The organism is Paludibacter jiangxiensis, assembly GCF_001618385.1.
In the GTDB taxonomy this organism is placed as follows: Bacteria; Bacteroidota; Bacteroidia; order Bacteroidales; family Paludibacteraceae; genus Microbacter; species Microbacter jiangxiensis.
Genome location: NZ_BDCR01000004.1, coordinates 1,038,086 through 1,095,756 on the forward strand (window position 1 = coordinate 1,038,086; position 57,671 = coordinate 1,095,756).

Genomic DNA, 57,671 nt, shown 5'->3' on the forward strand with positions numbered 1-57,671 from the left:
TTGTCGCTGCTCACGGGGGCGACAACGGCGAAAGTCACAACCATAACGACGTGGGCGATTTCATGGTGTATGCCGGTGGTTATCCGCTGATTATTGACGTGGGAAGAGGCACTTATACCGCGCGTACTTTTTCCAAAAACCGTTACGACATTTGGTTCAACACATCAGCATACCACAACCTTCCTCTGATCAACGGTTACCAGCAGGCAGAAGGGCGTGAATTTGCTGCCTCTGGGGTAAAATACAACCACAAAGGCAACATCTCGCAACTTACGCTCGACATCGCTAAAGCGTATCCGCGGGAAGCAGGCATCCAGTCGTGGACAAGAACTGTTGAAATGAACAAAAAACAAGGCATTACCATTCGGGATAGTTATCGGGCTTCAGCTCCTTTAAAAAGTTTGTCGCAAACTTTCATGACCATTTGCGAAACCGACCTGTCGACACCCGGACAGATACGCTTTATCCTTCCAGATAAAAAAATTGCCACCTTATCATTCAATGCGGCAATATGGAAGGCTTCCATTGAAAAGGCACAGAAAGGGATTCCGGAAGAGAAAGGTCTTGCTGCTTCATGGGACGGAAAATCCATTTACCGGATTATTCTCACTGCAATTGCACCCAATACGCAAGGCACATTACAATATAAAATTACATTCTGACCAAGCCCAAAAAGTAGACAAACAGTAAGGCAAATCAAACATTTTAAGAAATTCCATCGGAAGGACGCATGTCATGCCTTCCGGTGGAATTTTTCGTTTAAATAGACATTGATATCGGCTCAGTTTTTCCGGGCTTAACCATTGATTTTTATTTCTGCTTATTTTTGCTCTAAAACCGGAGAAGCCAAATAGCAAATTGAGAAAATTCTATTCTCTTTACAATGTCAAAACCTTCATATTATGGATTAAAAACGACAAAATGAAAATCAAAACAACTTCGCTGTAATAATTTGGCAAATAAGAGAGTACATTTGTATAAATTTAGATTAAATCATTCTTCTTTTAACAACAAAAAAAAGCTTTATTACTTGTAGCCCAAACACATAATCGCAAGAGAAACCATTCAATATATTTGCTTTATACTATCAACTGAAGGAGGAAAACACATGGACACCCTGATTATTAAAGATGAAGTGCTTCCAAATCTCATTTTCACGGAAGTAAAGGCTGACATTGCTTCATTAAAGCAACAATACAATAAAACTCCCGGCATTGCTTTCATCGGTTTCGGAGATGTTCCTCTGGCTAAATATGTAATTCCTCTGCATGTAAAAGCTGCCCAGGATGCAGGTTTTCGTGTAGTAACCCAAATAAAACCGGACGAGATAACAGAAGAGGAGCTTTTTGATGCCATTGACAAATTGAATGCCAATCCGGAAATTGACGCGATTCTTGTATTGCAACCACTGCCACTCCACCTAAATCCACTGCGGGTCATCAACAGGGTAAATCCCGACAAAGAAGTGGAAGGATTTCATCCCTTAAACATGATGGCGACTCTTATGCCCGATGCTTTGGACAACAAATATACCATGTGTCTTCCGGGTGCACTGGAAGCTATCCTGCAAAACAATCAAATAGCTTTGCCAAAAGATGCGGAATGGGTTTTGTTATTGGATAACGAGTTCATTGAAAACCCGCTTGTAAGGATGGTTGCACGCACGGCAATACTCAAATCACTACCGGCTGACAGCTCCGTTACTTTTGTGAATAAAAACTCTGCCCACCTGATTGAACACTGCAAACGAGCCGACGTTTTGGTTGTGGTCACCAAATCACCCGAATACGTTCGGACAGAATGGCTTAAACCCGGAGTATTTATCATCGACATCTATTCAAATCTGGTCAACGAAGTTCCTTCAAAAAAAGATCCGTCCCATTTCATTCCGGTTATCCGGGGCGGCGTAAATGTTGAGTCGATAAAAGGAATTGCCTCCGGAATCATTCCCATTCCGGGAGGATTAATGACCGTAGTATTAGGCATATTGTTGAAAAACGCTACTATCTCGTTCCGTAACAGACTCCAATCGCAGCAATGAGTTGTAGTCTCCTTTTGCTCTTGCAGTACATCACCACTACACATTATCACAATGTATTCATTACCTATAAATTACAAAGAAAGACCCATTGTAATTGTCGGCGCAGGAACACTGGGAATGCGCATTGCCTTGATGATGGCTACTCAGGGAGGAGAAATCAGACTGGTGGATAATTCTGCAGAACAACGGTGTAACGCAAAGACCTTTATTGAGGAACATCTTCCGGATTTACTGGAAAAATCTCAGGAAGGAAGTAAAGGCACAATTATCTTATCTGACACGATTGACACAGCGGTGAAAGATGCCTGGATTGTTTTTGAAGCAATACCTGAACAACTCGATCTTAAAATCAAGCTATTCGGGATGCTCGATAAGCTTACTGCTCCGGATGCAATTCTGGCCAGCAATTCATCTTCTTTTCCAAGTAGCCAGTTTATTTCAGAGGTAAGCGAATCTGGTCGCACAAGAGTGGTGAATACCCACTTTTATATGCCTCCATTGCAAAAGGTGGTCGAAATTATGAGTTGTGGCGTTACAGATCCGAACATTATAATCACCTTAATGAAACTCTTACCTCACTACGGGGGATTGGTTCCGTTTCATGTACAAAAAGAGAGCGTGGGATTCATCTTCAACCGGGTGTGGGCCGCAATCAAACGTGAATGTCTGGAAGTTGTGGCCAGCGGAGTCTCAACACCCGAAGATGTCGACCGCATCTTTTACGTAAATACCGGCGTTGACATCGGGCCATTTCGCGAAATGGATCGAATTGGTCTGGATGTGGTGCTTCAAATCGAAGAACATTATGCTGCTCTCAATCCTGCTTTGCCTACTGGTCCGCGTGAATTGCTTAAAAAATATATTGCGGAAGGCAAACTGGGAGTCAAGAGCGGTTGTGGATTTTATGCTTACGACAAGCCTCAATCATGAAACCAGTCAAATACACTCATTTAAATTTTTAAAAGCAAACAGCTCTTTGTCATTCATTTGACCCACGCGTATTTCTTTCCGTTCGGTTATTTCTCATCAACTTTTATCCGATTTCACAATGATTAAGCACAACTTTTATCTCATTCTGTGCATAGCCGGAATGTTTATGGCAGGATGCACAACTAAAACAGACGTTGCATTCATCGATCAGACGGATGCGTCTTCCATCACTGCGCTCGATGTAGCCAATAAGTACATCGTGGTATTCAAAGAGAAGGTCAACCTGCAAGCTGCAGATTTTCCCACTCGTAATGCCAGTGTAAAAGCAAAAGCCTACGGACTCCTCAAGAAATACGGAATTTCAGGCGACATTGAAGAAGTGTACGAATCCTCCATCAACGGATTCGCCGTAAAAATGGCTCCCGGACAGGCAAAGAAAATGGAAATCGACTCACTCGTAAAATGGGTGGAAGCAGATAAAATCATTGCACTTTCACCCATAGAAATGCAAGGAAAACCTGGCGGAGGAGGCACAAACCAACCGCCACAACAAACGCCATGGGGAATTACACGCGTTGGTGGAGGAATCAATGCCACAATTTCAGGGACTGCCTGGATAATTGACACAGGCATTGATTTCACCCATCCCGATCTGAACGTCGATCAAACCAGATCTCGCGCATTTCTGAGCAAATCGGCCTCCGCTGCCGACGAAAACGGTCACGGAACTCATGTTTCGGGTATTGTGGCAGCAAAAAACAACACCATCGGAGTGGTTGGAGTAGCTCCCGGAGCCACACTGGTATCTGTCAGAGTACTGAACAAAAGCGGTAGCGGAACAACTTCCGGTGTAATTGCAGGAGTAAACTATGTTGGTGCAAATGGCAAAGGCGGCGATGTGGCCAATATGAGTCTGGGAGGAGGGGTATCAACCTCATTAGACGCAGCTGTAATAGGAGCTTCTTCCGCAGTGAAATTTGTTCTTGCAGCTGGTAATGAGTCGGACGATGCCATCAATCACTCGCCGGCACGGGTCGAAGGTTCAAACATCTATACCATTTCAGCCATGGATAAAACCGATACCTGGCCCTATTTTTCCAACTATGGATCGGTGGTAGATTTTTGTGCTCCAGGCGTTGCTATTTATTCCACTTATAAAGGAAGTTCTTATGCAACACTTTCAGGTACTTCAATGGCAACTCCGCATGTCACCGGTCTTCTGTTATTGGGAGAAATTAAAACTGATGGTACAGTCATCGGTGATCCGGACGGACATCCGGATCCGATAGCTCATCATTAAATAGACAAGTCCCGGAAAATTGAAGTGAACCCCAAAGTTTGGACAAAAAACTTTGGGGTTTATTTATGAATAAAAAACAATCCTTATCTGGCTTAGCGACACTTGAAAATCAAGCACCTTTCTTTAGCTAAGCTTATAAATGCGTACTCCCTGTAAAAACATGTAGTATATTTGCAGGCCCTTTTTCAACAAATCAACGTTCAAAACCCGAAACATCATCTGATGACAACTTATAAAATAGACCCCGTCATTAAAACAATTCCAGAAAAGAAGCTGATCGGCATACATAGATCAATGACACTGAGCAACGATACAACATTTGAATTATGGCGATCATTAATGCCCCGAAGAAAAGAAATTTCAAATGCTCTGAATCCGGATCTGATTTCGATGCAGCTATTCGGCAAGCCTCTGATTGACGGATCATTTACACAGGAGACTCCGTTTGAAAAATGGGCTGCGATTGAAGTTACCGATTTTGAAAATATTCCGGTTGGCATGGATTCCTATATCGTACCTCCCGGCCTCTACGCCTGCTTTGCATATAAAGGAGCTGCCAATGAAGCACAACCTACAATACAATATATTTACCAAGAATGGCTTCCCGCGTCAGGATATAAACCGGACAACCGCCCCCACATCACCGTCATGGGAGACAAATACAAAGGGAATGACCCCGATTCGGAAGAAGAATTCAGAATACCCATTGTGCTGTAAAAAAAACGGGAGAATGTTATCACTCTCCCGTTTCTGTTCATATCACTTATTCCCAGTTTAGGATCACTTTTCCGCACTCGCCTTTTTCCATCACATCAAAACCTTTCTGGAAATCATTGACTGAAAAACGGTGGGTAATAATCGGAGTCAGGTCGATGCCGGTAATCAGCATCTGCTCCATCTGGTACCAGGTTTCCCACATCTCGCGCCCATAAATACCTTTCAATGTCAACGCTTTGAAGATAATCTTATTCCAGTCGGCTGCGGTGGAATTAGGCAGAATTCCGAGCAACGCAATCTTCGAACCGTTATACATATTATTGACCATACTCTTGAAAGCTGCCGGTGATCCTGACATCTCCAGTCCGATATCGAACCCGTGCATCTTCAGGTCTTTCACAGCCTGCTCAATGGTTTCTCCCTGAGAGAGATTGACAGTCAGCGTGGCACCCATTTTCTTCGCAATCTTAAGGCGGTATTCACTCAAATCACTCACCACGATATTGCGGGCGCCGGCAAAACGGCAAATAGCTGTAGCCATCGAACCGATCAGCCCTGCGCCGGTAATCAGTACGTCTTCTCCCAACAAGGGGAACGACAGGGCCGTATGTGTGGCGTTACCGAACGGATCCATGATGGCTGCCATATCGTCGGTAATACGGTGATCGAGTTTTACCACATTTTGAGCCGGAAGCGAAAGATATTCAGCAAAAGCGCCGTCGCGATTTACTCCCACTCCAATGGTATTTTCGCACACATGCAGTTTGCCCCGGCGGCAGTTACGGCAATGTCCGCAGGCAATATGTCCTTCGCCGGTCACCCGGTCGCCGATCTGGATATTACGCACCCCGCGCCCCTTATCGACCACCTCGCCCACATATTCGTGTCCAATGGTCATCGGGGTTTTGATGGTTTGCTGCGACCATTCGTCCCATTTGTAGATATGCAGATCAGTTCCGCATATAGCCGTTTTCTTTATTTTTATCAGCACGTCGTTAATACCCACGTGCGGCATGGGAATATCTTCCATCCAGATTCCCTTTTCGGGATGAAGTTTTACTAAAGCCTTCATGTATTTACGATTTAGTCATTTACGATTTACAATTGGAATCTGAAATTTCAAGATCTCTGATTTCAAATTCAGCCTCTCTGAGTTTCTGTTCAAGATTGCAGATTCCATTTTCAAATTTCCACATTCTCAAATTTTCAAATTAAATTCTCAAATTACCTTCAGTTCTTTTCCTATCTTGGTGAACGCAGCGATTGCTTTGTCTAAGTGTTCGGTTTTGTGCGCAGCCGACACCTGTACGCGGATGCGAGCCTGACCCTGAGGCACAACAGGATAATAGAATCCGGTTACATAAATGCCTTCCTCAAGCATTTTGGCTGCAAACTCCTGCGACAAGCGGGCATCGTACAACATCACCGCACAAATGGCCGATTCGGTCGGCTTGATATCGAAGCCGGCAGCTTTCATGCGCGACACGAAATAGTCGGTATTGGCATGCAACTTATCCTGCAATTCGTTGGTTTCGTCCATTATCTCAAACATTTTGATGCCTGCCGCAGCTACTGAAGGCGGCAGCGAATTGGAGAAGAGATACGGCCGCGAGCGTTGACGCAACAGATCGATAATCTCTTTTTTGCCGGTTGTAAAGCCACCGATAGCACCACCGAAAGCTTTTCCGAGCGTACCGGTAATGATTTCCACCTTACCGCGCAGATCAAACCGTTCAGTTACTCCTCTGCCTGTTTTACCGACCACGCCAGCAGAGTGCGACTCGTCCACCATCACCATGGCATCGTACCTGTTTGCCAGTTCGTAGATTTTATCCAACGGAGCCACGTTGCCATCCATAGAGAAAACGCCGTCGGTAACCACCAAACGAAAACGACACGATTGCGCTGCCTGTAACTGTTTTTCAAGATCGGCCATATCGGCATTTGCATAACGGAAACGCTGCGCTTTACACAAACGTACTCCGTCGATAATGGAAGCATGATTCAGAGAATCGGAGATGATTGCATCTTCTTCGCCCAGCAGAGGTTCAAACACGCCGCCGTTGGCATCGAAGCAGGCTGCATACAAAATAGTATCTTCCGTACCGAAGAACTGAGCAATCTTCGCTTCGAGGGCTTTATGAGTATCCTGCGTGCCGCAAATAAAACGAACAGAGGCCATTCCGTAACCTCTGGCATCAAAAGCCTGCTTTGCCGCCTCAATCAATTGCGGATTGTTAGCCAACCCTAAGTAATTGTTAGCACAAAAGTTGAGCACTTTATGCCCATTCACCTCTATTTCAGCTCCCTGAGCCGATTTAATAATTCTTTCATTTTTATACAACCCGGCCGATTGTATGGCAGAAAGTTCGCTCTGAAGATGTTGTTGAAATTTAGAATACATTATATTTCAATATTTTATAGTTTGAGATCAAGATCCGTTGACTTGGACAAATTTACAATTTAATATATATGGTTGTTCTGCAATTGCTCACTTTTTAAGACAAATCTTGCATTTTTCATTCCTCTAAAAGGATAATAAGGTTCGATTATTTGCTCAATTATAAAATAAAAACAGGCACAGGAAAAATATTTATCGTTTTTCTTGGTGGATTTATAATAAATTCCTACTTTTGCACCCGAAAACATAACGATTTTGTTGATGACACAATATTTCTCATATTACTTTTTTTACTTTTACTTTTTTAGCCAAAGTAAGAGCGGGAGTTTGTGTCTTAACCATAAGTAATCAATTTTAAGGTTGTTCAAAAATCCCGCTCACACAGCGGGATTTTTTTTTAATTATAACTCATATGGTAAAAGTAGCTATTCAAGGGATTGCAGGTTCGTTTCACGACATTGCCGCACAATGTTATTTCGGTAAAGAAAACATCGAGTTGGTACCCTGCACCACATTCAAGGATCTGTTTGCCTGTCTGACAGAAAACGCATCCATGGTGGGCATCGTGGCAATTGAGAATACTATTGCAGGCAGCTTGCTTCCAAACTACAATTTACTGAGAGAAAGCAGACTGACCATTATCGGCGAACACAAGCTTCGCATCCGCCACAATCTGGTGGCTATGCCGGGACAAACCATCGACGACATCAAAGAGGTTCATTCTCACTACATGGCATTGTTGCAATGCGAAGAGTTTCTGGCAGCTCATCCACATATCAAGCACGTGGAAGCCGAAGATACTGCTGCCGAAGGGCTCCGCATATCGGAGGAAAAGGCAATGGGACAAGCCGCTATCTGTAGCAAATATGCCGCCGAACTGTTCGGACTGGAGATTCTGGCAAAAGGGATTGAGACCAACAAGCATAATTTCACCCGTTTTCTGATTATCGGCAACGAAATTATGCGCGACAAACTGGCCGGAGACCGTGAAAAGAACAAAGCATCGCTCGTTTTTTCATTGCCTCACGAAGAGGGCAGCCTCTCCAAAATTCTCACCATCCTCTCTTTTTACAACATCAACCTTACCAAAATACAGTCATTACCGGTTGTCGGTCACGAATGGGAATACCTCTTTTATATCGATGTCAAGTTCAACGACTTCGTCCGATACCGCCAATCGCTTGATGCCATTATTCCACTGACCAAGAAACTGAGGATTTTGGGCGAATACGCCGAAGGAGAACAGACAATCTAATTTAGGAATTTGGAGATTTGAAAATTTGGAAATGTAGTCTGAAATCTTGAAACTCCCGATTTCAATTGTAAATCGTAAATGAATAAATTGTAAATAAACAACATATGTCACTAAATATCAAGCCGGCCAACCGGTTAAACACCGTCAGCGAATACTATTTCTCGAAAAAGCTTCGCGAAATAGACGAAATGAACAAAGCAGGCAAGAACGTTATCAGTCTGGGAATTGGAAAACCCGACCTGCCTCCTTCCGAAAACACCATCAAGGCGTTGAATGAAGAGTCGCTCAAACCGGATGTTCATGGTTATCAGAGCTACATCGGTATTCCCGAGCTGCGCAAAGGCTTCGCCGACTGGTATCAAAAATGGTTCGGTGTGGAGTTGAATCCGGCAAACGAAATCCAACCGCTCTTCGGATCGAAGGAGGGCATTCTGCATATTTCGCTGGCATTTCTCAATCCGGGCGACGGCGTACTGGTTCCCAATCCGGGCTATCCGACCTACATGTCGGTAAGCCGCTTAGCCGAAGCCAACGTCATCAGTTACTATCTGGACGAAAACAACGGCTGGCAACCCGATTTTGAAGCGCTCGAAAAACTCGATCTGAGCAATGTAAAACTGATGTGGGTGAACTATCCCAACATGCCGACCGGTGCACCGGCCACCAAAGAGCTGTTCGACAAGCTGGTAGCCTTCGGCAAAAAGCACAGCATCGTTATTTGCAACGACAATCCCTACAGCTTCATCCTCAACGAAAACCGTCTAAGCCTGTTGGCTGCCGAAGGGGCAAAAGATATTTGCATCGAACTCAATTCCATGAGCAAATCGCACAACATGTCGGGCTGGCGTATGGGCCTGGTGGCCTCCAATCCTCAGTTTATCGAATGGATTCTGCGCGTGAAGAGCAATATCGACTCCGGCATGTTCCGCCCCATGATGGTGGCCGCTGCCGAAGCATTGAAAAATACGGAAGAGTGGCACCGCGAAAAAAATATTGAGGTTTACCAAAAACGCCGGGTTATTGCAGAGAAGATAATGCAACAAATGGGTTGTACCTTTGACCCCAAACAGGTGGGCATGTTCCTTTGGGGTAAAATCCCTGACCAATACAAAGATGCAGGCGAACTGGCCGACAAAGTACTGTACAATGCGCATGTATTTGTGACACCCGGATTTATCTTCGGCGATAAGGGCAATCGCTATGTGCGATTGTCACTCTGTGCCACCGAAAAAATGCTGGAAGAATCGCTGGAACGCATCTGCAAAGTACTCAGTACACAGTAAACAGTACGCAGTGCCGACATCATAACACTCAACTTATGTTTAAAAATCTAACATCGTTGAAAGCCTATCAAATGGCATATCGTTTAGCCTTAGATATTTATGAACGAAGCAAACAATTTCCAAAAGAGGAACAATATTCTCTTACCGATCAGATTCGAAGGAGTTCCCGCTCTGTTTGCACAAACATTGGCGAAGCGTATCGCAAACGACTATACGAAAAGCATTTTATATCAAAACTTTCGGATGCGGACGGCGAATGTACGGAAACGTTGATATGGCTTAATTTTGCAAAAGATTTTCAATACATTACGGAAGAAGAATTCAAAGAATACATTGAGCAATACGAACAAGTAGGCAATTTAATTGGCTACATGATGTCTCATCCCGAAAAATTCAGATAACAAAAAACACTATAGAAGCAGATTTACTGAGTACTGCTGACTGCGTACTGAGTACTTCCTAAAATAACGAATCATAATAATAAATTGAACGATATGGATTTACAACCAATTTTCGAACCGATTACCGAAGAGAACCGTCCTTTGGTGATTGCCGGCCCCTGTAGCGCCGAAACAGAAGAACAAACCGTGGAAACGGCTAAACAACTTGCCTCAAAAGGCATTAAAATATTTCGTGCCGGCATTTGGAAACCCCGTACTAAACCGGGTGGATTTGAAGGCATTGGCAGCGAGGGGCTTTCCTGGCTGCAAACCGTAAAACAGGAAACCGGCATGTTGACCGCCACCGAAGTAGCCACCGCCAAACATGTGGAAGAAGCGCTCAAAGCCGGAGTGGACTTGTTGTGGGTAGGAGCCCGCACTACCACCAATCCGTTTGCCGTACAGGAAGTTGCCGACACATTGAAAGGAGTGGACGTCCCTGTATTAGTTAAAAATCCGGTCAACCCTGATATTGAGTTATGGATCGGGGGATTAGAACGTATCTACAACGCAGGTATCCGCCGCCTGGGGGCTATCCACCGCGGATTCAGCACCTACGACAAAACCATCTACCGCAATACACCCCAATGGCACATCCCCATCGAGTTGCGCCGTCGTCTGCCCGAGGTGCCCATCATTTGCGACCCGAGCCATATTGGTGGCCGTCGCGAACTGATCGCTTCCATCTCGCAACAGGCGCTCGACCTCAACTTCGAGGGCTTGATCATCGAATCACATTGTACGCCCGACGACGCATGGAGCGATAAAAACCAGCAAATCACACCCGACGTACTGGCCGAAATCCTCACACACTTAGTAGTTCGCAAAACCAACCAGACCACCGAAGACTTGTCTATTCTCCGCCGTCAGATCGACGATTTGGACAACAAGTTGCTGGAAGTGTTGGCAAAACGTTTCCGTGTGTCGCGCGAAATCGGAACTTACAAGAAAGAGCACAACATGGCTGTTCTACAGACAGTTCGTTACGACGAAATTCTGAAAGACCGTATCGCTCAGGCCGAAAGCATGGATATTAATGGCGAATTTATGAAAACCGTACTCGAAGCCATCCACGAAGAGTCAGTACGGGTACAGCTCGAACTGATCAATAAAAAATAAAAATCATAGTTGTAAGTGGTAAGTGATAAGGTATAAGTCGGTCTACAAACCGATTTACTTATCACTTACAACTTATCACTTATCACTACTATCATGCGCATTTTGATTCTCGGAGCCGGAAAGATGGGCTCCTTCTTTACTGACGTACTGAGTTTTCAGCACGAAGTGGCGGTATACGATGCCGACCCTAAGCGCCTGCGTTTTGTCTACAACACCATCCGCATGTCGCAATTGGAGGAAATCAAAGAGTTTGATCCCGAACTGGTTATCAATGCGGTGACCATCAAACACACGCTGGAGGCATTTAAAAACGTCATGCCTTTTCTTTCTAAGAATTGTATACTGTCCGATATTGCTTCGGTAAAAACCGGACTGCCCGAATTTTACCAGAACTGCGGTTTCCGTTTCGTGTCGTCGCACCCCATGTTCGGCCCCACCTTTGCAAGCCTGAGCGACCTCTCCACGCAGAGCGCCATCATCATTGCCGAGTCCGACCACCTGGGCAAGGTATTCTTCAAAGACCTCTACAGTTCATTGAAACTGAACATTTTTGAATACACCTTCCGCGAACACGACGAAACAACGGCCTACTCGCTCTCCATTCCGTTTGCTTCCACACTGGTATTCGCCTCGGTGATGAAGCACCAGGAAGCGCCGGGCACCACCTTCAAGCGCCATCTGGCCATTGCCCACGGACTGCTGTCGGAAGACGATTACCTGCTGCAGGAGATACTCTTCAACCCCTACACGCCGGAACAGTTGACCAACATCCGCGAAGAGCTCGGTAATCTGCTCGACATTATCGAACACAAGGACGCCGACCGCATGAAGGCCTACCTAAAAAAAGTACGGGAAAATATTCAGTAAGCGTTACGCAACCAACCGTACACCGTAGAGACGTTGCATGCAACGTCTCTACACAATCCCCAATCAGCGAATCATGAAAATGGTTCGCTTTTTTGTTTTTATTCGTTTCGTGCTGCCCTACCTGTTAATTCAACTATTTTTACATAAAGATTTCCTACATTTGTACTATGAATATATAGCAATTGATGCACGTATTGCATATATCCACTATAAGAGATATGTGCAACAAATAACGAGTAAGTTGCACATATATTTTGTTAGCAACAAGCGTAAGAAACCGCAGAATAGACATGATAAGATTTAATATATAATGAGACAAACCAAATTTGATATAGCCCTTTCATTTGCAGGAGAACAAAGAGAATATGTAGACCAAGTTGCTAATATTTTAAATCAAAAAGGAATATCAACTTTCTATGACAAATTTGAAGAAGCAAATCTATGGGGTAAAAATTTATATGATTATCTTTCTGATGTTTACATGAATCAAGCGAGATATACAATAATGTTTATCTCCAAAGATTATAGTAAAAAATTATGGCCAAATCATGAAAGGCAATCTATGCAAGCAAGAGCTTTTCAAGAAAGCTCAGAATATGTACTTCCTGCAAAATTTGATGATACAGAAATACCTGGAGTTTTACCAACAACTGGATATATAAGTCTTCAAAATAAAACTCCTGAAGAATTTGTCTACATTATTGAGAAAAAACTCATATTCAGCGGAGGAACTATACCGAGCGAGAATATACGTAGTGCCTTGTCTACAATCATTACAATTCCCAAAACAGAACCGAAGAACATAAGATTAACTGTAATGTCTGATAATAATCCAGTAGAGAGCGCCCAAGTATGTTTAATTGCAGATAATGGAACAACTTTAAACGCGACTACTGATAAAGAAGGGAATGCTAACTTTCATGTTGTAACAAGGAGATTATATTCTGTTCTAGTGGCACATCCTAAATATTCGTCCGCAATATTAGAGCAATTTGATACAACTGAAGATTTGAAAATAACATTAAAGTCTGTTGAAAATATTGGTTCAATTATTTGTAGTAGCACATGCTATATTAACGGTTTACAAGGTAGATTAAACCCAATTCTTGATTCGCCTAGAAGATATTTTTATGCTGATAATATAGCAATTGAAGGAGGAAAGGAGCAACCTGTAATGTTTGAACTTAATAAACCAGTACAAGTTGAGGACTGTAACGGTGTAATTATGAATCTAATTTTCAGATTTATGCGAGCAAGAATGTCTCTGATTGATTATGTAAAACCAATATTTGAATAATAAACGCCAGTTGCCAACACATACTCATAAACAATTGGAGTTTAAGTGGTTTGGCGCGCGTCGCTCTCGTTTGCATGCTTTCTGCTCGGTTGATAGGAAAGCGTCCACGAAGTCCCCAACTGCTTATAGCTTCATCCGTTAAACCGTATTCCCTGACAGCTCAGATTTTTGCTGGCGCGCTTTTCTAGAGCGTGCCCATTTCATGAAACTAAGTACGGAATAAAGTCCTGCCTTACAGGCAGAAGTCGTGCTTCAGCCTTTTACCGTAGGTCTACGACCCACGGTTATGAAAATCTAGTCTTTCAGACTTTGGAATAACGTTCGTCAGCAACACAAACACAGAAGCGAATGACTTGAAAATCAAACATTATCTATCATCAGCAGCAGACACAAATGACTTGAAAAGTCGAATTTCCATAACCGTAGGTCGAAGACCTGCGGAAGAACAGAATACCAAACTGATTTGCCTGAAAGGCAAGACAAATATTTAACCCCATGAGTTACACACGTTTATTATACCACATCGTATTTCGGACAAAAGATAGTAAAAACACCATCCCGGAAACCCATGAGAAGGAGTTATACGCCTATCTTATGGGCATTATCAACAACAAAAAATCGACGCTGTATCGTATTGGAGGCACAGCCAACCACATCCATCTACTGATAGACCTGCATCCCACCATTGCACTATCCGATTTTATGAAAGAATTGAAAGAGTACTCCAGTAAATGGATGGCTAAGAACCCGAACTTTCCTCACTTTGAAGGCTGGGCGGTTAGCTTTGCCGGCTTTACATACAATCTGAAGGAGAAGGAAACTATCATAAACTATATCAAAAACCAGAAAGAACACCACAAATCGGTTTCATTCGAAGAAGAATTTCGCAGTTTTTTGATAGAAAACGGTGTGGAGATCGATGAGCGTTACTTTCTGAAAGAGTGATGCAGTCCTGCCTTACAGGCAGAAATTGAGGGTTGCCTTCTACCGCAGGTCTGCGACCCGCGGTTATGAAAATCCGGTCTTTCAGACCATAGACAAACACCCTGCAGCAACATACAGACGGTAACGACTTGAAAAGTCGAAACTCGTATCACCCCATAGGAATAACATTCGCCAGCGCTACAAACGCAGAAGCAAATGACTTGAAAAGTCGAATCTTCATAACCGTAGGTCGAAGACCTGCGGATGTACATATTCTCAGGTTCATTTGCCTGAAAGGCAAGACTAAAAGATGATGCAGCAATGCGAGTCGGAACTCCGTTTGGCAATAGTCGCATAAGTTCGTATTTTTGCAGGGAGACACTTTCATTTCCAACCATCCGAAAATCCACTCCCATTCATGAAAAAGACGCTACTGTACATCGCCTGCGCACTATTGCTGGCCAATACCATCACCGCTCAAACCGGCACCAAAACTACTCCGACATTGAAAGATGCCTACAAAGGCGCTTTTAAAATCGGCTGCTCCGTCAACGATGCGATCGTCAGGGGTTCTGACTCTATCTCACGGCGGTTGGTACTTCAGCAGTTCAACGCCATTACCCCCGAAAACGTACTGAAAGCCGAGACCGTGCACCCAACTCCGGATGTCTGGAATTTTGCACCGGGCGATGCCTTCGTCAAGATGGGAGAAGTCAATCACCTGTTTGTTGTGGGGCACACGTTGATTTGGCACAACCAAACGCCCGACTGGTTTTTCAAGGATGCAGCAGGACACCCGAGGTCGCACGACGTCATGGTGGAACAGATGCGCAGCTACATTGCCACGGTAGTAGGAAGATATAAAAACCGCATCAACGCGTGGGACGTGGTCAACGAGCAGATAGACGAAAACGGAGCTTACCGTTCCACTGCCTGGGTAAACGCCATCGGTAACGGAGACGAGCTGATGAAACTGGCCTTTAAATTTGCCCACCAATACGCGCCGGATGCCGAGCTCTATTACAACGACTTCAACGTGTGGCGCCCGTCAAAGCGCGACGGCATTGCCCGCATGGTGCGTATGCTCAAAAAAGAGGGAATCCGCATCGACGGCATCGGTATACAGGGCCACTGGGGACTTAATTTCCCCAAAAAAGAATACATCGAAGCGGCCATCGATACCTTTGCCACGCTGGGCGTGAAGGTGATGATAACCGAACTGGATGTGGATGTATTGCCCATCACCAAAGAGGGACAGTTGATCGGCAAAATAATGAATGACCCACAATGGCAACACGAAGAGTTCAAAGCATTCCTTGATCCGTATCGCAACGGCCTCCCCGCCGATGTGGAGAAGCAACTGGCCGACCGCTATGCCGAACTGTTCGGCATCTTCTACAACAAACGCGACAAGATAGACCGCGTTACCGTGTGGGGATTGCACGACGGCATGTCGTGGAAAAACGACTACCCGGTTCCAGGCCGCATCAATTATCCTCTGCTCTATAGGCGCGACAAGACTCCTAAACCGGCTTTGGAAGCTGTATTGGCCGTACCGGAAAAGGCAAAAAAGCAATAATGCAAATCGGCAGTCGTATTATCCACATGTCATACGACTTTCAAATCAACACCCAAACACGCAATAAAACAGCAAAAAGTAATTTTTTTGAAAAATTTCCGACGAATTATTTGTCGGTTCAAAAAATAACTCTACCTTTGCCCTCACGAAACAACGAAAGTATGTCATTTCAAGCAGTAAATAAATTTTGGTGGTGGCGCTTACAACTTCAAAAAAGTCGTGAGTAGCATCGTCGCATATCTGTTTGAACACTAAATATCATTATTAGGTAAAAAGATAAAGCCCGTCGCAATCACGACGGGCTTTTTTTGTTTTCAAAAATGGTGCACACAGAGAACACTGAACTGACAGACAAACCCTGAAAATATTTCAAAATACAAATACAAGCATAACGAAAACCAGAATTATCAATCAATTTCTTTCTGCAAATTCCGTGTATTTCGAATGCAAAACAGACTCAAAACTATGAACTACGATGTAAATGAAAACGGTTACTACGGCGAATTCGGCGGAGCTTACATCCCCGAAATTCTCCATGTCAATGTTGAAAATCTGAGGAATAACTATCTGAAAATTCTTAGCGACCCCTCATTTCAGGAAGAGTTCAACGGTCTGATGCGCGACTACGTGGGTCGTCCTTCTCCACTCTACTTAGCAAAACGGTTGTCGGAAAAGTACGGCGCAAAAATCTACCTCAAACGTGAAGACCTCAACCATACCGGGGCACATAAAATCAACAACTCGCTGGGTCAGGTACTTTTGGCCCGCCGCATGGGTAAAACCCGCATCATTGCCGAAACCGGTGCCGGTCAGCACGGGGTGGCCACCGCAACAGTTTGTGCACTGCTCAACATGCCTTGTTTTGTCTACATGGGCGCCCTCGATGTGGAACGCCAACATCTCAACGTTCAGAAAATGGAGATGCTGGGAGCAACGGTAGTACCCGTGCACAGTGGCAACAAAACCTTAAAAGATGCCACCAACGAGGCCATCCGCGACTGGTGCTGCAACCCTGAGGATACCTACTACGTGATCGGTTCCACCATCGGTCCGCACCCCTACCCCGACATGGTTGCCCGCCTGCAATCGGTAATCAGCGAAGAGATGCAAAAACAGTTGCTGGAACACGAGGGACGCGACTATCCCGACTATATCGTTGCCTGTGTGGGAGGTGGAAGTAACGCTGCCGGCGCATTTTATCACTACCTGCACAACGACAAGGTAAAATTGATCGAAGCAGAAGCTGCCGGCAAAGGGATCGACACACCTTACTCTGCCGCCACCATTCATTTGGGACGCGAAGGAATTATCCACGGCTGCCGCACGCTTATTATGCAATCCGAAGACGGACAGATCGAAGAGCCCTACTCCATTTCGGCTGGTCTTGACTATCCGGGCATCGGACCAATACACGCTTATCTGGCTAAGACAAAACGGTCGACTGTACTCGCCATTACCGATGACGAAGCGCTGGAAGCAGCATTTTTGCTCACCAAAATAGAAGGCATCATTCCTGCAATGGAATCGGCTCACGCCCTGGCGGCACTCGAAAAACTGACCTTCAAACCCGACGATGTGGTGGTAGTCAACCTTTCGGGACGCGGAGACAAGGATATGGAAACTTACATTGCCAATCAAAAATAACGACATACTTATGCAAACAAATATCAGAACATATTCAAAGAGACTGTTGGGTGATCTTCACACTCCGGTTTCCATTTATCTGAAAATAAGGGATATTTACCCGGAATCGGTGTTACTCGAAAGCTCGGATTACCACGGAGGAGAAAACAGCTACTCGTTTATCGGACTGCGCGCCGCGGCGAAATTCATTGTCGAAAACGGAGCCATTTCGGAATATTATCCAAATGGAACGATCGTTCGCAAGGAAATCGATAACAGCTATCCGCTGCCCGAACACCTGAATGCTTTCGTCAAATCATTTGAGATCAAGGAGAACAATAACCATCTACCTTTCAACGGATTTTTCGGTTTCACGGCTTATGACGCGGTCCGTTATTTCGAGAAAGTAGACATTGTTCCCGACAAAAACGAAGCGCAGGTTCCCGACATGTATTACATTCTTTACAAATACATTATCGTGGTGAATCACTTCAAGAACGAACTCGAAATTATCGAAAACCTCTTCGATGGTGAACAAAGCGAGATAGACGACGTAGCCGGATTGCTTGACAACCGCAATTTTGCATCGTACAACTTCGAACCGATCGGCACCGAAAGTTCGAATATGAGTGACGAAGATTACCGCCAGTCGGTAGAAAAAGGGATTCAGCACTGCAAACGCGGCGATACGTTCCAGATTGTCCTTTCTCGCCGCTTCAGCCAACCTTTTGCCGGAGACGACTTCAAGGTGTATCGCGCACTGCGCTCCATCAATCCCTCGCCCTACCTCTTTTATTTCGATTTCGGATCGTTCCGTATCTTCGGCTCTTCGCCCGAAACGCACGTTCAGATCAAAAACGGCAAGGCCTATATCGACCCCATCGCCGGCACCTTCCGCCGTACGGGCGATGACGACAAAGACCGTCAGTTGGCCGAAGCGCTACTTAAAGATCCAAAAGAGAACGCTGAGCACGTGATGCTGGTAGATCTGGCCCGCAACGACCTGAGCCGCAACACCTCGGAAGTCGGACTGGAAATTTACAAAGAGGTACAATTCTATTCGCATGTCATTCATTTAGTTTCGCGTGTGAGCGGAAAACTGCTACCAGGCGTTAATCCGATACAGCTTTTTGCCGACACATTTCCGGCCGGAACGCTCTCGGGAGCACCCAAAGTACGCGCCATGCAATTGATTAACGAAATAGAACCGACCACCCGTGGTATTTATGGAGGTTGTATTGGCTACATCGGCCTTAACGGTGATATCAACCAGGCAATTACTATCCGTACGTTCCTGAGCAAGAACAATTCGCTTTACTATCAGGCAGGAGCCGGAATCGTTGCCAAATCGGTACCCGAAAGCGAACGACAGGAGGTAAGCAACAAACTCGGCGCACTGAAAACCGCTATCGACATGGCAGCAACGTTGAAAAATTAATTTGAAAATTTGAAGATTTGAGAATGTGAAAATTTAATCTGCAAAAACATGCAGAACATATTAAAAGCAATATTCTTTAGTCTTTGCTCTAAAAAAAACAAGCAATGAAAAAACTACTGATATTTGACAATTACGACTCGTTCACGTACAATCTGGTACATGCCGTTCGTAAACTGGGCTACACCAACATGGAGATAATCCGCAACGACAAAATCGCACTCGAAGAGGTGGATCGTTTCGATAAAATCCTTCTCTCACCGGGACCCGGAATTCCTTCGGAAGCAGGAATTCTGTTACCATTGATAAAAAAATATGCACCGACCAAATCGATTCTGGGCGTTTGTCTGGGCCATCAGGCCATTGCCGAAAGCTTCGGTGGAACGCTCGAAAACACCTCAGAGGTGTTTCATGGAGTAAGCACGCCTGTACACGTGGTCGATCCCGATCTGCTGTTCGACGATATGCCGACCACCTTCGATGCCGGGCGTTATCACTCGTGGATTGTGAGCCGTGACGGTCTGCCCGAATGCATCCGCGTAACTGCTGAATCAAGCGAAGGAACCATTATGGCATTAAGACACAAGGAGTACGATGTTCGCGGCGTTCAGTTCCATCCCGAATCGGTACTCACGCCGCTGGGAGAAACTCTGATTGCCAACTGGTTGAAAGCCCCGCAATTTAACAATCTGACAATATAAAAATATGCCAATCGAACGTTCAAAATTAAACTTTGAACATTAAACTTAAAGCAATGAAAGAAATTCTATACCGCCTTTTTGAACACCAGTACCTTGGCCGCGAAGAGGCCAAAACCGTACTGACCAACATGGCCGAAGGCAAATACAGCGAAGCTCAGATTGCTGCCTTTGTTACCGTTTACCTAATGCGCAGCATCACCGTCGACGAACTGATCGGATTCCGCGAAGCCCTGCTTGACATGCGCGTCCCGGTTGACCTGAGCGAATACAACCCCATAGACATCGTAGGTACGGGTGGCGATAACCACAACACCTTCAACATTTCGACACTGAGTTGCTTTGTAGTGGCCGGAGCCGGCTACAAAGTGGCCAAGCACGGCAACTTCGGAGCCACCTCGGTAAGCGGAGCCTCCAACGTAATGGAACAACACGGAGTAAAATTCACCAACGACAACGACCGGTTGCGACGTTCCATCGAAGAAACGAACATCGCCTACCTTCATGCACCAATGTTTAACCTGGCACTGAAAACCGTGGCGCCGGTGCGCAAAGCCTTACAGGTACGCAGCTTTTTCAACGTACTCGGCCCGTTGGTGAACCCCATTCAACCAAAACGCAACATGTTGGGGGTATTCAATCTGAAAATGGCACGTCTCTACTATTACCTCTACCAGCAAACCGGCGGTGATTTCTCTATCGTGCACAGTCTTGACGGATATGACGAAATTTCATTGACCAGTGACTTCAAAGTAATCACCAAATCCGGAGAAAAAATGTACACTCCAGAGTCTCTCGGCTTTGAACGAATTGCACAAGAAGCGCTCGATGGAGGGAAAACTCCCGAAAATGCCTCCCAAATTTTCGATAATGTACTTAACAACACGGCTACTCCGGCACAGAAAAACACAGTCATCGTCAACGCAGCATTCGCTATACAGACGATTAATCCTGAGCTTTCGATAGAAGAGTGCATTGATCAGGCAAAAAAATCGGTAGAAAGTGGAGCAGCATTGAAAATATTGAAAAAATTTGTAGCTTTGAACAGTTAAAACATCATCACTGTTCAATTGTGATTTTTTGTGATTTCATTCTATATTTATAATACATGATTTAAATGATTAATATTGTAATTATCAAATATAACAATTATAACCAAAACTAATAGACCAACCTAAATCTATACCAAGCTACAAACACCCAACACTTATGATTATGAACATTCTGGAAACTATCATCGCAAAGAAACAACTCGAAGTCGCAACCGGAAAAGAGAACGGCTATCTTGAATCACTGAATAAAATAAACCGTTCCCACCTATCGCTAAAGAAAGCGTTGGAGACCTCATCAACAGGCATTATTGCTGAATTCAAACGCAAATCTCCCTCAAAAGGATGGATTTACCCGGACGCAGACGCAACTGAAATACCTTCTGGATATGAAAAAGCAGGTGCCACTGCGTTATCCATTCTCACTGACGAGTCGTTTTTCGGAGGCTCACTAAAAGATCTGCAAACAGCTCGACCTTTAGTAAACATCCCCATACTTCGAAAAGACTTCATCATTGACCCGTATCAGCTGCATGTAGCCAAAACCATTGGAGCAGACGTAATTCTTCTCATAGCAACTGCGCTTGACAAAAAATCGTGCGCTTCACTTGCCAAGGAAGCCAAAAGCCTCGGACTGGAAGTTTTGCTCGAAATTCACGAAGAACCAGAACTCGAATATATTACACCCGATATTGACATCGTCGGCATCAACAACCGCAATCTAAAATCGTTTGTAACCGACGTCGAAACCTCTTTTCAACTGGGAGAAAAAATACCCGACGGATACCTGAAAATATCCGAAAGCGGAATCAGTGATCCCCACACCATCAAGGAATTACGGGCGGCAGGATTCAAAGGATTTCTTATCGGAGAAACCTTTATGAAAGACGATAATCCGGCACAAGAACTGGCTAAATTCATCAACGTTTTGGATTAAGCTTGTTGACAAACAAGCATATCAACCCCGAACCTAACAACAAAAATGGACATTCAAATAAAAGTATGCGGAATGAAATACCCTGAAAACATCAGGGATGTAATTTCACTACACCCTGATTATATGGGATTTATATTTTATTCCAAATCACAACGCTTTGTTGAGGAACTCGATCCGGAAACACTGAAACAAATCCCTGAAAGCATTTGCAAGGTTGGAGTTTTTGTCAATGAAAATGCGCTAAACATCTTTCGGATTGTACAAACTTACGGGCTCAATGCGGTTCAGTTACATGGCAAAGAAAACCCTGCAACATGCCGGATTTTGCGTCGCAAACGACTGAAGGTAATCAAAGCCCTTAGCATTTCTAAAGCTGACGATCTCCTTGTAACAGAGGATTATCAGACATGTTGCGACTATCTTTTATTTGACACGAAGACACCTCTGCATGGAGGGTCAGGACAACAATTCGACTGGAGCATTCTTCACAGTTACACCGGAAGGGTACCTTTTTTTCTAAGTGGAGGCATCGGACCTGATGATGCTGAACGCATAAAAACCCTCTCCCATCCACGATTGAAAGCTATTGATATCAATAGTCGATTTGAAACCGAACCCGGACGAAAAGATACAAAAACATTGGCTGCTTTTGTGAATAAAATCAGAAAAGAACAATAAAACACTGATTATTAATACTGAACATATAGAAATGAATCGTTTAACTACCCTTTTCCTCAACAAACAAAAAAACATTCTCTCCGTATATTTCACGGCCGGATTTCCAAAACTGAATGACACGACCGAAATTTTAAGAGAACTACAAAAACAAGACGTTGATTTAGTTGAAATAGGAATTCCATTTTCTGACCCCATGGCGGATGGCCCTGTAATTCAACAAAGCAGCCAAACAGCACTCAATAACGGCATGTCAATCAAAGTTCTTTTTGAACAACTGAAAGACATCCGCAAGAGTATCAAAATACCTTTGATTATGATGGGCTACCTTAACCCAATCATGCAGTATGGATTCGAGGCATTTTGCAAAAGCTGCAAGGAAACCGGCATCGACGGACTCATCATTCCTGACCTGCCTTTCAATGAGTACGTAAGCGAATTTAAGCCTATTGCCGACAAATACGGAATCTCAATTGTCATGCTGATCACTCCGCAAACATCAGAAGAAAGAATCAGGCTGATCGACAAACAAACCAACAGCTTCATTTACATGGTTTCATCCGCCTCAACCACCGGGGCACAAAGCAACTTCAACGATGACAAGCAGGCTTATTTCCGCCGCATTCACGACATGCAACTCCGCAATCCACTCCTGATTGGATTTGGAATCTCCAACGCAAAAACCCTCCAAACAGCATTTACCAACGCCAGCGGAGGAATCATAGGCAGCCAGTTTATCAAAGAATTACAACAATCGCCTAACAACATTGCAAGTGCAGTATCATCACTCCGCACAACACTTGAATTGTAATCATCATCATCCATATTTATCAAGGCCGGACATCTTTGTTCCGGCCTTTTTATTCGAACAAGAGACACAAGCCCCAAATTTTATGTTTCATTAATTAATTTATATTAATATGTTTCAGTTTTACAAAATACAAATAAATATCTTTTAATTAGAAATTCTGGTCATCCATCATTATCTTTGTAAATATTTATCTTAAACTAGCCAAAATGAAACCAAAATCTGTTCGTAACCATCGGGCTCTGTTTGTCATGTCCATAATCATGCTTAGCAGCGCTTTTATTCATGGGCAAAACACGCATGAACAAGGGAATCCTGCCTTTATAATAAAGGGCAAATCGGCTTCAAATCTGATTTACATACCAAATCAGGAAAAATATTACCAGTTTAAGATCTACAAAAAAAAGAAAGTCGACAACGATTATATACTCTCTGCAACGATCAATAGTTCCGAAAATGCATCCACTAAAAACCCTTACAGTGCAACATGGACAGATCAGGAAGAAGGCTCGACGGATGTCGACTATAAAATAGAAGCTTACAGCAGAATCGGATCGAAAATATGCGATATGCATGTAATCTGGCAATGTTCAAAATAATTTACTTATGCTTTTTGACGGACTTATCATAGGCTTAGCCTCATTTCTTATAATCGGGTTATTTCACCCGTTAGTGATTAAAGGAGAATATTATTTCGGAGTAAAAATATGGCCGGTCTTTCTTATTGTCGGCTTAATCTTATGCGGAGCGTCTTTGTTTCCCGGGAATTTCGTCGTGCGGGCAATACTTGCCGTCACAGGTTTCTCCTCCCTTTGGAGTATTCTTGAAATATTTGAGCAGCGAAAGCGGGTAGAAAAAGGCTGGTTTCCCAAAAACCCCAATCGAAAATATTAATCAACAGAGCTATTTCTCAGTCAATTCTAATCGGAATATTGCCCATTTAGATTGACATTTACTTCTCAACTCATTGTTGTAAGAAGAAACTGTGCGTGCTCGTTTAAGTTCTTCTTTTCTTTTTTTTGCTTTTACACTATCTTTGCACCTGTTGGGCATTAGTTCATTAGTACTAATTAAATTCTGAACTATGATTAACTTCGATGCACTTTTCAAAATTTCGTACGGCTTGTACGTAGTTTGCTCTGGCAATAAAGAGCATGGTAACGGATTTATCTGCAACACAGTAATGCAGGTCACCGCCGACCCGGTTCAACTGGCAGTTTGTTGCAACAAAAACAATTACACAGCCGAATTCATCGCCCACAGCGGCGTATTGTCCATTTCTGTGCTCCCAGAGAACGTTTCGTCTGAATTGATTGGCACTTTCGGATATCAAAGCGGTCGAGACAAAGATAAATTGCAGGGTTTTGATGTGAGCTATGGCATAGATAATGTGCCGGTGCTTTTATCTGAAACCGTCGCCACTATCGAAGGCAAAGTCAAACAAACCATCGATGTAGGGACCCACCTGATTTATATTTGTGAAATAATTGAAGCGACCCTCCTTAGCAATTCCAACCCAATAACCTACGATTACTACCGAAAAATAAAAAAAGGAGTCTCGCCGAAAAATGCACCGACTTACGTTGATGAAACGAAACAACACACAGATGAAACTACTTCAGAGAAATATCGCTGTCTGATATGCGGTTATATTTATGACAATGCCGAAAACGACACCCCATTTGAACAATTACCAGAAGATTGGGAGTGCCCGGTTTGTCGCGCCGCAAAAGCGATGTTTGAAAAGATGTAACACCATAACAAAACACGATTTGGGACGTATTCCCTTTTTAAGGAAATACCGTCTACCAGCAGGATTCCGGTATTTCACAGAGAGATATATCAACCTGCAATAACGTATCATATTCATTATTAATACAATCATGCACCAGATAGAAGTAAAAAACGTAGAAAAATCATTCAAAGACACTAAAGCCGTACGCGGCGTATCACTCACCATACAACCCGGCGAATTTGTGGCATTACTTGGTCCTAACGGGGCAGGAAAAACAACTTTAGTCGAAATGATGGAGGGACTCAAAAAGCCCGACAAAGGAGAAATCCTGATTCAGGGTAAAAATTGGCACAAACACGAAAAAGAGCTTCGAAAAATCATCGGACTCTCGTTGCAGGAGACCCGTTTCACCGAAAAACTGACCATCCGCGAAACGCTTCGTCTTTTTGCCAGCTTCTTCAAGCTGGGAGAAGACCGGGTGAACGAAGTAATTGCCCTCACCGAACTCGAGAGCAAGGAAAAATCATATACAGGAACACTTTCCGGTGGACAACGACAACGGTTGGCACTGGCAGTAGCGTTGCTCAACCACCCCGAAGTGCTCTTCCTCGACGAGCCAACCACCGGTCTCGATCCGCACTCGCGCCTCGATCTCTGGAACATCCTGAAAGGACTGAAAGACGCAGGTAAAACCACGCTAATCCTTACCACTCACTACATGGAAGAGGCCGAATCGTTGTGCGACCACATCATCATTCTCGACGAAGGCAAAATACTCCGCGAAGGTCAACTACACGAGTTGCTGGACGAAAATTCCCGCAACCTCGACGAGTTGTTCATCAACCTGACCGGCAAAAAACTGAACGAAGAACCACAAGCCAAGTAGACAGTACGCAGTCTACAGTACGCAGCCTGGGCTTCATTTTCAAATTGTCACATTTTCAAATCTTCAAATTATCACATGAAATCAATAAAAACCAACCAACTATATCAGCTCACACTTACACAGTTTCTGGAAACGGTGCGCGAACCGTCGGTGCTCTTTTGGGGCATCGTTTTCCCTATTCTAATTTCTATCGGACTGGGACTTGCCTTTACGCAAACCTCAGAATCGAAGTTCCATATTGCCGTAGTCGAAAAGCAGCCGACACAATTGGATTCATTGCTCAAAATATACGCAAAGCCCACGCAGCACAAAGGGCAGACGGTACAAACCTGGAAAGTTACCGACAAAACGATGGGCAATACGGAGCTCAACTTTTTGCATACAGACTGGAAAAATGCCATCATTTCGCTCAAACGGGGTGAGGCCGACGTTATCATTTCCGACTCTTTGGGACAGATTTGCTACCGTTTCGATCCGCATAACTCGCAGGCACAGCTTATCTACATGAAACTCTCCTACCTGATGAAGCACCCGACAACTATCGCCACGGCTGATCAGGGACGCATCGAACCGTTAACGCTCAAAGGTGTCCGCTACATCGATTTTCTGATTCCGGGATTGATCACACTCGGCATTCTCAACGCCCTAATGTGGGGAATCAGCTATGCCATCATCGAGCGCCGTTCGCAAAAACTATTGCGCCGCATGGTAGCCACCCCAATGAAAAAATCGAACTTTCTGATCGCCATGATGCTGGTTCGTTTTGTTATGAACCTGTTTGAAGCAGGTATTCTATTCTTTTTCTCATGGTTGTTCTTCGACATCACTATTCAGGGAAACATTCCAGCTTTGTTAGCGCTGCTTCTTGCTGGAAACATTGCCTTTGCCGGCATCTCCGTACTGGTTGCCTGCCGCACGGCCAAAACCGAAGTGGGTCAGGGATGGATCAATGCCGTTACCATGCCGATGATGATTCTCTCCGGAATTTTCTTCAGCTACCATAATTTCCCCGACTTAGCTGTCAAGGCAATTAAGTTGCTACCTCTCACGGCGCTCACCGACGGTGTACGAAGCATCTTCAATGAAGGTGCCGGCTGGATGGACGTTGCCACGCCTACTCTGGCACTTTCGGCCTTCGGTGTGCTCTGCTTTATTCTGGGATTACGGTTTTTCAAATGGGGATGACATTATCTTACTGTGCACTGCACCTTTTGCTCTCAAAAAGCGAATCTTGCTACTACAAACATTACGCGGCAGCGCCGCATAAGCTCTGTAGCAAAGGAAATCGTTTTTACCAATAAGGTGCAGAGCACCGAAAGAAGTACCTTTAAAGATCACATTATGGCCAATACCTACACGCAAATTTACATTCATCTGGTGTTTGCAGTCAAAAACAGAGATGCTCTCATTCATAAGGAATGGCAACACATTCTTGAACAATATATCACCGGCATTATTCAAAACAGAAAGCACAAATTATTGGCCATTGGGACAATGACAGACCATATTCATATTTTAATTGGATACAATATAAATGAGACCATTCCTGAACTGGTAGAGCAGATCAAAACTTCAAGCAACGAATGGATTAGAATGAATAAGTTGTCGAAATTCAAATTTGAATGGCAGAAAGGATATGGAGCTTTCTCTCATTCCCGTTCACAATTAAGCTCTGTAATCAATTACATTTTATCTCAAGAACAGCATCATACAAGAAGATCTTTTAAAGAAGAATATCTGGAAATTCTCAACAAAAACAATATTGAGTTCAGAGAAGATTATCTATTCGATTTTCATGAAATTGAATAAACAATCTTCTTCCGGTGCGCTGCACCTCAGCTAACCTCTCTCCATGCATTTTCTACAAATATTTCGCGGCGCTGCCGCTTACAGAGACAACAACACACAAGATCATCCTTTCTAAAAAGCGAAACAGTAACACATACGCTTTGTAAAAACGTGAATCTCCGCACCAGTTAAGAAATTACTCTCCACAAGATTAAACCCATCAAATTTTATCTATTATTGGATTAAGATTTTTCGTATCTTTGAATTACTGATAGCAAGACCTCTGCGCTTTGTCTATCAATTTCATTACTAAGCAATAAATCACACTTCATACATGGAAAAGAAAGCGGTGGAAACACCCTTGATGAAACAATATTATCAGGTAAAAGAAAAACATCCCGACGCCATCCTGCTCTTTCGGGTAGGCGACTTCTACGAAACCTTCTCAGACGATGCTATCAAAGCATCCGAAATTCTGGGCATTACCCTCACCCGCCGGGCCAACGGTTCGGCACAGTCGGTAGAACTGGCCGGATTTCCGCATCATGCCCTCGACACCTACCTGCCCAAACTGGTTCGTGCCGGAATGCGCGTGGCCGTGTGCGACCAGTTGGAAGACCCAAAAAAGACGAAGACCATCGTCAAACGGGGAATTACAGAAGTGGTTACGCCGGGTGTTTCTATCAACGACAATGTATTGAATCACAAGGAAAACAACTTTCTCGCCAGCGTACACCTCAACGGAAAATCGGTTGGTCTGGCTTTCCTTGACATCTCTACCGGCGAATTTTTGACCGCTGAAGGAACACCGGAATATGCTGATAAGCTAATCAACAGCTTTTCGCCCAAGGAGGTGTTGCACGAACGCAACAAACGCAAAGATTTTGCCGAAATTTTCGGGAACAAGCTTTATACCTACGAGCAGGAAGACTGGATCTACACTGCCGATTCGGCCAACGACCGCCTGCTGAAACATTTCGAGACCTCCAATCTCAAAGGTTTCGGGGTAGATAACCTACCGAACGGAATCATAGCTGCCGGAGCCATTCTTTACTATCTCGATCACACCCAGCATACCAACAACGGCCACATTACGCGCCTGGCCCGCATCGAAGAAGATCGCTTCGTCTGGCTCGACCGCTTCACGGTGCGCAATCTGGAACTATTTTCCGGCCAACAGGAAGGCGCTATTTCACTAACCGACGTACTCGACAAAACTGTTACCCCGATGGGTAGCCGCCTGTTGAAACGTTGGGTCTCTTTTCCTCTAAAGAACCTGAAGCAAATAGAAGAACGCCACAACGTGGTTGAGCATTTCTTCAAAGACGTTGAGATGAAAGAGATGCTCGGTCAGCAACTGGCACTGGTAGGCGATTTGGAACGCATCGTCTCGAAAATTGCCGTCGGACGCGTCTCTCCCCGCGAAGTGGTGCAACTAAAGGTCGCACTCTCGTCGATCGAACCCATCAAAGAGGCTTGTCTGGCTACACAAAATGCCACATTGCATAAAATCGGCGAACAATTCAATCCCTGCGAAAAAATCCGCGAGCGCATTGCCAGTGAGATACAAAACGATCCGCCCAATGCGGTCAACCGTGGCGGGGTAATTCAAAACGGCGTCAATGACGAGTTGGATAAATTGCGGGAGATTGCTTACTCGGGCAAAGATTACCTGCTCCACATCCAGCAGCGCGAAAGCGAAACCACCGGCATTCCGAGCCTGAAGATCAGTTTCAATAATGTTTTCGGATATTATATCGAGGTACGTAACGCCCACAAAGACAAAGTTCCCGAGAACTGGATCCGTAAGCAAACGTTGGTGGGTGCCGAACGTTACATCACGCAGGAACTGAAAGAGTACGAAGAAAAAATTCTGGGTGCCGAAGATAAAATTCTGGCACTGGAAACGGAACTTTTCAACAATCTGGTTGTCGGCCTGACCGATTACATCACCGCATTCCAGCTCAATGCTAACCTTTTAGCTCAACTCGACTGTCTGCTGTCGTTTGCCAAGGTTTCGGCACAAAATAAATATGTTCGTCCGCAAATGAACGACGGCTACGTGATCGACATCAAGCAAGGCCGTCACCCGGTGATTGAAAAACAGTTACCTGCCGGCGAGAGTTACATTGCCAACGACGTTTGCCTCGACAACGAACATCAGCAAGTCATCATCATCACCGGTCCGAATATGGCCGGTAAATCGGCCTTGCTGCGCCAAACGGCTCTGATCGTGCTGATGGCACAAATAGGATGCTTCGTTCCCGTGGAAAGCGCCACAATCGGCCTGGTTGACAAAATATTTACCCGTGTGGGTGCCAGCGACAACATTTCCGTCGGTGAATCGACCTTTATGGTGGAGATGAACGAAGCGGCCAGTATCCTGAACAATATTTCCGACCGGAGTTTGGTACTCTTTGACGAACTCGGTCGCGGAACAAGTACTTACGACGGCATCTCCATTGCCTGGGCCATTGTAGAATACATCCACGAACATCCGTCGGCTAATGCAAAAACCCTGTTTGCCACCCACTACCACGAACTGAACGAGATGGAAAAGTCGTTCAAACGGGTAAAGAACTACAACGTTTCAGTAAAAGAGGTAGACAAAAAGGTGATCTTCATGCGCAAACTGGTACGCGGAGGCAGCGAACACAGTTTTGGTATCCACGTAGCCAAAATGGCAGGTATGCCGCAAAGCGTGGTCAAACGTGCCGACGAAATTCTGGAACAGCTGGAAAGCGACAACCGTAAATCGGGCATTGCCAAGCCAGTCGACAAAATAGCTTCTACACGCGAAGGCTTCCAGATGAGCTTTTTCCAGTTGGACGATCCGATATTGGCCCAAATCCGCGATGAGATAAAGAACACCGACATCAACAATCTGACACCGGTTGAAGCTTTGAACAAGCTCAATGAAATAAAGAAAATTATTACCGGCAAATAATCAACATAACCGGATGAATTTTTCAGTCGATTCCGGCACAATTTGGACTTTGCCGGCATTATCTTTGAACTCTGAATCGTTTCATTGAAAGAACCATTATGTCGGCGTGGAAGAAATATTACCCGGTGATTAAATGGCTGATTTTGATACTCTCGTATGGGTTTTTAGCGTATAAAATTTACGAGTTTATTCAAAGTCCCTCTTCGGCTTCCGGCTGGAGCGATTTGTCGTGGAGGAAGTGGGGTTGGCTGTTATTAGCCGTTGCGTTTATGCCGATCAATTTCCTGATTGAGACTACCAAATGGCGTTATCTCATTTCCAGCCTTGAACATCTGAGTTTCCGAAAAGCATTGAGATCGGTAATGAGCGGTTATGCCACCGGTTTTTTTACCCCAAACCGTGTAGGCGAATATCCCGGAAGAGCCGTTTATCTTCAAAGTAACAACCGTTGGCAGGCCATCACCTTCGGGATGGTGGGAACACTGGCGCAAACGATCATTATCTCTCTATTCGGCCTTTTCTCGTTTATGCTGCTGATGGGACACCAACAAATGCCATTTCTTGCAAACAAAACCCTTTTGATGGCAATTTTTATTGCGGAGATGACCATTGCTTTTTCCATCTACCTCTCACTGCCAAAACTTTCTCATTTCTTCAGCCGCTGGAATATTTCGGTAAAAGTGAACACCTTGCTTAAATGGCTCAGTACTTTCCGATCCAAACAGCTGGCGTATGTTCTGCTGTTAGCCTTCGGACGTTATCTTGTTTTTTGCCTGCAACTCTACTGCATGTTACGGTTTTGCAGTATTGGCATCAACTTGTGGCAAGGGGTGGTTTCCATCTCAACATTTTACCTATTTCTCACTTTCACCCCTTCTATTGCTTTTTCCGAAGCGGCCATACGAGGATCATACGCGGTTATTTTCGTAGGAATGTTCTCCGACAACAGCGTGGGCATTGCGTTGGCAGGAGTGCTGGTTTGGTTTGTAAACGCGGTGATTCCGATGATTATCGGCTCCGTCTTTTTTTCAAAGACCAAGGTATAAAAAAGCACACGGAATACACAGATTATACGGATCATTTAAAACTATTCTGTTCAATAGGAAAAGAATAGTTGTGTCTCTCCGTTCTTTCAGTGTATTCCGTGTGCTTATACCAGTTATTATTTCTTGTTTTTTAAGCTTGTTTCCAGGAAGTTGACAAATTTTTTTGGGTCTTCAGTAAACGAGAACGAACCGTTGAGTGGCTTTCCGGTAGCATCCACCACCACATAAAATGGCTGCGCATTTGCTCCGAATTTATAACGTTGCAGGTAGCTCCATTTATCGCCAATCGTCGTCAACAAAGTCGACCGTCCATTTTCAGTCACCTGCATCGACTGCGGCAAGGCCGTTTTATCGTCCACAAAAAGTGAAACCAAAATAAACTTATCAGTCAACAGGCTTTTCACCTGCGGATCGGTCCAGACAGAAGCCTCCATCTTACGGCAATTCACACACCCGAAACCGGTAAAGTCGATCAGCACAGGCTTTCCACTCTGTGCCGATGCAGCAATCGCCTGATCGTAATCTTTATATTCAGCATGAATTTCTTTCGTATCGTTAGGTTTAAAATCCTGCGTATAGAGCGGCGGTGCAAAAGCACTGATAGCTTTCAACGGTGCACCCCACAAACCCGGAACCATGTAGATGGCAAAAGCAAAAGATATGATCGACAGGAACAGGCGGGTTACCGAAACATGTTTCACGTCACTATCGTGCGGCAATTTGATTTTGCCGAGCAAGTAAGCACCCAGCAAAGCAAAAATCACGATGCTGATTACCAGAAATACTTCACGATCCAGGATTCTCCAACCATACGCCAAATCGGCAACCGACAGGAATTTCAGCGCAAAGAAAAGTTCGAGAAAACCAAGCACCACCTTAATTGTGTTGAGCCAGCCGCCCGATTTCGGAAGCGATTTCAACCACGTTGGGAAGATAGCAAACAGCATGAAAGGAATGGCCAGAGCTACGGCAAAGCCAAACATGCCGACTGCCGGTCCGAGAATAGATCCCTTCACGGCAACGTCAACCAGCAACAAACCGATCAGCGGACCGGTACAGGAGAAAGAAACCAATGCTAACGTAAAGGCCATCAACAAAATGCTCAAAATCCCCGAAGTAGATTCGGATTTGGCATCCATTTTTGTCGACCAGGAAGAAGGCAAAGCCAGTTCAAATGCACCAAAGAACGAAATGGCAAATACAACCAGTAACGCAAAGAAAAAGAGGTTGAAAAAAGCATTGGTAGCCAGATTGTTCAGCGAGCTGGCTCCGAAAATAGCTGTAATCAGCAAGCCAAGTGTCAGATAAATCACAATAATCGACAACCCATACATAATGGCATCTTTCACTGCTTTTTTCCGGTCACTGGTTCTTTTCAGGAAGAAACTGACAGTCATCGGAATAATTGGCCAGATGCACGGCATAAACAGTGCAAGCAAACCACCCAGCAAACCCCACAGAAAAATAGACAACAAAGAGCCTCCCGTTTTATTTTCGGCACCACCCGAAGCAAAAGCTTTCATCTGATCAATTACGGGAGCCCAGGTCTGAGAAGACGGATTGGAAGAAACCGAGGCTGGCACAGCAACTGCGGCAACCGACGTATCAGTTTTTAACGTAGCAATAGCCTGAGTGGCTGTCGGCTGAGCCGTATTGACAGGAGCTGCAACCGCCGCTACCGGAGCTTTTCCAAACGTAAACGGCTCTTTGGTTGGTGGCAAACAATTTTCATTATTACAAGTCATGTATTCCACATAACCGGATACTCCAAACGATTTCGGATCGGTAACAACAGCCTTCTGTACAAAAACAGCCTGACCTTCGTACCATGAGAGTTTCATATCGAACGATTTGTCATACTCCTCTACCAGTTTAGATTGAGGAACTGGCTTACCTACAAGTTTCACTCCCGATGTTTTATCGAAATGAATAGAGGTTGATATGGGACCACCAGCCGGAATATTCATCCCGTAAATATGCCAGGGATGATCGATAGCTGCTTTGAAAACAAACTGAACATCCTGCCCTTTCCCATTTTTCTGATCGAACGACCAGGTAACCGGACGTTCAATTTGTCCGAAAGCAACGATTGTAAACAACAATGTTATGAATAATGCACTGAATTTTCTCATTATTAAATTCGCCTTAGGTGATGTCTAAATAATATAAATTGAACACAAAGATAATCGGTCACGCAAGTGATTCCTAACCACAACTGCCGAATTTAGCAACTGTTTAGAAATCAGCTTCTATTTATTAGTCATGATTTCCAGAATCAGGCGGTCGGTTTCGCACATGCCGTCGCGACCTATTTTGGTAAGGTTTTGAATGGTTTTGTCCACATTTTCATCGGTAATACCTTCCACCGCCGATACCACTTTGTTCTCCATGGCCATCATGGCCGAAAGCGTTGCCGTAGAAACTCCGTTTGAAACTTTTAACGCACAACTGGGCTTTGCTCCGTCGCAAATCATGCCTGTAATGTTGCCAATCATGTTCTTGACCGCGTACCCGATTTGCTCGCGGCTTCCTCCCATCAAATAGGTAATACCGCAGGCCGAACCGGTGGCCGCAACCACAGCGCCGCACAAGCCGGACAAGCGACCGAGGCTCTGTTTGATATAGATCGTCATCAGGTGGCTCAACGTAAGCGCCCGCACAAGCTCTTCTTCGCTTTTTCCGCTCTCTTCGGCATACACCGACACCGGCAGAGTAGCGGCAATACCCTGATTTCCACTTCCGGAATTACTCATCACCGGAAACATAGCACCCGCCATACGTGCATCGCAGGCAGCAGCCGTCACCGACAACATGCGGGTAAAAACGTTGTTGCCCATCATCCCGTTGGCCAATGTGTGCGACACGCCATGACCATAATCACCCTTCATCGACTCAATAGCCGCTGCCTTGTTCATTTCGGCGGTTTTAAGAATAAAACGGAGTTCGTCAACAGGTGTTTCATGCGCAAAGTCGCATACTTTATCGAACGAGAGTTGCAATTCTGATTCGGTAGTCACTTCACCTTCTGTTTCGCACTTCTCGGCCAACAGTATTTCCCCATCTTTTTCCAAATGAACAAAACGGGTATGTTCATGACTAATAATCGCTTTTGCAGCATTTTTTTCCGTCGAAACCAAAACCTCAATATAAAGTTTCTCGCTGATATTCTCCTTCAGATGAACAGTGATGATCTTCTGGTCAATCATCCGTTTGCCTTCTTCGAGAGCACCCGGGGTAATATCGCGCAACACTTCGAGTCCGTATTCCGATTTCCCGACCAATGCCCCCATGGCAATGGCAATAGGCAAGCCTGCCATTCCGGTTCCGGGGATTCCAACGCCCATCGCATTTTTCAACATGTTGGCGCTAAGGAAAACATCGATTCTTTGCGGCACAACGCCCAAAATTTCGACCGCTTTAGCGACGGCTAATGCAACAGCCATCGGTTCGGTACATCCGATAGCCGGAATAACCTCCTGCCGGATCAACTTCACTATTTCTTCCCGTTCGTTTTGTGACAACATCTCAATTGTTTATAAATTCATTACAAAGCTACTCAATTCCGCTCTTTCTCTGGCAAATCGAGCCAAAAATCAGTGTCTTAAGCTCCAAGTATTCCATTTATCGCCGAAAAAATAACTCTCTCATATTGATCCAACGACTTACATTTCTTTATCAGCTTAAACAGCTTATGACTATTTTCAAATTCTGCCGACTGATAACTCCAAAACTCTTCCAGATGTTTCAGGAAATGATGATCGCCCGAATATTTTTGTTGACAATGCGTAATCAATTCTTTATGAAAACTTTTCAGTCTCGCCGCTTTTTCATCTGCCGTCAGAGACGCGTTTCGCAACTCCGATAGCAGAAAGGGATGCTGCAATACGCCACGACCCAGCATCAAGGCCTTAACTTCAGGCGCTTGTTGCAAAATACGAGTCGCATCTTCGTTGCTATTGATATCGCCATTATAGCAAACCGGAGCTTTCAAAGCCGATGCATAATTTAGAAATGCGTCAAAATCAACATCTCCCTTGTACTGTTGTTTCCCCACACGCGGATGAATAATGATCTCTTCCAAAGGAAATGCATTAAAAACAGGAATCAATGCTTCAAATTCAGAGATATGTTCCAATCCCAAACGGCATTTTACCGATATTTTCATTGTCGAATCGTGACAGATCACTTCCAGCAGATTTTTGATCTCCTCTGGATATGGCAACAATCCGGCTCCCATCCGCCGTCCGGTTACCATCGGATAGGGACAGCCCATGTTGATATTGATCTCGGTATAACCGTGCGAACGGCACAACTCTTCGAACCGAAAAAAGGAAGCTGCATCATTTCCCAAAAATTGCGGTACCGGCTTCTGGAAACGGTTATGTTCAGGCAACAGATCGTTGCATTGATTGGGGCGGTAAAATTCTCCGTTTTGAACCCGCACAAATGGCGTGAACGTTTTGTCAAACAAACCAACGTGTTTTGAAAAAGACTCACGAAACATCCAGTCGGTCAAACCCTGTAAAGGAGCGAGATATATTTTCATTACCAGTTTTTTACAGCGATCTGATTGCTTCCGAATAATCAAACTGCAAGTCTTCGTGCAAAGTTGCAAGGGCTTTTTGCATATTGAGATATTGCCTCAAATAGAGATTTCCCAGAAAAGTGCTGGCCGATAACGTGATGCCGGTTTTCTTCAGTTCCTGACAAAAATAGATGCGCAGTTCCACCTCTGTACGCTTTGAACCGGAATACTTTATCTGTTTGTTGACAAAAGTAAGAATTTTGCGAACCTGTTTTTTAGCTTCGTATACCCTACCCTTTTTCACCTCACTGAATTGTTCATCCATCTGTTCTTTCACACCTTTGATATAAGCATCTTCGTCCTGAGATTCGAACAGAAGATAGGTCAACAGTTCCTTATTTTCCTTTTTGAACTTGGCCATGCGGGTGCACAGCTCTTTCAGTTGCGAAGGATGCAAAAGATCAAGTTCGGTTTTAATTTCTTTGAGAGAGGAGGCTTTCATTGCTCAAAATTTATTTGATATACTGAACCCGGCCAACTTCGCCCGACGTAAGTCTTACTTTAATGCCGTGAGGATGAAACATGCTATTGGTCAGAACATCCTGCACTATTCCTTCTGTTATATGCCCCGATCGTTGATCTGCTTTCAGCACAATTCCGACCTCAAGGCCTGGCTTTATATCGCTTCTGTTTTGTCCGTTCATACTGTATAATAACTTTTGGCAAAAATAGCGATAATTCGGCAGGTTTTTATGATTCAAAAGCATCTGCCGAATCTGTCAAAAATGCAGCCTGAATACACCTCCCGAAACAAGAACCCCTGCTGGTCAGAACAAAACAACGTGTCTTGATTTAGGTTTGACAAAATTTGCAGATTTCATCGGTAGAACAAAGTGAAATTATTACCTTTGTATGATAATTTGCATTAAACTTATGGCGAAGACCGAATCCTCCAAGAAGAAATCTCAATCAAAAGACAACCAATCAAATACAATGCCCAATAGATTTATAAGGCTTCTGAAAGACGAACGCACTCATTTTATTCTGGGACTAATCGTTTTGGTAGGCGTAATTTATGTTGCACTATCGCTCATTTCCTTTTTTTACACCGGAGCTGCTGATCAGAGCAAGATCCAGGATCCATGGTACATTAACATGGGAGGAAATGATGCCAATATCGAGAACTGGACCGGGGCTATCGGAGCTCACATCGCAGAAGCCATGATTAACCGCGGGTTTGGTGTGGCTGCGTTTGCCTGGCTGATTTTTCCGATTGTAGTAGGCCTACGGCTCATGTCCGTACGCGCAATCGAACTCTGGAAAGCATTTATCTACCCCATGCTTATCATGGTTTGGCTATCACTCTTTTTAGGCACAACACTGTCATACGTTTACAAAGACACATTCTTATTCCTTGGCGGAGAACACGGATATTACCTCGGCGAATGGATGCGCAGTAAATTCGGATGGTCTGGCACCGTACTCGTGCTGGCCGTTACCTGCCTGATATTCTGCATCATTATTTTCAGCGGAACTTTACCATTCCTTCGCAGCTTGTTCAAGCGTAAGCCCAAGCCTGAAGTACCGTTTGCCGCCGAAGCCGCAACTGTTTCTGCCGCCAGCATGGAAGTTGAAACTGAAATGATTGCCGATCCGAAAGAAAACACATTAACCATCGAGGTGGATGATTTGGATGAAGAAGATCCTTTTGTTGTCGGCACGGAAGAGGAAAGTCCGAAAGAGGAAAGTGATTTTGAAGTAGTAGCTCCTCAACCCGAGACTTACCAACCGGCTTTAAGCACTGCCGAGGCTCATCATCTGTTCGACAACAATAAACCACTTGATAATGAAGATGAATACGACCAGTCATCGCTGGGCGAATACGACCCGACTATCGACCTATCGCACTATAAATTCCCGGTTCTAGAGCTGCTGAAAGAGTACAACAACGGCATCACCTCCGTCGACATGGACGAGCAAAACGCCAACAAGCACAAAATCATCAACACACTCAAGAACTACGGCATTGAGATTGACAGCATCAAAGCAACCGTCGGCCCAACCATTACACTTTACGAAATAGTTCCGAAACCGGGTGTTCGTATCTCCAAAATCAAGAATCTGGAAGACGACATCGCGTTAAGTCTGGCAGCTCTCGGCATCCGTATCATCGCTCCGATTCCTGGCAAAGGCACCATCGGTATTGAAGTACCGAACCGTGATCCACAGATCGTTTCGATGCGTTCTGTCATCAGTTCCAAAAAATTCCAGGAATCACGCTACGATTTGCCGGTAGCATTCGGAAGCACGATCACCAACGAGATCTTCATGCTCGACTTGTGCAAAATGCCTCACTTACTGGTAGCCGGAGCTACAGGACAAGGAAAGTCGGTGGGTCTGAATGCCATCATCGCATCGTTGCTCTACAAAAAACACCCGTCGACGCTGAAGTTTGTACTGGTCGACCCGAAAAAAGTAGAGTTCAATATCTATTCGGGTATCGAAAAGCATTTTCTTGCCAAACTACCTGACGGAGAAGAAGCTATCATTACCGACGTTTCCAAGGTGGTTCAAACGCTCAACTCGCTCACAAAAGAGATGGACGACCGTTACGAATTGCTCAAGAAAGCGCATGTACGAAACATCAAGGAATACAACGCAAAATTCGTTTCGCGCCACCTCAACCCCGAAAAAGGGCATAAGTTCCTGCCATACATCGTTGTAATCATCGACGAGTTTGGTGACCTGATTATGCAGGCCGGCAAAGAGGTGGAATTGCCGATTGCACGTATTGCTCAGCTGGCTCGTGCCGTGGGTATTCACATGGTGATTGCCACCCAACGTCCATCAACCAACATCATCACCGGGGTGATCAAAGCAAACTTCCCTGCCCGTGTGGCTTTCCGCGTAATGGCAATGGTCGATTCGCGTACTATCCTCGACACGCCGGGTGCCAACCAACTGATCGGACGTGGAGACATGCTCTTCTCGCAAGGCGGCGATCTGGTTCGCGTACAGTGTGCATTTGTGGATACTCCTGAAGTTGAGAATATTGTCAAATATATTTCGCAACAGCAATCCTACCCAACGGCATTCTATCTGCCCGAATACGTGGGCGGCGAAAGTGAAGGCAACGACCTGTCGGATGTGGATCTTTCGAAACGAGACCCATTGTTCGAGGAAGCAGCACGCCTGATTGTTGCAAGCCAACAGGGATCAACCTCGCTGATTCAGCGCAAATTCTCTATCGGGTACAACCGTGCCGGACGCCTGGCCGACCAGCTCGAAGCCGCCGGTATTATCGGTCCGCCCGACGGCAGCAAACCACGTCAGGTACTAATTTCCGACGAGTATAACCTGGAGATGAAGCTAAAAAATTTGTAGACACCCATTACACAATTTGTGTAGAGTCATTTGTGTCATAATTATTTATTTGTGTAATTCGTGTCATTAAAAGTATGAAGAAATCCAATCTTGTAGATATAATCACTATGGGCTGCTCCAAAAACCTTGTGGACACGGAGCATGTGATGCGCCAACTCGAATCGAACGGGTATCGCGTAAAGCACGACTCGAACAATCCGGAAGGTGGCATTGTCATCATCAACACCTGCGGTTTTATAGGTGATGCCAAAGAAGAATCCATCAATACTATATTACAGTTTGCAGAACTGAAGCAAGCAAAAAAGATCGACAAGCTGATTGTGATGGGCTGTCTTTCTCAACGTTATCTGGAAGAACTAAAGCTTGAATTACCGGAAGTGGATCATTTTTATGGCAAGTTCGATTTCAAATCGATCATCAACGACCTGGGCAAAGCCTACCGTCCTGATCTTGAACTCGAAAGAACATTAACCACACCTCCGCATTATGCCTATGTGAAAATTTCGGAAGGTTGCGATCGCACCTGTTCATACTGTGCTATCCCTATAATAACAGGTAAGCATCAGTCGCGCCCCATCGAAGAGATTGTGGACGAAGGAAAATGGCTTGTAAGTCAGGGCGTAAAAGAGTTTCAACTCATCGCGCAGGATCTCTCCTACTACGGTTATGATCTTTACAAAAAATCGAAACTGGCAGAGCTGACACAACGTTTATCGGACATCAAAGGAGTGGAATGGATACGATTGCATTATGCCTATCCGGCACATTTCCCATTCGATATTTTGCCTGTTATACACGAACGCGACAACGTGTGCAACTATCTGGATATTGCTTTGCAGCACAGTAGCGATCACATGCTAAAACTGATGCGCCGGAATGTAACGACAGCCGAAACAAAAGACTTACTAGCCCGCATTCGCAGCGAGGTGCCCGGAATTCATCTTCGCACGACACTTTTGGTGGGCCATCCCGAAGAGACGGAAGAAGACGTTGAGCAACTGAAAGAATTTGTCAGAGAGCAGCAGTTCGAGCGACTCGGAGTGTTCGCCTATTCGCACGAAGAAAGCACTTACGCTCACAAACATTACAAGGACAACATTCCGGACGAAGTAAAACAACAGCGCGTCGACGACATCATGGAGTTGCAACGCCCCATCTCGGCCAAACACAACGAAAAGAAGGTGGGACAAACGTTCAAAGTCATTATCGACCGTGAAGAAAACGAATATTACGTCGGACGTACGGAATTTGATTCACCAGAAGTTGATCCGGAAGTTCTAATTTCCAAAAAACATAAAGTAAAAACCGGCCATTTTTATCCGGTAAAAATCACTACCTTTGACGATTACGACCTGTTTGGTGAAATTTCAAATCCACAGCAAGATGAACAATAAAGAATTAATTACAGAATTAGCGCGCAGTCTGGACTTGCCCAAAGAAAAAATCAGCGCACTGCTTGATGCTACAGCGAAAGCGATGGCTGAAGAATTAAGCAAAGGGAACTCTGTAAATATGCAGGGATTTGGAGTTTTCGAATCAAGGCGGAAAGATGAGCGGGTTTCTGTCAATCCCCGCACCAAAATCCGGACACTTATTCCACCGAAACAGGTAGTAGTTTTCAAGCCCAGTAATTCATTAAAAGACAAAGTAAAGCAAAGCAACCTTCATGAGTAACGAAAAGATTTCATCCCTTGAGCTGATATCGGCTATTTCGGAGCAGAGCGGCACGACCAAAAAGGTAGCCACTGCTTTCATGCGACAGTTGTCTGAAACTGTTGAAGAAGCTTTGTTGCGCGACGGCATTGTAAAGATCAAAGGCTTTGGAACATATAAAATTACCTGGAACGAAAGCCGTTCAAGTATCAATGTGAATACCGGCGAACGTTACGAAATTGCAGGGCACAATAAATTAACGTTCACTCCTGACGATGAAGTATCGGACATAGTGAACCGTCCTTATGCTCATCTGGAACCGATGGATCTGGATGGAAATTTTACCGAAAAAGCAGCCGAACTGCCGGAAGAAGATCCGCACATGAAGCGCTTTTCCGAACAGGCATCAGAAATCGTCAACCTGATTGCCGACATGCAGGCCTTCAAGCCAAAAAAGAAAGCAAAACCAGAGCCCGTTCAGGAACCACAATCCATTGAACCGGCAGCTGAAATTATAGCTACACCTGCAATTGAACCGGAACCTATAAAAGAAGAAGAACCTCAACCGGCCGCCTCTACAGAAGCTGACGTTGTCTCTGAGCCTGTAGCTACAACTACCGAGAAAATCGAAGAGCCGCTTCAGCCGGCACCAGAGGCACGTAAATCCGAAACAATAATTCAGGAAACACCGAAACAGAAAGAACCTGAGCCAACAATTCCTTCTGCAACTGTAACCGAAGTCGTTGCAAAAGAAGCCGAAAACCATCGCGAACCGGTGGCATCTTCTATTGAAACAGAAGCAAAATTGATAGAACAAATGGCTTCTCAGCCCGAGAAAAGAAGTTTTAAATGGTTATACATTAGCCTGGCAATCATAATTTTACTTTCAGGAGTCGCTTTTGCATTTTACTATTATTATCCTGCATTGTTTCCGCAACAACCGGTTCAAAAAGCAGTTGTTGTAAAAAACGCCGTTAAACCTCAACCTACGGTTCAGACTCCGGTAAACAGCCCAAACGATTCTGTGGAAAAGCCAAAGGCAAAACCTGTACATGAAAGCGTGAAAGAAAAGGCCCCGGATCCCGCTCCTGCTCCACCTAAAGATGTGTTTGAAACACCACGGGTGTATAAGGAATTTATCACAACCGAAACAACTTCTGAAGGAACATGGCTAACCATGTTATCGTTGAAATATTACGGGCACAAGCTATTCTGGGTTTATATTTACGAAGCCAACAAAGACAAGATACACAATCCCGGAGTTTTGCCTCCGGGCACAAAACTGAAAATCCCCAAACTTGATCCGAGACTAATCGACAAACATAACGGACGTTGTTTCCGACAAGCAAGCGAATTACAAACATTGTACACCACAAAGCAGTGATTCATTTATGGAACCTAAAACATCATTAATCATCTCCACCTACAATAATACGGAAGCTCTGGCGTTACTGCTCAAGAGCGTGCGACTGCAGTCCGTTTTACCGGAAGAGGTAATTGTGGCTGATGACGGTTCCGGAGAAGCGACCAAAGAGCTCATTCTCAAAGAAGAGATTCTGTTTCCGGTTCCTTTGATACATGTATGGCAACCCGACGAAGGATTCCGTTTAGCACATATCCGCAACAAAGCGGTCGCTCTGGCAAAATACGATTACCTGATTTCTATCGACGGAGATATCATTTTGCATCAACATTTCGTGAGAGATCATAAGGCATTTGCTGAAAAAGGATGCTTTATACAGGGAGGGCGCGTTATTCTGTTCGAGGCAGCCTCTAAAAAGATTCTCAGAAACGGAGACACCCATGTATCTTATTTTAATCCGGCCATATACAACCGGCACAACACAATCTCGTCTCCTTTTCTGGCAAAGCTTTTTACTAAAATCAGAACTCAAAGCGTAAGAAGAATACGGGGTTGTAATGCATCATTCTGGAAAGAAGATCTGATTAATGTAAATGGCTATAATGAATTATTTGTCGGTTGGGGCAGTGAAGACAAAGAGCTGGCCGTCCGTCTCTATAATTCAGGAATCAAACTCAAAGTCATAAAATTCGGAGCCGTCTGCTATCACCTCCATCACAAATTAAAGATCAACAACCGGAGGCTTGAACGGAATAATCAATTACTAAAAGAGGCTCAGAAACAGAAAATTGTAAAATGCGATGAGGGTATCAGCAAATATTTATCCTGACCCAATTCCCTCACAGCATTATTTTTGTAACTAATATTAGAAAGTCACATGTCGAAAAATATATATCCGCTACTTGACACCATAAATACACCCGATGATCTGAAGAAAATTCCAATAACTGAACTACCGAAAGTTTGTGAAGAACTGCGGAGCTTTATTATTGACGAATTGTCGGAACATCCGGGACACTTTGCTGCAAGTTTAGGTGTAGTGGAAATAACCGTAGCACTCCATTACATCATGAAAACTCCCTACGACCGTATCGTATGGGATGTCGGGCATCAGGCCTACATACACAAAATCCTTACCGGCAGAAGAGCGCAATTTCACACCAACCGGCAATACAAAGGCATCAGCGGTTTTCCGAAACCGGAAGAGAGCGAATACGATGCTTTCGGAGTCGGACATGCTTCCACTTCTATTTCTGCCGGACTGGGTATGTCTGTAGCTGCCAATCTCAAACAAGAAAAAGACCGCCATATCGTTGCCGTAATCGGAGACGGTTCAATGACAGGCGGATTAGCTTTCGAAGGATTGAACAATGCCTCTATCAACCCGAATAACCTGCTTATTATACTCAACGACAACCAGATTGCCATTGATCCGATACGAGGCGGAATGCACCATTATCTGGTCAACATCACAACATCCAGGACGTACAATCAGGTACGATTCCGCTTGTCAAAACTATTTACCGATTTCAACATTCTGACTTCAGGTAAAAAGCGCAAGATCACTCAAATAACGAATCAGATCAAAGCATCGTTTGCCCGCCAGAGTAATATCTTTGAGGGCATGAACATTCGCTATTTCGGCCCCGTGGATGGGCACGACTGTATGAACCTTGCCCGAATTCTGAATGAGATTAAAGATTACAACGGCCCAAAGGTTTTGCATATTGTCACCAAGAAAGGGAAAGGCTATAAACCGGCAGAAGAATCGGCCACCGAATGGCATGCTCCCGGCAAGTTCAACAAAGAAACCGGAGAACGGATTATCAGCGATCCTTGCGGCCAACCATCACTTTATCAGGATGTATTTGGCAAAACGTTATTGGAACTGGCTGAAAAAAACGACAAAATTGTGGGAGTAACCCCCGCCATGGTGAGTGGCTGTTCTCTCAATTTTCTGATGGAAAAGATGCCTCGACGTGCATTCGACGTGGGTATTGCTGAAGGACATGCCGTTACTTTTTCGGCCGGAATGGCTTCCGAAGGAATGATTCCGTTTTGCAATATCTACTCTTCATTCATGCAGCGAGCCTACGACAATGTTATCCATGATGTAGCACTGCAAAAGCTGCCGGTGGTATTTTGTATTGACCGGGCCGGATTGGTTGGTCCCGATGGCGCCACCCACCATGGCATGTTTGATTTGGCATATTTCCGCTGTATTCCCAACTTAACCATTGCCGCACCTCTGAACGAGCTGGAATTGCGCAACCTTATGTATACGGCACAGCTTCCCGGCAAAGGATCTTTTGTTATCCGGTATCCGAAAGGGAAAGGCGTTTTTTGCCATTGCGAGTGGGAACAACCGTTCAACGAACTACCCGTAGGAAAGGGACGTTGCTTAAAACCAGGTAATGACTTCGCTGTTCTTTCGCTCGGATCCATTGGCAATACGGCAACTAAAGCCATTAAAATACTGGAAGAAGAAGGTTGGTCTGTGGCTCATTATGATATGCGCTTTCTAAAACCTATTGATGAGGAATTGCTGCACACTGTTGCAAAAAAATTCAACCGTATCGTCACCATTGAAGACGGCGTAATTAGCGGAGGATTTGGTAGTGCTGTACTGGAATTCCTGGCTGAAAACGGCTATCAGGCAAGCGTGAAACGCATTGGGCTTCCCGACCGGTTCATTGAACATGGAACGCCGGAAGAACTCTACCACGAAGTAGACCTTGACGTTAACGGCATAGCAAACTCTGTACGTAAATTCCTTTCAAAACAATAAACCGTTTTCTGCTTTATGATCGGCACAATAGTAAATACCGCAACCGTCCTTCTTGGAGGCACTTTGGGAGTTGTATTCAAAAATCATATTTCAAAACGTTTTGCCGGTATTTTTTTTCAGGCAGTAGGTTTATTTACTCTTGTCCTCGGGATCAAAATGGTATTGGAAGGACACGAAATTCTTTTGATCATCTTTTCGCTGATCGCCGGTTCATTCGTCGGTGAGTGGCTAAAACTGGATAAACGCATTGAATATTTCGGCGACTGGTGTAAAAAACGGCTTAAAGGCAATAACGAAAAGTTTAGCGAAGGCCTTATCACTTCATTTCTGTTGTTCTGTTCCGGTTCGATGACCATTCTGGGTTCTATCCAGGAAGGACTTGGACAAGGGCATGAATTGTTACTCACGAAAGCCTTAATGGATGGATTTTCCTCATTGATATTGGCCACCACCTTTGGAGCCGGTGTTGCAGTAACAGCCATCCCGCTCTTTTTGTTCCAGGGAGGACTTACTTTGCTTGCCATGTTCTTTGGCGCAAACATCTCAATGACCATTATTACTGAACTGACGGCAGTGGGCGGAATCCTTTTAATTGGCATTGCTTTTTCCATTTTAGATATAAAAAAGGTAAAAGTAACCAATATGCTCCCGGCACTAATCTTCATTTGCCTCTTTGTATGGTGTAAAATTCATCTTTTCTGATGAGTCGACAAAAAAAGTAGAATTCTACATTATTCAGAAACAAAAGGTTAAAACAACAAACAAAAAAAACAGTCATTTTTTTCGCCGCAGCACTTGCAGATTCCAAAAATTGTCGTACCTTTGCAGGGCAATTGAGAGCAATAGCAATAACAACAAAATGGTGTGGTAGTTCAGCTGGTTAGAATACCTGCCTGTCACGCAGGGGGTCGCGGGTTCGAGTCCCGTCCATACCGCAAAAGAGCCTTTTTAAGGCTCTTTTTTTTTGCCTAAACCCAAATTCAAATACTGAATATCAGCAACTTACAAACACTTAGGCAAAATTTACATACTCACAGATAACCAGAAAAATTGTACCGGTTTTGTACCGCTTTTTGATACCCACATTTGTTTTTTGAAAAAAATATACTTTACTTTGCAGAACCTTTTTTTAATGTTTTGCAGATTAGAGTATGGAAAAAATGATTTTGACGGTTATTTATAACCGCAAAGGTCAGTTGTCCAAAAACGGCACGGCCTTAATTCAAGTACGCACGTACTTAAACGGATGCTCAAAGTATTTCGGTACTGGTATTAAAATTACCCCCGACCAATGGGATAAAAAGCACTCCAAAGTAAAAAACCACACCAACGCTTTACGGCTCAATAAACAAATTTCTGATTTCCTCACGAAATTAGAAGATATTGAACTAACCCGCCGTAACGCAAAAAAGCCTTTTACACTCGACATTTTGAGCGAAGCGATAACCGGAAACCGCCCGGAGAGTTTCACCCAATTTATGGAAATGGAGATAAAAGCCGACCGCACAGCCGCCCCGGCTACAAAGGTAATGCAAACAACCACTTTCAACGCCCTTTGTGAGTTCCGAAAATCAATAACCTTTGACGAATTGACATTTGAACTTATGAGCGATTTTGAGCGTTATTTGCTCGGAAAGAAACTGCACGTAAACACGGTACACAAGTATTTTCGGCACATTCGCAAATTTGTAAACCTTGCCATAAACAAGGATTATTTAGAACTGAATAAATACCCGTTCCGAAAATTCAAGCTAAAAAGCGAAACAACCGAACGGGAATACCTCACCCCGGAAGAATTGCAGGCAATCGAGAACCTGACATTTACCACCGAAAACGCCCATCTTGAAAAGATACGGGACATGTTTATATTTTCATGTTATTGCGGTTTGCGGTTTTCCGACATTTCGGCACTAAACAAGGATAATGTACACACCATAGACGGGGAAACATGGCTAATCCTGAAAATGCAGAAAACCAGCGAACCGATAAGGATACCGCTTTACATGCTGTTTGCCGGGCGTGGCGTGGAGATATTGAACCGCTACACCCTACCCGACCGGAAATACTTCTTTGATGCCTACACCAACCAATATGTAAACCGGAGCTTAAAAGACATTGCCTCATTGGCAAAGATAAAAAAGTGCGTTACATTCCACACCGCCCGGCACACACAGGCAACATATCTGCTTTACAAAGGCGTAAGCATTACCAGCGTGCAAAAGCTGTTAGGGCACAAAAAACTACAAACGACACAAATTTACAGCAAGGTGATGGATAAAACCCTGCTCAACGAACTGCAAACGGTTAATTTTGGGTAACAAAATTGTATCTTTGCAGGGAATCAGATTTTAACACACCATCAGAAACGACAGGAAAACTGATACAGTTTGTAAATAACTAAAAAACTGGCATATGGGAAAGATAACGGTAAGGCATTATTTGAATACTAAATTAAAACCCGAGGTTTGTAATGACAATTATATTTGTTTCCCTATTTACTTGACTATCACAGTAAATAGTAAAAACATAAAGAGAAAAAGCCACATAACAGAATTTGTGTCTGCAAAGGAACTGGAAAATGATTTTGTAGATATGCCGCAAATAAAAACACACTTAGACTATGAAGCGGATTTGATAACAAGAATTATAAGGCTATACATTTCAGACATAGACAATAGAGCCATAAAAAATAATCTGGTGTCATTTTTCGATCTAAAAGGATATAACAGCAAGGACAATTTTATAAACCTACTAAATGCCTATATTGATTTTTATAGTCATTCCATTTATGAAGCTGTTTACAATCAATGTAGTAGTAAGATAGAAAACGAGGTTTTTGAAAGGCTAAAAACAGTATTTAATTTTGCAGATAAGACAGAGGCTCAAAGATTTTTTAGCTATCAGAATCCAATAGAGGAAGCGGATTTTATCTACAAGAATTTAAGCCGGGAAAGTATAGAATATCTTGTGTTGCGGGAAAGATTAAAAAGCTTTTTAGCTACATATGCCAATAAAACAGGGTACGACATTCCATTAATAGACTGGAAAGAAAATCTAATACAAGGCGAATTAAAAGCATTTTTAGAAACGTATAGACGAAAATCGGAATATTACATAAAAGATGGATTTTCAATTGATAAAGCCCTAATAGAAAAATACATATCAATAATAGACAATATTGTAAACGCAGATGATTACATACAAATAGCAAAAAGCAGACGAACAACAGATTTCTAATAAATACAAAGATATACAGCTAAAAAACAGGAACTTGAAAAAATTCCTGTTTTTTTTATTCAAAAAATTGGAATAATAATTGGGTTATTCCAATTTTTGTATATAGATTTGCAAAGTCATTTCAAAACTCGAAACACTAAAAATATAAACCTATGAACGAACGATTAAAGCAAGTAAAGGAACTGCTTCCACATGGAGGCATGAAAGTAATAGCCCAAAAGGCTAACGTATCAATCCCGACAGTTTGCAGGGTGTTAAACGGGTTCCCCAGCCCACAAATGGAACGCATTGTAACGTGTACCGCCGAATATTTAGCGGAGGTAAAGGAGAAAGAAAAGAACATCAACGCAGTGTTAGAAAAGGCGTTGCAATCATAAGAGATAAAGAACTAATTATTAACAACCTATTTTTTAATGTTATGGTAAGAGTAGAAAACAACAAACTGATTATCGAGGTAGACACAGACGTACCCGCAGAAACTTTGCAGGATTGGAAAACGTCAATCATGCAAGCATTGAAGTTTTTTAAGTACGATGAAATAAGCGGAGACTGTGTAATATGTGATTTGCTGGATATTTTGAATAATATATCAGCCACACCGGAACAAATGGGAAAAATATTAGGTATAACCAAATAACGGCCAGTTACATGATACGAATTAAAGACAACACGATAATCATAGAGCACAACGACAATTCCGCTATTGAAACTATAATAGCATGGAAAACTGCTATTATAGATGCAATACAATTTTTGCCGGATGATACAGATCGGGAAACGTACTTTTATTTAGCGCAAATATTGCAAGTATTAGAACCTGATGTTATACAGTTATCAAAAGCACTCAAAACCAAATAAATCTTTGATATATGGAAACTCAACCGATTGCAGTTATCACAGTTCCTCAAACCGAATGGCAGGAAATGTTAGCCGTTGTAAAGGATACCCGGGATAAGGTTTTAGCATTAGCCGCCCCCGAAAAAAAGGAACTGCTAACCCCAAAGGAGGTTTGCGGGATTTTAAAAATAGGGCGGTCTACATTTGAGAGAATGAAAAACGCCGGAACAATCCAGATAACCAAAATTGAGGGCAAAAAGATGGTGTACGTGAAGCGTGCAGACATTGAAAACATGCTAACAGCATAGCACACAACAAACGCCCCGGATAGTCATACACTCTCACCGTATTGGGTATTGTCCACCCTATAACGATAGGCTTACCGGGGCGCAATAAACGAGATACACCGGGATAAGATTTGTTTTCTCAGGCACACAAAGATTTGAACGGTGTATTTCTTCACTAAGCAACATTTTAATATTTATAATTATGGGAAATACATTTGAGCACAGAGCATTACCAAAAACAATCGCCGAATATAATAATTTAGACGAAACGGCAAAAGCAGAGTTAAATAACACAAACCCGGAGCTTTTTCAAGATTTGTTTTTAGCAAAATACGCCCCAAAAACACACAAACAGCTATACCCGAATGCAGCGGCGGCAACACCGGCACCCAGTGCGGCGGCAGTGCCGTATGACGTTGCGCCGAAAGATACTCCAACCACATTTTCAGACCTTATGCAATGCGGGGAAGCCTTTTTAGCACAGTTCAGAGAGAAACAACCAGCAGAGTACGCACGTCTGTATAAGGCAGAGTACGGACACGCCCCAAAGTATTAACAATTTAACCCACAAAAACAATGGATACACGTATTTTACTATACAAAAACGACACTGCAATAAACGACATTACAGTAAGGTGCTCAACATCTATCGGTACATTGCAACAAATATGTAGCGAGTTACAAACATTAGGCTGCACGATTGACGTTAACAAGATATTGAATACAATCAACCGTACACATTACAATACAGACCAATATACCACTGGCGAAATAGCGGATAATATCCGCTTATTGGTCATCGAACTAATGGGAGAAACGCCAACAATAGGCGGTTTATCACTTAGCAAAAACAAGCTAAAGGACATTATCGAAATACCGAATTTTGATACCATTCTTTCGCTGGTCAAGCAATTACCGCAGCCGATAACTACAATTAAGCCGTATTTAGTCGTTACCACTGGCAATATAGCTTTGAAACCAGACTACAAACAACTGATTGAAACTGCATATTCGAGATATGCCGAGACTCAAAAGCAGATTGATTTGTACAATTTCCTCACCAACACAAAAGATGCACTAAACGCCCATATTGAAAAATTATCTTACAGCGGAAGTTTTTTGCCGGAACTGGCCGGATTAAAACCTAATCACCACGCCAAAAGATATGAAGTTGACGGACAGTTTGTAATGAATAAGTGCAAATAAAAGTATGCTATTGTACTTAAATATGATCTCACAGACCACACTCGGCAACTTACTGTTGCCGGGTGTTTGCAGTTTTGAAATATCCGAAAACATTTTGGAAATGAGCAACACGGCAAAAATTATCATTCCAAAAGAATACGGAAAACTGGCCGGTAAATCGGTATTGGATTACTTGAAAGTAGGCCAACGGGTTGAAATACAAGCCGGATACAATGGGGAACTTTACACGGAATTTATAGGGTATATCCGTGAAATTGGGGCAGATGCACCGATAACAATTGAGTGCGACGATGAAACCTATGTTTTGCGCAAACCACCGTTAGTAAAGAGCTATAAAAGCGTAACCCTGAGACAACTACTAACGGATATTATACCAAAGCCGCTAACGTTTAGCTGCCCGGATGTGCATTTAGGGAAATATCAGATTGACAACGCCAGTGCATTTGCAGTGTTGCAGGATTTAATACAGCATTTCGGGCTTTACTGCCATTTACAAAATGGACATTTACGGGTGGGATTAGCGTTTGACTTCGGAGAAAAAGCCCTTAAATCATACACCTACTATTTGAATGACCCAGAGCGTGGAAACATAAAGAAAAACGAATTAAAATATAAACGGGCAGAGGATTACGACATACGTATAAAAGCAATAGCGATGGCCGGGACAGGAAAAAGTATAACTGTAACCGTGGGAAGTAAGGAAAAAAACGCATCTGAAAGAACATTGCATTTTGCTGGACAAATGACAGAAGCACAGCTTCGTGATTTAGCATTAGGAACGCTTAAGAAACTGGTTTTTGATGGCTATACGGGGAGTATTACCGGGTTTGGATTCCCGACAGTTCACGCCGGGGATAGCCTCACAATATTCGACAAAGAAAACAAAGACAGGGAAGGCAAATTTTTAGTGGAGAAAGTAGATATAACATACAACGACACCGATGGTTACAGCCGGAAATGTACATTAAACTACAAAATAAAATAGCCTTTCACACTTCACAGCGTGAAAGGCCAAACCTTTTTTTAATGTTTTGCAGATAAGAGTATCTGAAAACGAGCAACAAAGATAATACAGTTTAGCGAGAAATAAAAATGTACCAGCAAACTATCAGCCGGGGAACAAATACAACCTTTTTTTAATGTTATGCAGATAAGAGTATGCAAAAGATTTATTTCGGTGATGTTGTTGTACAACACACCCGCACAGGCGAAACCCGGACAATCTCCGGGAAAGTATACAAAGAGAGCGACACACCGCCAGCCGTTCACATGAGGGGTTATGTTTTGAAAAGCATAGCCCCAAAAGAACGCCCCAGCTATCAGATAATCCGGTTTTGCACAGAAACGGCAAAACACGTAGGAGATACAACATACTAAAACAACCCCAATAAACAGGGGGTTGTTTTGCTGCTAAAAGACACTTATAAATGTTTGATAAAATGATATTTAATGTAATTGTAGACATGGATACGGAAGCCATGACAATAGCCGACCGCAATAAGTTGGAAACATGGACAAACGGAGGAAAAACAGAATACAAAAGCCCCATGATTGCAAATGTGGACGGGATAAACATCACTATCAAAGAAAAGAAGTTGCAAATAAAATGCAGCCTACACAAGCTATATTTCAAGCTGATGTACGGCATACTGGACAACAGCCAACTATTTACACTATCACAGGCAGACAAAGCCCTAAACATGCTTTTTGATAGTATAGGGATAGACAAAGCCCGGGCAAAGATAACATACTTTGAAATTGGGTTGAACATACCAACCGAACACGAACCACTGGAATACATAGAGCTGGTGAAATCAATAACAACCGGAAAGATGCAGACAGAAAAAGAGATGTTTCAGGATGCAAACTACCGGAAATTCCGGCAGAAAACAACGGAGAAACACAAAACCATCAAAAAGGTTTTCAAGATATACGATAAAGAATTTGAGGCCGCAGAAAAGAAGCGGACACAGCCAACCGGCAACCATATTCTAAGGATAGAAACCATGTACCGTAGGCAAAACATAGCTTTACCAGATTTTTTCAGCAAAGCAAACATACAACGCTTAACATCTGCATTTTACAAAGATTGGATAAGCATAGAGTTTGAACGATACATTGAAGCCGATAACGGCGTACGAAAATCAGAGAAAGAAAACGCAAAAAACATACTGACTTTAGGCCGGGAGGCTTATTTATCAAAAGTAAAAGCAGAATTTGACAGCGGGTTATTAACCGAACGGCAATACCGAACGGTACGCGAATTCATACGGGATTGGGACAGCAACAAACACAAATACAGAATGTTACCGACCAAACAAGAAACAGAATACAGGCATAAGCTAAAACATTGGTTTTCATTATCACAAGTCTGAATATCAGTACATTATAAAGCAATGACGATATAGACATAAAAACGCACAACACACACAACTAAATATCAAACAGTTACAAGCAAGCAAAAAAAAGAATGGGTACGAATGAGCATGAAAATAGTGTTTTTGGGGAGGGTATATGTACCTATATATTATTGGGTAACTTGTCCTATACTTCCCGTAGGAAGTCCGGCACGGACATACAAGGGAAGCAACTAAAAACAATATGAGAAAGCGAATCACTCTCCCACATAAAATTTATAGTAGTGAAATTGCTATAAGAAAAAACATGCTTTGTACAACGATGCAGAATAACACGGATAAACATGCAGACATTTGGAATAAGATAGAGTACGAATGTAAAGAACTGCAAGATCAGAAACGTTGACTTAACAACCCACTAAAATAAAGAAGCATGAACACAACCCAACAGCAAAGAATGCAATTAGGCCGGAAAATTAGTTTTTTGAAAAGAGTTATCGAAGTATGCGAGATTGCAGACACACACATGCAAAACGGAGCTACTCAACGATGGATTTACAAAAATGTAATCAAAAAGCAGTTCAACATATCAATGACAACGTTTAGCAACTACTTATCAATTCCGGCCAAAAAAGAGCTGGCCGAAGCATTGCAAAGCTATGAGGGTGTAGTAGTAGAACAAAATGCAACCGAAGAACCCACCCCGAACGATGATTTATTTGATTAGTTTTTAATGGGCAAACACACGAAACACACTTAACATACTATAAAACTGACACTTATATTATTTTGAAAGAAAAAGCCGCCCCCGAATATCCAATAAAACACCAGTTTTAGACCAAAATTAAAGGCTGTAAAGTGATAAAGTTGCAAGAAATGCCCAAAAACGCCAACAAAAAGCATGTTAAGGGTATTCGACACGGAAGAAAGCCGGAAAAAAGCACAAAAACGGCTGTAGAATCCTACCAAACGGCATTTTGAGAATAAAGCAACCATCCGGGGGGTATGGTTGCTGAAAGTTACAAGAAACACCCACCGAAACACCCACCGAAAAACGGTTAAAGACTGGTATTTTCATGGTGTATAAAAAGATATGTTGCAAAAACACCCTAAAGCGATGGAAACGACAAAAAGAAAATCAAAGAAAAAAGCTGTTATACAACGAAATACATACACAGCCGACCAACGAGCGAAAGCCCGAAGATATTATTTAATGGGGCTTAATTTACAAGAAATAAGCATATTACTTGACAACGCACCAGTAAGAACGATCGAAAAGTGGCAAATTAAGGAACAATGGGCGGCACTTCGTGAAATAGAACCAATAAAAGCCCGGGCGTTGTCTTTACAAGCCGCCGGGAAGTCATACACAGAGATAGCGGAAACGTTGAGCATAAACCGCACAACAGTATGGAGATACCTAAAACAAGCTAAATCAACGGATAAAATGTAAATTAAACCATATGGAACGTAACGAACGCCAACAAAAAGCATTTGATTTAATCCGGGAAGCAAAAGCCCGGGCAAAGCGTAAATATTTGCGGGTCAACAAATTTAAGCAAGTGCCGGACATGCCCGATTTGTACGTAACAACAACCGGGAAAGTGTACAGATTTGAAGCTGGCAAAGAGTTAAACCCAACCCGGACAAACAAAATTATTTTGGCCGGAAAACAATTTGACGTTGCGAAACTCATTCTAAACGCATTCAAGAAAGAACCAATACAAAGAAAACGCCATGTGAAAAGAATAGACGGCAATAGCAACAATCTAACGCCGGAAAACCTGAAATACATAGACCGCCCCGAAAAAGGGCTTAAAATCGAAATAAACGGCGAAAATCTAAAGTCTGCAATCCGTTGTTATTTTGAAGTTCCCCGCCGTTACAATGTCAATGACCATATTTTAACCCGGTTTTATCTGAATGATATTATACTGAAACGGCGGTTTTATCTCGAACACGCACAGGCCAAAGGAATAGAGATTTTTATGCAATACATGAAAGGCTTTACCAATAGCCGGGCACGGGTCGCAAAAGAATTGGGCTTGTATGAAAGCGATTGCAGCAACGTAATAAACAAATTTATCAACCTTTTAGCAGGTGAAATTTTGCGAGACAAAGAAGCGGGATTTTTGAGTGTTAAGGACTTCAAGCCGAAACCAAAAACCAAAACGCAAATAATACGGGAGATAAACGAGTACAGGAAAGAAAACGGACAAAAACCGATACCACTACGAAAAAAGAGCCTTAAAGAGAAATTAAACGAGTTTCAAAGGCTGATTAAAGACATTAGAGACACAAACCCGGAATAGGGTACAAAATAAACATCATAAAACCGGGATAGTCTCTACCATACCTAAAAACACCACTATATAACAGATGTTTGTATACATTGGTACAACTTTAGTATAAAAAGGCCATAAAACGAGACATTTCAAAGCCTCAAAAAATGAATACCTTTGTAAAATAAAAGATAAGAGTTTGTAGCGGCGGTTAATGCTTTAGCAACCACTTCGAGACAACAATATCCTTAACAGGACTTCGATTGCGCTTTTGTCTTTATTACACATTTGAGAGTATGATTGCGGAGGTTAATGCTTTGGCAACCACTGCGAAAGAGCAACATTTAATGTTGACACTTTCAAATGTGTATTTTTACCACCACATACAAACAACATTTAATTATTCGTTTTATATACTGCACTTTACTACCATAGAAAAGCTGTAACCATAGTAATAGATGCACTATACTATTCATCAACAAAGGATAATCAAAGCCAACAAAATGACATACATAGTCAATTGCAAGTTCAATTAAAATGCTCTCGGTAGCTTCTTTTACAAAATGGTTGAAAACATGATTTACAAAAACGAAATCTAAGTTTCTGTTTACTGCGAAAAATTTTGATAAATACATAATTTGGGAGTTTGAAAAAAATTTCAAACAGCCCCGTTCGCAATGCGAACATACAGGTTAAACCCTATTTACCAAAGGACAAAAATCACGTTAAAATATTTAACACCTCAACAGGCTAATTACCAACACATTAACAATAAAGGCCGGGAGCATAGCGATAGGCAGAAAGCAGACAATATCAAAGCGGGAACATCCGGCGGCTATCATCCGGGAAAGAATCACCATCACCCGGACAGACCACAACAGAACATACCGGGAACATAACGATAGGCAGAAAACAGACAAAATCACAGAGGGAACACCCGTCCGGCGGCTATCATCCGGGAAAGAATCACCATCACCCGGACAGACCATAACAGACCATACCGGGAACATAGGAATTAAATAAAAAAGGCACTTAAGGTGTCCATCTGGGGGCGTGGGCATATAGCCCTCACAGAGAGATAGTCAAGCCATATCCGGCGACAAAGATATTTATTAAAATGAAATACTTATTCAAATATAAAAAACAGTATATTTGCATCTATTAAAATAAAAACTTATGAACTCAACATCAAAAACACATGAATTATTGAGAACGGCTTTTGATTTTATGCTTTCAAAAGCTAACGTAAACGTCTTAACATTTGACGAATCAAAAATAATGGGTCAGATTATTGACGTACATTTTAATACTTTAGAAAAAGACACAGCAACAATAACCATTAATAGTAACGTTATTGATATGTTTAATGTAAAAGAAATTACAGCAGAATAATAAGCATACATGGTTATAAAAGTGTATTTGGTGATATTCACAATTTTTATACTGGATTTGTACCGATACCACAAAATACGCTATATATGGCTGAATACCTTCGCTTTACAATCGTCCCGTCCATACCGCCATTAGTTGCAAAAGAGCGAGCCGATTTGGCTTGCTCTTTTTTGTTTTATACCCAAGACTTATTCCCACGATTCCATCCATTCCTGCGTATCTAATGCAAATCTGCTTTTTATTAAATATTGTTGATGTGCAATTGTTGTTATAGACTATGATGACAATTTATTGATGAAAACAATATTGTAGCGACAATTTGCTTCTAAATACACTTCCTGAATTTTTGCAAATGCTTCCTAAACGTATATTAAAGCAATCAGAAGAAAATACATAGGACTAATTTATCACTCTCAAATAGTTAGTTATTATGTATCAAACCTTTGCTTTGTAATTCTTAGTTACATCTTCCAAAACAGGAAAAGATGGATTTGCACCATTGTACTTGAGTATTATAGGTAACAAAAAAAACAAGACCAAGCCCTCTTCGCTCTAAAAAGGAGCAAATCAGCACCCAACT

General features: G+C 43.3%; 56 protein-coding genes and 1 tRNA gene (1 of these 57 cut by a window edge). 50 read left to right on the forward strand and 7 right to left on the reverse strand.

Features of this window, described 5'->3' with window-relative positions:
* The 5 genes from PJIAN_RS14380 to PJIAN_RS14400 all read left to right on the forward strand — a co-directional run.
* Positions 1-662 carry the 3' end of a heparinase II/III domain-containing protein gene (locus tag PJIAN_RS14380; RefSeq protein WP_068706271.1) on the forward strand. 1,282 nt of this gene lie to the left of the window's left edge, so the window shows 662 of its 1,944 coding nt (coding positions 1,283-1,944); its start codon lies beyond the left edge, outside the window; the stop codon is at positions 660-662.
* Between the two features lie 446 nt (positions 663-1,108).
* Positions 1,109-2,041: a tetrahydrofolate dehydrogenase/cyclohydrolase catalytic domain-containing protein gene (locus tag PJIAN_RS14385; protein ID WP_068706274.1), complete on the forward strand. Its 933-nt coding sequence runs from the start codon at positions 1,109-1,111 to the stop codon at positions 2,039-2,041.
* A 51-nt stretch (positions 2,042-2,092) separates the two neighbouring features.
* The gene (locus tag PJIAN_RS14390; RefSeq protein WP_068706276.1) at positions 2,093-2,971 is read left to right on the forward strand and encodes a 3-hydroxyacyl-CoA dehydrogenase family protein; all 879 of its coding nucleotides are present in this window, start codon (positions 2,093-2,095) and stop codon (positions 2,969-2,971) included.
* 118 nt (positions 2,972-3,089) lie between these two features.
* On the forward strand, positions 3,090-4,271 hold the full coding sequence (locus PJIAN_RS14395) for a S8 family peptidase (RefSeq protein WP_068706278.1): 1,182 nt from the start codon (positions 3,090-3,092) through the stop codon (positions 4,269-4,271).
* A gap of 222 nt (positions 4,272-4,493) precedes the next feature.
* Positions 4,494-4,988 carry a GyrI-like domain-containing protein gene (locus tag PJIAN_RS14400; RefSeq protein ID WP_068706512.1) on the forward strand — a complete coding sequence of 165 codons (495 nt, stop codon included), beginning with the start codon at positions 4,494-4,496 and terminating at the stop codon, positions 4,986-4,988.
* 46 nt (positions 4,989-5,034) lie between these two features.
* On the opposite strand, the gene tdh is transcribed toward PJIAN_RS14400, so the two are convergent.
* Entirely contained in the window at positions 5,035-6,060 is a 1,026-nt protein-coding gene (tdh, locus tag PJIAN_RS14405; RefSeq protein ID WP_068706280.1) for an L-threonine 3-dehydrogenase, read from the reverse strand.
* A gap of 147 nt (positions 6,061-6,207) precedes the next feature.
* Positions 6,208-7,392, reverse strand: coding sequence for a glycine C-acetyltransferase (gene kbl, locus PJIAN_RS14410; protein WP_068706282.1), 1,185 nt, complete (start codon positions 7,390-7,392; stop codon positions 6,208-6,210).
* 409 nt (positions 7,393-7,801) lie between these two features.
* Between kbl and PJIAN_RS14420 the strand changes: the two genes are divergently transcribed.
* The 23 genes from PJIAN_RS14420 (at position 7,802) to PJIAN_RS14540 (ending at position 31,780) form a co-directional block, all read left to right on the forward strand.
* Complete coding sequence (locus PJIAN_RS14420) at positions 7,802-8,644, forward strand: prephenate dehydratase (protein ID WP_068706286.1); 843 nt, start codon at positions 7,802-7,804, stop codon at positions 8,642-8,644.
* 104 nt (positions 8,645-8,748) lie between these two features.
* A complete protein-coding gene (locus PJIAN_RS14425; protein ID WP_068706288.1) occupies positions 8,749-9,927 on the forward strand; it encodes a pyridoxal phosphate-dependent aminotransferase in 1,179 nt (392 codons plus the stop codon).
* 35 nt (positions 9,928-9,962) lie between these two features.
* Positions 9,963-10,328, forward strand: a complete 366-nt coding sequence (locus PJIAN_RS14430) for a four helix bundle protein (RefSeq protein ID WP_068706290.1) — start codon at positions 9,963-9,965, stop codon at positions 10,326-10,328.
* A 93-nt stretch (positions 10,329-10,421) separates the two neighbouring features.
* On the forward strand, positions 10,422-11,486 hold the full coding sequence (locus PJIAN_RS14435) for a bifunctional 3-deoxy-7-phosphoheptulonate synthase/chorismate mutase type II (RefSeq protein ID WP_068706292.1): 1,065 nt from the start codon (positions 10,422-10,424) through the stop codon (positions 11,484-11,486).
* Positions 11,487-11,579: 93 nt separating this feature from the next.
* On the forward strand, positions 11,580-12,353 hold the full coding sequence (locus PJIAN_RS14440) for a prephenate dehydrogenase (protein WP_068706294.1): 774 nt from the start codon (positions 11,580-11,582) through the stop codon (positions 12,351-12,353).
* 310 nt (positions 12,354-12,663) lie between these two features.
* Positions 12,664-13,650 carry a toll/interleukin-1 receptor domain-containing protein gene (locus PJIAN_RS14450; protein ID WP_201787364.1) on the forward strand — a complete coding sequence of 329 codons (987 nt, stop codon included), beginning with the start codon at positions 12,664-12,666 and terminating at the stop codon, positions 13,648-13,650.
* A gap of 495 nt (positions 13,651-14,145) precedes the next feature.
* Positions 14,146-14,595 (forward strand): IS200/IS605 family transposase, encoded by a 450-nt coding sequence (gene tnpA / locus PJIAN_RS14455; RefSeq protein WP_068706302.1) that lies wholly within the window; start codon positions 14,146-14,148, stop codon positions 14,593-14,595.
* 397 nt (positions 14,596-14,992) lie between these two features.
* The gene (locus PJIAN_RS14460; protein WP_068706304.1) at positions 14,993-16,153 is read left to right on the forward strand and encodes an endo-1,4-beta-xylanase; all 1,161 of its coding nucleotides are present in this window, start codon (positions 14,993-14,995) and stop codon (positions 16,151-16,153) included.
* Positions 16,154-16,597: 444 nt separating this feature from the next.
* Positions 16,598-17,797, forward strand: a complete 1,200-nt coding sequence (gene trpB, locus PJIAN_RS14470) for a tryptophan synthase subunit beta (protein WP_068706308.1) — start codon at positions 16,598-16,600, stop codon at positions 17,795-17,797.
* A 10-nt stretch (positions 17,798-17,807) separates the two neighbouring features.
* Positions 17,808-19,214: an anthranilate synthase component I family protein gene (locus PJIAN_RS14475; protein ID WP_068706310.1), complete on the forward strand. Its 1,407-nt coding sequence runs from the start codon at positions 17,808-17,810 to the stop codon at positions 19,212-19,214.
* Between the two features lie 104 nt (positions 19,215-19,318).
* Positions 19,319-19,912 carry an anthranilate synthase component II gene (locus PJIAN_RS14480; protein WP_068706312.1) on the forward strand — a complete coding sequence of 198 codons (594 nt, stop codon included), beginning with the start codon at positions 19,319-19,321 and terminating at the stop codon, positions 19,910-19,912.
* Positions 19,913-19,965: 53 nt separating this feature from the next.
* The gene (gene trpD / locus PJIAN_RS14485) at positions 19,966-20,961 is read left to right on the forward strand and encodes an anthranilate phosphoribosyltransferase (RefSeq protein ID WP_068706314.1); all 996 of its coding nucleotides are present in this window, start codon (positions 19,966-19,968) and stop codon (positions 20,959-20,961) included.
* A 160-nt stretch (positions 20,962-21,121) separates the two neighbouring features.
* Entirely contained in the window at positions 21,122-21,895 is a 774-nt protein-coding gene (gene trpC, locus PJIAN_RS14490) for an indole-3-glycerol phosphate synthase TrpC (RefSeq protein ID WP_068706513.1), read from the forward strand.
* Positions 21,896-21,967: 72 nt separating this feature from the next.
* On the forward strand, positions 21,968-22,573 hold the full coding sequence (locus PJIAN_RS14495; RefSeq protein WP_236714415.1) for a phosphoribosylanthranilate isomerase: 606 nt from the start codon (positions 21,968-21,970) through the stop codon (positions 22,571-22,573).
* Between the two features lie 31 nt (positions 22,574-22,604).
* Positions 22,605-23,381: a tryptophan synthase subunit alpha gene (gene trpA, locus PJIAN_RS14500; protein ID WP_068706318.1), complete on the forward strand. Its 777-nt coding sequence runs from the start codon at positions 22,605-22,607 to the stop codon at positions 23,379-23,381.
* Positions 23,382-23,587: 206 nt separating this feature from the next.
* Complete coding sequence (locus PJIAN_RS14505; RefSeq protein ID WP_068706320.1) at positions 23,588-23,977, forward strand: hypothetical protein; 390 nt, start codon at positions 23,588-23,590, stop codon at positions 23,975-23,977.
* Between the two features lie 7 nt (positions 23,978-23,984).
* Entirely contained in the window at positions 23,985-24,272 is a 288-nt protein-coding gene (locus PJIAN_RS14510; RefSeq protein ID WP_068706322.1) for a DUF4491 family protein, read from the forward strand.
* A 190-nt stretch (positions 24,273-24,462) separates the two neighbouring features.
* Positions 24,463-25,131: a flavin reductase gene (locus PJIAN_RS14515; protein WP_068706324.1), complete on the forward strand. Its 669-nt coding sequence runs from the start codon at positions 24,463-24,465 to the stop codon at positions 25,129-25,131.
* Positions 25,132-25,261: 130 nt separating this feature from the next.
* A complete protein-coding gene (locus PJIAN_RS14520) occupies positions 25,262-25,999 on the forward strand; it encodes an ABC transporter ATP-binding protein (RefSeq protein WP_068706326.1) in 738 nt (245 codons plus the stop codon).
* A 75-nt stretch (positions 26,000-26,074) separates the two neighbouring features.
* A complete protein-coding gene (locus tag PJIAN_RS14525) occupies positions 26,075-27,184 on the forward strand; it encodes an ABC transporter permease (protein ID WP_068706328.1) in 1,110 nt (369 codons plus the stop codon).
* A gap of 156 nt (positions 27,185-27,340) precedes the next feature.
* A complete protein-coding gene (gene tnpA, locus PJIAN_RS14530; RefSeq protein WP_068706515.1) occupies positions 27,341-27,808 on the forward strand; it encodes an IS200/IS605 family transposase in 468 nt (155 codons plus the stop codon).
* A gap of 313 nt (positions 27,809-28,121) precedes the next feature.
* A complete protein-coding gene (mutS, locus tag PJIAN_RS14535; RefSeq protein WP_068706330.1) occupies positions 28,122-30,734 on the forward strand; it encodes a DNA mismatch repair protein MutS in 2,613 nt (870 codons plus the stop codon).
* 98 nt (positions 30,735-30,832) lie between these two features.
* A complete protein-coding gene (locus PJIAN_RS14540; protein ID WP_068706332.1) occupies positions 30,833-31,780 on the forward strand; it encodes a lysylphosphatidylglycerol synthase domain-containing protein in 948 nt (315 codons plus the stop codon).
* A 116-nt stretch (positions 31,781-31,896) separates the two neighbouring features.
* On the opposite strand, the gene PJIAN_RS14545 is transcribed toward PJIAN_RS14540, so the two are convergent.
* From PJIAN_RS14545 to PJIAN_RS14565, 5 genes are all read right to left on the reverse strand, one after another.
* Positions 31,897-33,912 carry a protein-disulfide reductase DsbD family protein gene (locus tag PJIAN_RS14545; RefSeq protein WP_068706334.1) on the reverse strand — a complete coding sequence of 672 codons (2,016 nt, stop codon included), beginning with the start codon at positions 33,910-33,912 and terminating at the stop codon, positions 31,897-31,899.
* 117 nt (positions 33,913-34,029) lie between these two features.
* The gene (locus tag PJIAN_RS14550) at positions 34,030-35,304 is read right to left on the reverse strand and encodes an L-cysteine desulfidase family protein (RefSeq protein WP_068706336.1); all 1,275 of its coding nucleotides are present in this window, start codon (positions 35,302-35,304) and stop codon (positions 34,030-34,032) included.
* 77 nt (positions 35,305-35,381) lie between these two features.
* Entirely contained in the window at positions 35,382-36,326 is a 945-nt protein-coding gene (locus PJIAN_RS14555) for a tRNA dihydrouridine synthase (RefSeq protein ID WP_153802587.1), read from the reverse strand.
* Positions 36,327-36,336: 10 nt separating this feature from the next.
* Positions 36,337-36,807, reverse strand: coding sequence for a hypothetical protein (locus PJIAN_RS14560; protein ID WP_068706340.1), 471 nt, complete (start codon positions 36,805-36,807; stop codon positions 36,337-36,339).
* A gap of 10 nt (positions 36,808-36,817) precedes the next feature.
* Positions 36,818-37,009, reverse strand: coding sequence for a YwbE family protein (locus tag PJIAN_RS14565; protein WP_068706343.1), 192 nt, complete (start codon positions 37,007-37,009; stop codon positions 36,818-36,820).
* 229 nt (positions 37,010-37,238) lie between these two features.
* Here PJIAN_RS14565 and PJIAN_RS14570 point away from each other — a divergent pair, with 229 nt between their 5' ends.
* From PJIAN_RS14570 to PJIAN_RS14690, 22 genes are all read left to right on the forward strand, one after another.
* A complete protein-coding gene (locus PJIAN_RS14570; protein WP_068706345.1) occupies positions 37,239-39,689 on the forward strand; it encodes an FtsK/SpoIIIE family DNA translocase in 2,451 nt (816 codons plus the stop codon).
* A 74-nt stretch (positions 39,690-39,763) separates the two neighbouring features.
* Positions 39,764-41,083: a 30S ribosomal protein S12 methylthiotransferase RimO gene (gene rimO, locus PJIAN_RS14575; protein ID WP_068706347.1), complete on the forward strand. Its 1,320-nt coding sequence runs from the start codon at positions 39,764-39,766 to the stop codon at positions 41,081-41,083.
* Positions 41,073-41,363, forward strand: a complete 291-nt coding sequence (locus PJIAN_RS14580; protein WP_068706349.1) for an HU family DNA-binding protein — start codon at positions 41,073-41,075, stop codon at positions 41,361-41,363. Before rimO ends, PJIAN_RS14580 begins: the two co-directional genes overlap by 11 nt.
* The gene (locus tag PJIAN_RS14585) at positions 41,356-42,726 is read left to right on the forward strand and encodes an HU family DNA-binding protein (protein ID WP_068706351.1); all 1,371 of its coding nucleotides are present in this window, start codon (positions 41,356-41,358) and stop codon (positions 42,724-42,726) included. Before PJIAN_RS14580 ends, PJIAN_RS14585 begins: the two co-directional genes overlap by 8 nt.
* 7 nt (positions 42,727-42,733) lie before the next feature.
* Positions 42,734-43,534, forward strand: coding sequence for a glycosyltransferase family 2 protein (locus PJIAN_RS14590; RefSeq protein ID WP_068706353.1), 801 nt, complete (start codon positions 42,734-42,736; stop codon positions 43,532-43,534).
* Positions 43,535-43,582: 48 nt separating this feature from the next.
* Positions 43,583-45,493 (forward strand): 1-deoxy-D-xylulose-5-phosphate synthase, encoded by a 1,911-nt coding sequence (gene dxs, locus PJIAN_RS14595; protein WP_068706355.1) that lies wholly within the window; start codon positions 43,583-43,585, stop codon positions 45,491-45,493.
* A gap of 15 nt (positions 45,494-45,508) precedes the next feature.
* Positions 45,509-46,195, forward strand: a complete 687-nt coding sequence (locus PJIAN_RS14600; protein WP_068706357.1) for a DUF554 domain-containing protein — start codon at positions 45,509-45,511, stop codon at positions 46,193-46,195.
* A gap of 159 nt (positions 46,196-46,354) precedes the next feature.
* A tRNA-Asp gene (locus PJIAN_RS14610) sits at positions 46,355-46,428 on the forward strand.
* Between the two features lie 216 nt (positions 46,429-46,644).
* On the forward strand, positions 46,645-47,811 hold the full coding sequence (locus PJIAN_RS14615) for a site-specific integrase (protein WP_068706361.1): 1,167 nt from the start codon (positions 46,645-46,647) through the stop codon (positions 47,809-47,811).
* Between the two features lie 94 nt (positions 47,812-47,905).
* Positions 47,906-48,730, forward strand: coding sequence for a hypothetical protein (locus PJIAN_RS14620; protein ID WP_068706363.1), 825 nt, complete (start codon positions 47,906-47,908; stop codon positions 48,728-48,730).
* 152 nt (positions 48,731-48,882) lie between these two features.
* The gene (locus tag PJIAN_RS14625; protein WP_068706365.1) at positions 48,883-49,107 is read left to right on the forward strand and encodes a LacI family DNA-binding transcriptional regulator; all 225 of its coding nucleotides are present in this window, start codon (positions 48,883-48,885) and stop codon (positions 49,105-49,107) included.
* A gap of 41 nt (positions 49,108-49,148) precedes the next feature.
* A complete protein-coding gene (locus tag PJIAN_RS14630; protein WP_068706367.1) occupies positions 49,149-49,367 on the forward strand; it encodes a hypothetical protein in 219 nt (72 codons plus the stop codon).
* A 232-nt stretch (positions 49,368-49,599) separates the two neighbouring features.
* Positions 49,600-49,875, forward strand: a complete 276-nt coding sequence (locus PJIAN_RS14640) for a helix-turn-helix transcriptional regulator (RefSeq protein ID WP_068706372.1) — start codon at positions 49,600-49,602, stop codon at positions 49,873-49,875.
* A 181-nt stretch (positions 49,876-50,056) separates the two neighbouring features.
* Positions 50,057-50,410 (forward strand): hypothetical protein, encoded by a 354-nt coding sequence (locus PJIAN_RS14645; protein WP_068706374.1) that lies wholly within the window; start codon positions 50,057-50,059, stop codon positions 50,408-50,410.
* A 20-nt stretch (positions 50,411-50,430) separates the two neighbouring features.
* Positions 50,431-51,060: a hypothetical protein gene (locus PJIAN_RS14650; RefSeq protein ID WP_068706376.1), complete on the forward strand. Its 630-nt coding sequence runs from the start codon at positions 50,431-50,433 to the stop codon at positions 51,058-51,060.
* A 22-nt stretch (positions 51,061-51,082) separates the two neighbouring features.
* The gene (locus tag PJIAN_RS14655) at positions 51,083-52,045 is read left to right on the forward strand and encodes a hypothetical protein (RefSeq protein WP_068706378.1); all 963 of its coding nucleotides are present in this window, start codon (positions 51,083-51,085) and stop codon (positions 52,043-52,045) included.
* Between the two features lie 173 nt (positions 52,046-52,218).
* A complete protein-coding gene (locus tag PJIAN_RS14660) occupies positions 52,219-52,437 on the forward strand; it encodes a hypothetical protein (RefSeq protein WP_068706380.1) in 219 nt (72 codons plus the stop codon).
* A 62-nt stretch (positions 52,438-52,499) separates the two neighbouring features.
* Positions 52,500-53,435, forward strand: a complete 936-nt coding sequence (locus tag PJIAN_RS14665; RefSeq protein ID WP_153802588.1) for a hypothetical protein — start codon at positions 52,500-52,502, stop codon at positions 53,433-53,435.
* A gap of 415 nt (positions 53,436-53,850) precedes the next feature.
* Positions 53,851-54,144: a hypothetical protein gene (locus tag PJIAN_RS14670; protein WP_068706384.1), complete on the forward strand. Its 294-nt coding sequence runs from the start codon at positions 53,851-53,853 to the stop codon at positions 54,142-54,144.
* Between the two features lie 390 nt (positions 54,145-54,534).
* Complete coding sequence (locus PJIAN_RS14675) at positions 54,535-54,870, forward strand: helix-turn-helix domain-containing protein (protein ID WP_172795628.1); 336 nt, start codon at positions 54,535-54,537, stop codon at positions 54,868-54,870.
* A 10-nt stretch (positions 54,871-54,880) separates the two neighbouring features.
* Positions 54,881-55,729 (forward strand): hypothetical protein, encoded by an 849-nt coding sequence (locus PJIAN_RS14680; protein ID WP_068706388.1) that lies wholly within the window; start codon positions 54,881-54,883, stop codon positions 55,727-55,729.
* 1,146 nt (positions 55,730-56,875) lie between these two features.
* The gene (locus tag PJIAN_RS14690) at positions 56,876-57,091 is read left to right on the forward strand and encodes a hypothetical protein (RefSeq protein ID WP_068706393.1); all 216 of its coding nucleotides are present in this window, start codon (positions 56,876-56,878) and stop codon (positions 57,089-57,091) included.
* Positions 57,092-57,671 lie beyond the last annotated feature (580 nt).

Excerpts from the sequence above, each read along its gene's own strand:
- PJIAN_RS14385 (WP_068706274.1), top strand. The coding sequence starts at position 1,109 with ATGGACACCCTGATTATTAAAGATGAAGTGCTTCCAAATCTCATTTTC.
- PJIAN_RS14390 (WP_068706276.1), top strand. The coding sequence starts at position 2,093 with ATGTATTCATTACCTATAAATTACAAAGAAAGACCCATTGTAATTGTC.
- PJIAN_RS14395 (WP_068706278.1), top strand. The coding sequence starts at position 3,090 with ATGATTAAGCACAACTTTTATCTCATTCTGTGCATAGCCGGAATGTTT.
- PJIAN_RS14400 (WP_068706512.1), top strand. The coding sequence starts at position 4,494 with ATGACAACTTATAAAATAGACCCCGTCATTAAAACAATTCCAGAAAAG.
- tdh (WP_068706280.1), bottom strand. The coding sequence starts at position 6,060 with ATGAAGGCTTTAGTAAAACTTCATCCCGAAAAGGGAATCTGGATGGAA.
- kbl (WP_068706282.1), bottom strand. The coding sequence starts at position 7,392 with ATGTATTCTAAATTTCAACAACATCTTCAGAGCGAACTTTCTGCCATA.
- PJIAN_RS14420 (WP_068706286.1), top strand. The coding sequence starts at position 7,802 with ATGGTAAAAGTAGCTATTCAAGGGATTGCAGGTTCGTTTCACGACATT.
- PJIAN_RS14425 (WP_068706288.1), top strand. The coding sequence starts at position 8,749 with ATGTCACTAAATATCAAGCCGGCCAACCGGTTAAACACCGTCAGCGAA.
- PJIAN_RS14430 (WP_068706290.1), top strand. The coding sequence starts at position 9,963 with ATGTTTAAAAATCTAACATCGTTGAAAGCCTATCAAATGGCATATCGT.
- PJIAN_RS14435 (WP_068706292.1), top strand. The coding sequence starts at position 10,422 with ATGGATTTACAACCAATTTTCGAACCGATTACCGAAGAGAACCGTCCT.
- PJIAN_RS14440 (WP_068706294.1), top strand. The coding sequence starts at position 11,580 with ATGCGCATTTTGATTCTCGGAGCCGGAAAGATGGGCTCCTTCTTTACT.
- PJIAN_RS14450 (WP_201787364.1), top strand. The coding sequence starts at position 12,664 with ATGAGACAAACCAAATTTGATATAGCCCTTTCATTTGCAGGAGAACAA.
- tnpA (WP_068706302.1), top strand. The coding sequence starts at position 14,146 with ATGAGTTACACACGTTTATTATACCACATCGTATTTCGGACAAAAGAT.
- PJIAN_RS14460 (WP_068706304.1), top strand. The coding sequence starts at position 14,993 with ATGAAAAAGACGCTACTGTACATCGCCTGCGCACTATTGCTGGCCAAT.
- trpB (WP_068706308.1), top strand. The coding sequence starts at position 16,598 with ATGCAAAACAGACTCAAAACTATGAACTACGATGTAAATGAAAACGGT.
- PJIAN_RS14475 (WP_068706310.1), top strand. The coding sequence starts at position 17,808 with ATGCAAACAAATATCAGAACATATTCAAAGAGACTGTTGGGTGATCTT.
- PJIAN_RS14480 (WP_068706312.1), top strand. The coding sequence starts at position 19,319 with ATGAAAAAACTACTGATATTTGACAATTACGACTCGTTCACGTACAAT.
- trpD (WP_068706314.1), top strand. The coding sequence starts at position 19,966 with ATGAAAGAAATTCTATACCGCCTTTTTGAACACCAGTACCTTGGCCGC.
- PJIAN_RS14495 (WP_236714415.1), top strand. The coding sequence starts at position 21,968 with ATGAAATACCCTGAAAACATCAGGGATGTAATTTCACTACACCCTGAT.
- trpA (WP_068706318.1), top strand. The coding sequence starts at position 22,605 with ATGAATCGTTTAACTACCCTTTTCCTCAACAAACAAAAAAACATTCTC.
- PJIAN_RS14505 (WP_068706320.1), top strand. The coding sequence starts at position 23,588 with ATGAAACCAAAATCTGTTCGTAACCATCGGGCTCTGTTTGTCATGTCC.
- PJIAN_RS14510 (WP_068706322.1), top strand. The coding sequence starts at position 23,985 with ATGCTTTTTGACGGACTTATCATAGGCTTAGCCTCATTTCTTATAATC.
- PJIAN_RS14515 (WP_068706324.1), top strand. The coding sequence starts at position 24,463 with ATGATTAACTTCGATGCACTTTTCAAAATTTCGTACGGCTTGTACGTA.
- PJIAN_RS14520 (WP_068706326.1), top strand. The coding sequence starts at position 25,262 with ATGCACCAGATAGAAGTAAAAAACGTAGAAAAATCATTCAAAGACACT.
- PJIAN_RS14525 (WP_068706328.1), top strand. The coding sequence starts at position 26,075 with ATGAAATCAATAAAAACCAACCAACTATATCAGCTCACACTTACACAG.
- tnpA (WP_068706515.1), top strand. The coding sequence starts at position 27,341 with ATGGCCAATACCTACACGCAAATTTACATTCATCTGGTGTTTGCAGTC.
- mutS (WP_068706330.1), top strand. The coding sequence starts at position 28,122 with ATGGAAAAGAAAGCGGTGGAAACACCCTTGATGAAACAATATTATCAG.
- PJIAN_RS14540 (WP_068706332.1), top strand. The coding sequence starts at position 30,833 with ATGTCGGCGTGGAAGAAATATTACCCGGTGATTAAATGGCTGATTTTG.
- PJIAN_RS14545 (WP_068706334.1), bottom strand. The coding sequence starts at position 33,912 with ATGAGAAAATTCAGTGCATTATTCATAACATTGTTGTTTACAATCGTT.
- PJIAN_RS14550 (WP_068706336.1), bottom strand. The coding sequence starts at position 35,304 with ATGTTGTCACAAAACGAACGGGAAGAAATAGTGAAGTTGATCCGGCAG.
- PJIAN_RS14555 (WP_153802587.1), bottom strand. The coding sequence starts at position 36,326 with ATGAAAATATATCTCGCTCCTTTACAGGGTTTGACCGACTGGATGTTT.
- PJIAN_RS14560 (WP_068706340.1), bottom strand. The coding sequence starts at position 36,807 with ATGAAAGCCTCCTCTCTCAAAGAAATTAAAACCGAACTTGATCTTTTG.
- PJIAN_RS14565 (WP_068706343.1), bottom strand. The coding sequence starts at position 37,009 with ATGAACGGACAAAACAGAAGCGATATAAAGCCAGGCCTTGAGGTCGGA.
- PJIAN_RS14570 (WP_068706345.1), top strand. The coding sequence starts at position 37,239 with ATGGCGAAGACCGAATCCTCCAAGAAGAAATCTCAATCAAAAGACAAC.
- rimO (WP_068706347.1), top strand. The coding sequence starts at position 39,764 with ATGAAGAAATCCAATCTTGTAGATATAATCACTATGGGCTGCTCCAAA.
- PJIAN_RS14580 (WP_068706349.1), top strand. The coding sequence starts at position 41,073 with ATGAACAATAAAGAATTAATTACAGAATTAGCGCGCAGTCTGGACTTG.
- PJIAN_RS14585 (WP_068706351.1), top strand. The coding sequence starts at position 41,356 with ATGAGTAACGAAAAGATTTCATCCCTTGAGCTGATATCGGCTATTTCG.
- PJIAN_RS14590 (WP_068706353.1), top strand. The coding sequence starts at position 42,734 with ATGGAACCTAAAACATCATTAATCATCTCCACCTACAATAATACGGAA.
- dxs (WP_068706355.1), top strand. The coding sequence starts at position 43,583 with ATGTCGAAAAATATATATCCGCTACTTGACACCATAAATACACCCGAT.
- PJIAN_RS14600 (WP_068706357.1), top strand. The coding sequence starts at position 45,509 with ATGATCGGCACAATAGTAAATACCGCAACCGTCCTTCTTGGAGGCACT.
- PJIAN_RS14615 (WP_068706361.1), top strand. The coding sequence starts at position 46,645 with ATGGAAAAAATGATTTTGACGGTTATTTATAACCGCAAAGGTCAGTTG.
- PJIAN_RS14620 (WP_068706363.1), top strand. The coding sequence starts at position 47,906 with ATGGGAAAGATAACGGTAAGGCATTATTTGAATACTAAATTAAAACCC.
- PJIAN_RS14625 (WP_068706365.1), top strand. The coding sequence starts at position 48,883 with ATGAACGAACGATTAAAGCAAGTAAAGGAACTGCTTCCACATGGAGGC.
- PJIAN_RS14630 (WP_068706367.1), top strand. The coding sequence starts at position 49,149 with ATGGTAAGAGTAGAAAACAACAAACTGATTATCGAGGTAGACACAGAC.
- PJIAN_RS14640 (WP_068706372.1), top strand. The coding sequence starts at position 49,600 with ATGGAAACTCAACCGATTGCAGTTATCACAGTTCCTCAAACCGAATGG.
- PJIAN_RS14645 (WP_068706374.1), top strand. The coding sequence starts at position 50,057 with ATGGGAAATACATTTGAGCACAGAGCATTACCAAAAACAATCGCCGAA.
- PJIAN_RS14650 (WP_068706376.1), top strand. The coding sequence starts at position 50,431 with ATGGATACACGTATTTTACTATACAAAAACGACACTGCAATAAACGAC.
- PJIAN_RS14655 (WP_068706378.1), top strand. The coding sequence starts at position 51,083 with ATGATCTCACAGACCACACTCGGCAACTTACTGTTGCCGGGTGTTTGC.
- PJIAN_RS14660 (WP_068706380.1), top strand. The coding sequence starts at position 52,219 with ATGCAAAAGATTTATTTCGGTGATGTTGTTGTACAACACACCCGCACA.
- PJIAN_RS14665 (WP_153802588.1), top strand. The coding sequence starts at position 52,500 with ATGATATTTAATGTAATTGTAGACATGGATACGGAAGCCATGACAATA.
- PJIAN_RS14670 (WP_068706384.1), top strand. The coding sequence starts at position 53,851 with ATGAACACAACCCAACAGCAAAGAATGCAATTAGGCCGGAAAATTAGT.
- PJIAN_RS14675 (WP_172795628.1), top strand. The coding sequence starts at position 54,535 with ATGGAAACGACAAAAAGAAAATCAAAGAAAAAAGCTGTTATACAACGA.
- PJIAN_RS14680 (WP_068706388.1), top strand. The coding sequence starts at position 54,881 with ATGGAACGTAACGAACGCCAACAAAAAGCATTTGATTTAATCCGGGAA.
- PJIAN_RS14690 (WP_068706393.1), top strand. The coding sequence starts at position 56,876 with ATGAACTCAACATCAAAAACACATGAATTATTGAGAACGGCTTTTGAT.